28 protein-coding genes and 4 pseudogenes are annotated in these 40,414 nt (G+C 72.5%); 17 read left to right on the top strand and 15 right to left on the bottom strand.

Annotation, left to right across the window (positions count from 1 at the left end):
- Positions 1-65: 65 nt before the first annotated feature.
- Positions 66-947: pseudogene (locus tag ACWD4B_RS07590) on the top strand (transposase); the annotation flags it as partial.
- Between the two features lie 72 nt (positions 948-1,019).
- Here the strand turns inward: ACWD4B_RS07590 and ACWD4B_RS07595 are convergent.
- The 4 genes and pseudogenes from ACWD4B_RS07595 to ACWD4B_RS07610 form a co-directional block, all read right to left on the bottom strand.
- Positions 1,020-1,577: pseudogene (locus ACWD4B_RS07595) on the bottom strand (YhfT family protein); the annotation flags it as partial.
- Between the two features lie 161 nt (positions 1,578-1,738).
- Positions 1,739-2,119, bottom strand: coding sequence for a DUF2620 domain-containing protein (locus ACWD4B_RS07600; protein ID WP_451419938.1), 381 nt, complete (start codon positions 2,117-2,119; stop codon positions 1,739-1,741).
- A gap of 42 nt (positions 2,120-2,161) precedes the next feature.
- Positions 2,162-2,539, bottom strand: a pseudogene (locus ACWD4B_RS07605) (PRD domain-containing protein); the annotation flags it as partial.
- A 14-nt stretch (positions 2,540-2,553) separates the two neighbouring features.
- Positions 2,554-3,150 carry a TetR/AcrR family transcriptional regulator gene (locus ACWD4B_RS07610; protein ID WP_451419912.1) on the bottom strand — a complete coding sequence of 199 codons (597 nt, stop codon included), beginning with the start codon at positions 3,148-3,150 and terminating at the stop codon, positions 2,554-2,556.
- A 169-nt stretch (positions 3,151-3,319) separates the two neighbouring features.
- On the opposite strand from ACWD4B_RS07610, the gene ACWD4B_RS07615 reads away from it, so the two are divergent.
- Positions 3,320-4,045, top strand: a complete 726-nt coding sequence (locus ACWD4B_RS07615; protein WP_451419913.1) for a HisA/HisF-related TIM barrel protein — start codon at positions 3,320-3,322, stop codon at positions 4,043-4,045.
- 16 nt (positions 4,046-4,061) lie between these two features.
- Here ACWD4B_RS07615 and ACWD4B_RS07620 read toward each other — a convergent pair whose 3' ends face one another.
- The gene (locus ACWD4B_RS07620; protein ID WP_451419914.1) at positions 4,062-4,601 is read right to left on the bottom strand and encodes a hypothetical protein; all 540 of its coding nucleotides are present in this window, start codon (positions 4,599-4,601) and stop codon (positions 4,062-4,064) included.
- Positions 4,602-4,726: 125 nt separating this feature from the next.
- Positions 4,727-5,710, bottom strand: coding sequence for an AsnC family transcriptional regulator (locus ACWD4B_RS07625; RefSeq protein ID WP_451419915.1), 984 nt, complete (start codon positions 5,708-5,710; stop codon positions 4,727-4,729).
- Positions 5,711-5,847: 137 nt separating this feature from the next.
- Between ACWD4B_RS07625 and ACWD4B_RS07630 the strand changes: the two genes are divergently transcribed.
- Positions 5,848-7,227 (top strand): carboxylesterase/lipase family protein, encoded by a 1,380-nt coding sequence (locus tag ACWD4B_RS07630; protein WP_451419916.1) that lies wholly within the window; start codon positions 5,848-5,850, stop codon positions 7,225-7,227.
- A gap of 195 nt (positions 7,228-7,422) precedes the next feature.
- Here the strand turns inward: ACWD4B_RS07630 and ACWD4B_RS07635 are convergent, their stop codons facing one another.
- Positions 7,423-7,905: a phosphatase domain-containing protein gene (locus tag ACWD4B_RS07635; protein ID WP_451419939.1), complete on the bottom strand. Its 483-nt coding sequence runs from the start codon at positions 7,903-7,905 to the stop codon at positions 7,423-7,425.
- 129 nt (positions 7,906-8,034) lie between these two features.
- Positions 8,035-8,409 (bottom strand): annotated as a pseudogene (locus tag ACWD4B_RS07640) (AAA family ATPase); the annotation flags it as partial.
- Positions 8,410-8,600: 191 nt separating this feature from the next.
- Between ACWD4B_RS07640 and ACWD4B_RS07645 the strand changes: the two are divergent.
- Together ACWD4B_RS07645 and ACWD4B_RS07650 are read left to right on the top strand one after the other, a co-directional pair.
- Positions 8,601-9,533: a TNT domain-containing protein gene (locus ACWD4B_RS07645; protein WP_451419917.1), complete on the top strand. Its 933-nt coding sequence runs from the start codon at positions 8,601-8,603 to the stop codon at positions 9,531-9,533.
- Positions 9,534-9,688: 155 nt separating this feature from the next.
- Positions 9,689-11,206, top strand: a complete 1,518-nt coding sequence (locus ACWD4B_RS07650; protein WP_451419918.1) for an adenosine deaminase family protein — start codon at positions 9,689-9,691, stop codon at positions 11,204-11,206.
- 53 nt (positions 11,207-11,259) lie between these two features.
- Here the strand turns inward: ACWD4B_RS07650 and ACWD4B_RS07655 are convergent, their stop codons facing one another.
- Positions 11,260-12,288 (bottom strand): 3-oxoacyl-ACP synthase III family protein, encoded by a 1,029-nt coding sequence (locus tag ACWD4B_RS07655; protein ID WP_451419919.1) that lies wholly within the window; start codon positions 12,286-12,288, stop codon positions 11,260-11,262.
- A gap of 197 nt (positions 12,289-12,485) precedes the next feature.
- On the opposite strand from ACWD4B_RS07655, the gene ACWD4B_RS07660 reads away from it, so the two are divergent.
- On the top strand, positions 12,486-19,859 hold the full coding sequence (locus tag ACWD4B_RS07660; RefSeq protein ID WP_451419920.1) for an SDR family NAD(P)-dependent oxidoreductase: 7,374 nt from the start codon (positions 12,486-12,488) through the stop codon (positions 19,857-19,859).
- Here ACWD4B_RS07660 and ACWD4B_RS07665 read toward each other — a convergent pair.
- Positions 19,830-21,479 (bottom strand): AMP-binding protein, encoded by a 1,650-nt coding sequence (locus ACWD4B_RS07665; RefSeq protein WP_451419921.1) that lies wholly within the window; start codon positions 21,477-21,479, stop codon positions 19,830-19,832. The genes ACWD4B_RS07660 and ACWD4B_RS07665 overlap by 30 nt on opposite strands.
- Positions 21,480-21,667: 188 nt before the next feature.
- Here ACWD4B_RS07665 and ACWD4B_RS07670 point away from each other — a divergent pair, with 188 nt between their 5' ends.
- Genes ACWD4B_RS07670 through ACWD4B_RS07680 form a run of 3 tightly spaced genes read left to right on the top strand, consistent with a single transcriptional unit; the run spans position 21,668 to position 24,503 of the window.
- Positions 21,668-22,591 carry an alpha/beta fold hydrolase gene (locus ACWD4B_RS07670; protein WP_451419922.1) on the top strand — a complete coding sequence of 308 codons (924 nt, stop codon included), beginning with the start codon at positions 21,668-21,670 and terminating at the stop codon, positions 22,589-22,591.
- A complete protein-coding gene (locus tag ACWD4B_RS07675; RefSeq protein ID WP_451419923.1) occupies positions 22,588-23,568 on the top strand; it encodes an NAD-dependent epimerase/dehydratase family protein in 981 nt (326 codons plus the stop codon). The genes ACWD4B_RS07670 and ACWD4B_RS07675 overlap by 4 nt, the downstream gene beginning before the upstream one ends.
- Complete coding sequence (locus ACWD4B_RS07680) at positions 23,565-24,503, top strand: alpha/beta fold hydrolase (RefSeq protein WP_451419924.1); 939 nt, start codon at positions 23,565-23,567, stop codon at positions 24,501-24,503. The genes ACWD4B_RS07675 and ACWD4B_RS07680 overlap by 4 nt, the downstream gene beginning before the upstream one ends.
- Before the next feature lie 13 nt (positions 24,504-24,516).
- On the opposite strand, the gene ACWD4B_RS07685 is transcribed toward ACWD4B_RS07680, so the two are convergent.
- Positions 24,517-25,158: a protein-L-isoaspartate(D-aspartate) O-methyltransferase gene (locus ACWD4B_RS07685; RefSeq protein ID WP_451419925.1), complete on the bottom strand. Its 642-nt coding sequence runs from the start codon at positions 25,156-25,158 to the stop codon at positions 24,517-24,519.
- 79 nt (positions 25,159-25,237) lie between these two features.
- Between ACWD4B_RS07685 and ACWD4B_RS07690 the strand changes: the two genes are divergently transcribed.
- A complete protein-coding gene (locus tag ACWD4B_RS07690) occupies positions 25,238-27,046 on the top strand; it encodes a sugar-binding protein (RefSeq protein WP_451419926.1) in 1,809 nt (602 codons plus the stop codon).
- Positions 27,047-27,290: 244 nt separating this feature from the next.
- A complete protein-coding gene (locus ACWD4B_RS07695; RefSeq protein ID WP_451419927.1) occupies positions 27,291-28,079 on the top strand; it encodes a VOC family protein in 789 nt (262 codons plus the stop codon).
- A gap of 56 nt (positions 28,080-28,135) precedes the next feature.
- On the opposite strand, the gene ACWD4B_RS07700 is transcribed toward ACWD4B_RS07695, so the two are convergent.
- Positions 28,136-29,773: an ABC-F family ATP-binding cassette domain-containing protein gene (locus tag ACWD4B_RS07700; RefSeq protein ID WP_451419928.1), complete on the bottom strand. Its 1,638-nt coding sequence runs from the start codon at positions 29,771-29,773 to the stop codon at positions 28,136-28,138.
- A 323-nt stretch (positions 29,774-30,096) separates the two neighbouring features.
- On the opposite strand from ACWD4B_RS07700, the gene ACWD4B_RS07705 reads away from it, so the two are divergent.
- Positions 30,097-31,473, top strand: coding sequence for a cryptochrome/photolyase family protein (locus tag ACWD4B_RS07705; RefSeq protein ID WP_451419929.1), 1,377 nt, complete (start codon positions 30,097-30,099; stop codon positions 31,471-31,473).
- A 9-nt stretch (positions 31,474-31,482) separates the two neighbouring features.
- Here the strand turns inward: ACWD4B_RS07705 and ACWD4B_RS07710 are convergent, their stop codons facing one another.
- Positions 31,483-32,100, bottom strand: coding sequence for a LysE/ArgO family amino acid transporter (locus ACWD4B_RS07710; protein WP_451419930.1), 618 nt, complete (start codon positions 32,098-32,100; stop codon positions 31,483-31,485).
- A gap of 69 nt (positions 32,101-32,169) precedes the next feature.
- On the opposite strand from ACWD4B_RS07710, the gene ACWD4B_RS07715 reads away from it, so the two are divergent.
- Complete coding sequence (locus ACWD4B_RS07715) at positions 32,170-33,072, top strand: LysR family transcriptional regulator ArgP (protein ID WP_451419940.1); 903 nt, start codon at positions 32,170-32,172, stop codon at positions 33,070-33,072.
- 25 nt (positions 33,073-33,097) lie between these two features.
- Here the strand turns inward: ACWD4B_RS07715 and ACWD4B_RS07720 are convergent, their stop codons facing one another.
- Entirely contained in the window at positions 33,098-34,378 is a 1,281-nt protein-coding gene (locus ACWD4B_RS07720; RefSeq protein ID WP_451419931.1) for a protein-glutamine gamma-glutamyltransferase, read from the bottom strand.
- A 457-nt stretch (positions 34,379-34,835) separates the two neighbouring features.
- On the bottom strand, positions 34,836-35,621 hold the full coding sequence (locus ACWD4B_RS07725) for an aminotransferase class IV (protein WP_451419932.1): 786 nt from the start codon (positions 35,619-35,621) through the stop codon (positions 34,836-34,838).
- A 52-nt stretch (positions 35,622-35,673) separates the two neighbouring features.
- Between ACWD4B_RS07725 and ACWD4B_RS07730 the strand changes: the two genes are divergently transcribed.
- The 4 genes from ACWD4B_RS07730 to ACWD4B_RS07745 form a co-directional block, all read left to right on the top strand.
- The gene (locus ACWD4B_RS07730) at positions 35,674-36,150 is read left to right on the top strand and encodes a DUF6314 family protein (protein ID WP_451419933.1); all 477 of its coding nucleotides are present in this window, start codon (positions 35,674-35,676) and stop codon (positions 36,148-36,150) included.
- 60 nt (positions 36,151-36,210) lie between these two features.
- The gene (locus ACWD4B_RS07735; RefSeq protein ID WP_451419934.1) at positions 36,211-36,921 is read left to right on the top strand and encodes a hypothetical protein; all 711 of its coding nucleotides are present in this window, start codon (positions 36,211-36,213) and stop codon (positions 36,919-36,921) included.
- 147 nt (positions 36,922-37,068) lie between these two features.
- Positions 37,069-38,706: an FAD-binding oxidoreductase gene (locus ACWD4B_RS07740; RefSeq protein WP_451419941.1), complete on the top strand. Its 1,638-nt coding sequence runs from the start codon at positions 37,069-37,071 to the stop codon at positions 38,704-38,706.
- A 288-nt stretch (positions 38,707-38,994) separates the two neighbouring features.
- On the top strand, positions 38,995-40,414 hold a 1,420-nt coding region (locus ACWD4B_RS07745; protein WP_451419935.1), incomplete at its 3' end, for a multicopper oxidase family protein.

Consider the following 40,414-nt stretch of genomic DNA (forward strand, 5'->3'; position numbering starts at 1 on the left):
CTGAACCTGTTGTCAGTGCCTATCGATATGGTGAACGGGTGAGGATCGTTGTGCAGGTGAAGTTGATGCCGGAGGCCGGGCAGGCCGCCGCGCTGTCGGCGACCCTGCGTGCTGCCAATGAGTGTGCGAACTGGGTGCCTTCGGTGGCTTTCGCGCGAGGTGTCCCGCGTGAGTACGAGCTACGCAAGCACACCTACGCCGAACTCCGGTCGCGGGGGCTGGGGGCGCAGGCTGCCCAGCACGTCATCAAGAAGGTCCGTGACGCCTATACGACGCTCAAGGGCAACATCAGGGCCGGGAATCTGAGCAGGCCGGGGTCGAAGCGGCGTCGGAAGGCGGAGGCGAAGCCGGTGATGTTCCGGGCCGGGGCCGCGCAGCCGTACGACGACCGGTGTCTGAGCTGGCAGTACGACGTGCAGACCGTGTCGGTCTGGACCCTCGCCGGACGCATGAAGAACATCCGCTTCGCCTGCTCCCCGGATGCGCTCAAGACCCTTCGGGAGTACCGCAAGGGCGAGTCCGACCTGATCGCACGCGACGGCGCGTTCTACCTGATCACGGTCTGCGACATCCCCGAGGCCGAGCAGTACGAGCCCGGGAAGTTCATCGGCGTGGACCTGGGCATCGTCAACATCGCCACCACGTCCACCGGCTACAAGGCGGCCGGGCGCGGCCTGAACCGGCACCGCAAGCGGCAGCTCGACCTGCGCAGGAAACTCCAGCGCAAGGGCACCAAGTCCGCCAAGCGGCTCTTGAAGAAGCGTAACCGGCGTGAGCAGCGCCACGCCGCGAACATCAACCACATCATCGTCAAGACGATCGTGACCGAGGCTGAACGCACCTCTTCGGGTATCTCACTGGAAGAACTCAAAGGGATCCGGCAGAGGGTACGGCTCCGTAAGCCCCAACGGGTCGCGCTCCACTCCTGGGCCTTCGCCCAGCAAGGGGTGACTGGACGGAGGAGCCCACCCAGCAGCCAGCTGGGCACTACCTCCAAGCCCGGTCCTTTAGGGCCGGGTCAAGTTGACGGACAGGACCACCAGCGTCAGTTCCTGCACACCGCACAGGCCGCCCCTCAGCCGGCCGAACTGCTGCGTGACGGCGAGCACCGGGAACAGCGTGAACAGATAGAGAATCGGCGTCACCATCTGCTGCATGGCCGTGACGAAGTCCACCGGCAGCTCGTGCACCCAGGAGTTCGCGCCCCCGACACCGAACACCACGACCGCTCCCCAGGCCCCACCGAGCACGGCGGCGAGCCACCGCTTCGGCGACACCAGGCCGAGCACGTCGGTCGGCAGGAACACCAGCCACGGATTGAGCACGCCCGTGGACAGTGCCAACGGCGCACCCAGACCGAAGACGAAACCGGCCGAGAGGCCGAACGACACCGCGGCCGTGGCACGTCGCGTCGACCGCCCCTGGACGAAGTCGAGCAGGAACGGCCGCACACCGTCGTGGAACACGGCCGCTGCACGCTGCGCGACCCAGGACGTCAGCGCACACAGCACGATGACCGTCAGCCTCTGTACGAGGGTGAAAACCAGGTGGCCACTGGCGACGGTGGCCGCAGCGATGCCGTCCGGTTGCAACCCGTCTCCTCCCGGTGCACGGGACCTGAGGAAGCCAGGCCATGGTGCACGGGCGGCGCCCGATGCACCAGAGGACCGCAACTGCCCTTCAGGACGCGGACGTCCGTCCGTCCTCGTCCGGGCATCCCTCACCGGACCATATGCCGTTACTTCACATGCAAACCGGGCGTCCCGTGCGCATCCGCGACGGCGCGGACGATGACCGGCGCCACGGCTTCGATGCGGTCGACGGCGAAGCCGAAGACCCTGACGCCTGCGGCGATCAACGCCGCGACCTGGTCGTCCCGCGGAACGGCACGGCCGAAGGTGTGGCAGGCGCCGCTGCCCAGCACCCCCACCAGCACCCCCAGCGAGGCTCCGGCGCCGGTGTGGCAGGTGCCGAGGTAGTAGTCGGCCCGCCCGGAGCGGAGTTCCGCGGCCGCGTCCATGTCGCTGGACTCGGCGACGTCGATGCCGTCCGGGGCGAGCTGCTGCACGAGGTGCGCGACGTCGGTCCTGCCGAGGCCGCCGGTGAGGATCCTCGTCATGGGCTGCCGCCGCCTTCCGTCGACCTCGCCGTCACCGTCGCAGGAGCGCCGTGCGAGCACGGCCAGGTGCAGCCCGAGAAAGCCGATCTCCGGTTCGGGCAGCGCCATCCCCAGCTCCGTACGTGCACGGGCCGCCACGGCCCGCGCACCGGCGACGGCCTCGGGATGGGCCTTCAGTTCGGCCGTCACCTGCGCGTCCACCTGCGTGTCCGGCACAGACTGCCCGACCGGCTGCCCGCCGGCCAGGCGGGTCAGCGCCATCATCAGGTGGCTCGTCAGCATCCCCGCCGTGTCCTCCGTGACACACCGCCCCGCGGCCGCCAGCGCGTGGAGTTCGTTCACGACGAACTCCACGACGGGGAGCGGGACATGGCCGCCCTCACGGAACATGCGGACCCGCTGTGCAAGCCGCTTGTCCATGCATTGGCCTCCGGTCAGCCCGTGGTGGCCCCGACGAGCGCGGGGTTGGGGGTGAGGATGCGCCCGAGGACCTCCTCGACCTCGGCGCGCGTGGGGAGCCGGGTGCCGGCCAGCCCGCGCAGGGTGAGGCCGGTCATGGCGGCCGTGGCGGCGTGCGCGGTGACGGGGTCGACGTAGGCGAGCAGGAGGTTGGTCATGGTCTCGGCGTACCGGTCGGCGATGGGCCGCAGGGCGGGGCGCCGGAGGGCGGCGAGGTAGAGCTCGAACTGGACGACCTGCTGGTCGCGTTGGGAGCCGAAGCAGCCCATGAGGGCGTCGGTGAGCAGGACGGTCAGCTGGGTGGCGGTCAGCTGGGGGCGCTGGGCGGTCCACTCCTCGAGAGCGGCGGCGTAGCGGTCGTACGCGCGTTGCAGCGCGGCCTGGATGAGGTCGTCCTTGGTGGCGAAGTGGTAGGTGGTCGCCCCGAGCGGGACGTCGGCCACCTCGGCCACCGCGCGGTGGGTCAGGCCTTCGATACCGCGGGCGGCGATGACCCGTTCCGTGGCCGCGGCGATCTCCTCGATCCGCCGGGCGGGGTCGCGGCGGCGCCGGGCGGGCTGGTCGGCGGCCATGCTGGGGGCTCCTGTGGTCCGGGGAAGCGGGGCTGTACGCCCGTACCGTACCCGGGATTCCGGTCCGGACGGCCGCGGCGGAATCGGGCGGCCGCCGACGTGGTGTACAGATGCGGCCCCCGCGGTCATGCTGTTCACCCGAACAGGAGGCTCCGGTGAGGAGGCGGTCTTGTCGTTGACGGTGTTCCCGTCGATCCACATCGACCGGGGAAAGGTCGTCCACCTGGTCGAGGACCGGGTGGTGCCGGAGACGGCGGAGACGGACCCGCTCGCCGTCGCCCTGAAGTTCCAGGGCCAGGGCGCGTCCTGGGTCCACCTCGTCGCGGTGTCGGAACAGCTCCACGAGGCGGACCTCGCCACGGTCGTACGCATCGTCGGCAGCCTCCGCATCGGTGTCCAGGCGCTGTTCTGCTCCGTGACCGACGACCACACCCTGCGCCGTGCACTGCGCACCGGCTGCGCGCGGCTGAACCTGGGCAGCGCGGCCCTGTCCGACCCGGCCTGGTGCGCAGAGGCCGTCGCCGAGCACGGCGACCGCCTCGGGGTCAGCGCCCTGGTCCGTACGACACCGCAGGGCCCCCGCGTCGTCGCCGACGGAGGAGCCGGCGACGTCGGCGACCTGTGGCCGGTCCTCGACCGGCTGGCCGGCGCGGGCTGTGCGCGGTGCCTGGTCACGGACATCGGCAGGGAAGGCACGTTGACGGGCCCCAACCTCTCCCTGTTCCGGGACGTCTGCGCCCGCACGGCCATGCCGGTCCTCGCCGCCGGCGGCATCCGCGGGCTCGACGACCTGCGGGCCGTCGCCGCACTCGTACCGCAGGGGGTGACGGGCGCGGTCGTCGGCCGCGCCCTGTACACCGGCGGGCTGTCCCTCTCCGAGGCCCTCGCCCTCTGAGATCCGGCCGGCCGGGTCAGTCCCAGGGGTTGGCGCGCTGGTCGTCGATGGCGGTCCACATGCGGGTGCCGGCCGGCAGCGCGCCGTAGGCCCAGAACGTCCAGCCGCCGGTTGCGGCGAGGTCCGGGCCGTAGTGGCCGTCGTGGAACTCGGCCATCCGCCATCCCGCGCCGAACTCGGCCTGGCAGACGGTGTCCGCGGCATTTCGGCTGTTGAGGCGCGAGCCGCGCACGGGTCTGCTGGCGGCCACCGTCCCCTGGGCCCAGCCCGCGTAGAAGCCGGGGGTGATCCCGTCGGGTACGGGGCTGCCGTCGGCCTTCAGGCAGAGGACGGGCAGCACGGCGCTCGCCGGGGTGTCGCCCTGGTAGGGGTTGCTCGGGCTGCCGCCGGGACCGCCGACCTGCACGGTGCCGTCCGGCCCGTCGGCCAACTTGGCCCAGGTCAGCCCCGGGTGGGTGGCCGGAGGCGCGGCGTGTGCAGGGGCGGGGACGGACAGCAGGGCGGTCGCGGCAAGGGCGGCCGCTGCGGCCAGGGTTACGGGTGTGGCAGGGCGCATGACGGATCCTCACGGGTCGATGAGCGGATGTCCGGCGCTGTTCTCAGGGGTCGGGGCGAGCATTGTGTACGCCCTTCACGTCTCCTTCACAGCCGGGAACCGGACATCCGTTCACCCGTGTGCGGTCATGCCGCGGGCATCCGGGCCCGGGTCAGCCCCGTGCGCTTGACGGTGGCCAGCAGCGGCGTCGTCTCGACGGAGCCGACCCCGTCGAGGGCGCCCAGCGTGCCCGTCAGGAATCCGTACAGACCGCCGGGATCGTCGGTGGCCACCGCGACCAGCAGATTGGCGCGACCGGTGATGGCCGCCGCGAACCGCACGCAGGGATGGCGGCTCAAGGTGCGGCCTGCCGTGGGCAGTTCCCCGGGGGCGACGGACAGCCACAGCAGGGTCTCGGCACGGATGCCGAGCAGCGCCACGTCGACCTCGGTGGCCAGACGTACGACATGGCCCTGCACGAGGGCGTCGAGCCGCCGCCGCACGGTGAGCGGACCGACCCCGGCACGCCCGGCGAGCGCGGTGTACGGGCTGCGGGCGTCCTCGGCCAGGGCGCCGATCAGCGCACGGTCGATGTCCAGCGGTGCCGGCGGGGGAGCGGGGTCGTCCGGCACGGGGCACAACTCGGCGGCCTCGTGCGCGGACAGCAGCCCCGCGTGCCACGCGAAGGCGGCCGGAAAGACGTGCAGGAGGGAGTGGGCGGCCCAGGACTTCACGGCGGCGGTGGCCGGGAGGTCGCGCAGGAGCAGCCGGTCGCGCGCGTCCGGCCCGTCGAGGAAGACGACGGCACTGATCTCGTCCCCGCCGCCGAGGACGTCGACCCAGGTGGTGTCGGGACGGCGGGCGAGGGCGGCGGCGACCGCGCGCACGCGGCCCGGACGGCAGCGGATGCGCAGCACCAGCGGGATCAGCCCGGGGAAGCGGGCCGGGCTGCGGACCGCGGTGGCGCGCAGCGTACGGCTCTCGTAGAGCGGCCCGGCCCGCCGGACGACGGTGCGTTCGGACAGCCCCAGGACCCGGGCGAGGGTGCGCCAGGTGGCGCGGGGCGCGAGCAGCAGGGCCGCGGCGATCCGGCGTTCCGTGTCGTCGAGTTCGGGCATGGGGTGGCGCACATGCGCAACAGTAGGCCCCGTCCGTGACACACTTTCCGCCCGCTTCCCGCCGTCGTTGGCCGCACATGGCATGCCGGGCGTAGACAGGTCCTGCCCGAGAAAGTCGGAAGAAGTCGGCGAGGAGAGGGAGACCGGAAGTGGCGTCGGACGGACAGGACCTTTCGGACGAGCAGGATCTTGTGGTGGTCACCGGCCAGGGCCGGGTGCGGGGAACGGCGGAAGGCGAGGTGGCGGCGTTCCGGGGCATCCCGTACGCGGCCTCCCCGGTCGGCGCGCTGCGCTTCGCACCCCCGGCGCGGCACCCGGGCTGGAGCGGCATCCGGGACGCGGCCCACGCCGGGCCGTCGGTGCCGCAGGGACCGTCCCGCCTGGAGGCGGTCATGGGGCCCCGGGTGCCGGACTGGGACGAGGACGGCTGCCTGACCCTCAACGTCTGGACCCCGGCCGCGGCCCTCGGAGAGGGAGCCGGGCTACTGCCGGTGCTGGTGTGGTTCCACGGCGGCGGCTTCAGCAGCGGCTCCGGCGGCTGGGACTGGTACGACGGCGCACGGCTCGCCACGCTCGGCCCCGTCGTCGTGGTCACTGCCAACTACCGCCTGGGACCCCTCGGTTACCTGTATCTGCCCGAGATCGGCGCGAGCAACCTCGGCTCCCAGGACCAGGCCGCGGTGCTCGGCTGGGTCCGGGAGAACATCGCGGGCTTCGGCGGCGACCCCGATACGGTCACGGCCGGCGGCCAGTCCGCGGGCGCCCACTCGGCCTTCTCCCTCGCCATCGCCCCGCGGACCCGCGACCTGGTGCAGCGGGTGATCGCGCAGAGCGGCCCGTGGGGCCTCCCGCCGCAGGACCCGGCCGAGGCCGCCGCAACGGCCCGCGACTACCTGCACATTCTGGGCATCACCGGAACGGATCCGGGCCCCGCCCTGCGGGAGCTGCCCGTCGAGCGCCTGCTCGCCGCCCACCGCCGGCTGGCCGCCGAACGGGCGCGCCCCGGCAGCATCGCCCCCGCGATGTATCCGGTGCTCGGCGGCCCCGGCCACCCCCACCCCTGGCGCCAGGCCGTCGCCGCAGGCGCACTCGACGACAAGGACCTGCTGCTCGGCACGACCGGCGACGAGATGAGCGCCTTCCATGCGCTCGCCCCCGACGCACCGGCCGGCCGGCTCGCCGACCGGGCCGGCGACCGCGTCTTCCAGCGCGGCGTCACCGCGATCGCCACCGGCCGCGCCCGCCAGGGCCTTCCGGCCTATGTCTACCGCTTCACCCGGAAGCCGAGCCCGGATCCGCTCGGGCTCGGAGCCACGCACTGCGCCGAACTCCCCTTCCTCCACGGCACGTTCGACGCCTATCCCGAGGCGCCGATGCTCGGTGCCGTGAGCGCCGACGACCGCGCCCTGGCCGACGCCTTCGGCGGAGCGCTTGCGGCTTTCACCGCCACCGGCTCGCCCAACGGGCCGGGCCTGGCTCCCTGGCGGCCGTACCGCACGGCGGCGGACGTCAGGGAGTTCGGGAGCTAGCGGCGCCCCGTAGGGGCGCGGGGCTGTTTCGATTTGCGGCTCCGCCGCGTGGGCGCGACCAGCTACGACGCTCCCGCAGTCGAGGTTCTCGGGGCTTCGCCCCGGACCCCTGGGTGGTGCGTCGGCTGCAGGCCGGTGGGGGCTGGTCGCGCAGTTCCCCGCGCCCCTTACGGGGCGCCGTGGTGCCGGCAACGCCTACGTGCGGCCCTCGCGCTCCTGGACCACGGCCAGGAGCGGCTCCGGCTCCATCCACGGTGCGTGCAGCACCCGGAATCCCGTGGCCTCGTAGGCGGTGCAGACCTGCACGTCGTCGTCGACCACGGCGGTGACGCACCGCTCCTGCGCCAAGGAGCGCAGCAGTTCGGGCTTGACCGTACGGGCCGGCCTGCGGTCGCCGTCCCGGCGCATCAGGAGCGGGCCCCTGGGCAGGCCCTGCCGGGCCAGCCAGTCCTCCGTGTCACGACGGCAGCTCTCCGGGCGGCCGGTGACGTACGCGAGGTCGCACTGCCGGGCACAGGCCAGCGCGAGCCCGACCCCCTCGGCCAGCGGCGGATCGGCCGGAGCAGCGGCGAAGAAGGCCTCCCAGTCGCGGGGACGGGCCCGCACCAGGTGCAGGCGGTGCCGGACGTCGGCCAGCGTGCCGTCCAGGTCGAACACCGCCACGGCCCGGGGTTGCAGGCCCGCAGCACCCTCTTCCTCCTCCGCCGGGCGCACCAGGAATCCGCCGTGCCCGTCCAGCCGCACTTCGTGCACCGCGTCGAAGCCGTCCGCCGGCCGTGGCCGGCGCAGCTTCTTGAGGGTTGCGTACACGCCGACTTCGGGCACCTTGGCAGGGCCCTCGCGCACGGCGTTGCGCAGCAGCGAACCGATCACATCCGGCGGGAACCAGTAGGCGACGACCGGGACGCCGTGCGAGCGCGCGGCCGCAACGAGCGGATCCCACTCGGCGGGCGAGGGATTGGTGTTGTCGACCACCACCGGCACGCCCTGCGCCAACGCCTCCTCGACCAGCCGCATCTGACGGCGCTGCCGGTGCTTGGCCCGGCGGAAGAGGTCCTTGCTGACGAGGGCGTGCGTACCGGCGAAGGTCCGGCCGTAGAAGGTGGACTTGCCCGAGGCCTGCAGGCCCACCAGCACCACGAGCTCCGTCCGGGGAACGCCTGCATCGTTCGGCTCGGGCACGGCGGCGGCTCCCTTCGGCGTCGCCGCCCATCGTACGCGGAGAGATCAAGCCACTTCGCCCACCGCATACCCGGACCGGCGGTGGCGGAATTCCTCCCTGTGCGTTCCGCCGCGCTGCTAAGTTCCGTGGCCGTTGCAACTTGTGGGAGGCCTGCGGTCCGTGGGCCCGAATGCGGAACCGGGAGGCCGGAGTGAAGGGCAGCGTCTGGATATCGACCGCCACGTGCGCGGCACTGTTCGCGGGCACGGCCCTGGCGGGCACGGCGCAGGCCGCGCCCGCGGGCCCGGCCCCGGAATGCGCGGTGGCCGACCACGGCGACTGGTCCCTCGGACCGGACAAGCTGCCGGTCACGGCCCCGGTGGGCCCGCTCGTCACGGACTACGACAAGCTCGGCGGAGCCGACAGTGCCAAAGACTTCCTCGACGCATGGAAAAACGACAACTGGGATTGGCGCTACCCCGATGACGACGGTTTCGCCGGCACCCCGAACCGCGTCACCGTGACCTACGACGCCCATCACGAGGTGTACGTCGACCGTTTCGGCGCGGCCACGGGCACGTTCGTCTCACCGGACGCGAAGTCCGCGCCCGCGTCCTATGCGCAGCGGTCCATACCGCCGTCGAATCTGCACACGTACCGGAACGACGACGGAACGTACGGTGCCACCTGCAACTACCACGTCTACAAACTGCTTCCGGGCAAATCCTTCACCGGGCTGCAGGGCTCGATCGCTGCGTGGTTCGGGCAGCCCGGCGGCGGGACCCAGATCAAGCTCGACAGGCCGGTCCGTGACCTGATCGCGGCCCAGGTCCTGGCCGAGGTCGCCCCCGGCCGCAAGGGCAAGGCGCCCCGGCACGTGGCCGGCCCCGCGCTGCACGCGACCGACCGCTCGACCCTGCGCGCCGGGCTGAGGCGGGCCGGGGTGCCCGACGCGTCCTACCGCATCGACGGAGTCCACGAGCCCCGACTGCCCGCCACGGAGTACTACGTGCTGCGGCAGACCGCAGGCCGATGGACCGTCGCCCTGACGGAGCGCGGCAAGGAACAGGTCGTCGCCCGCTACGCCGACGAGACGTCGGCCTGCGCCCGCCTGTACGACGAACTCACCGGCCGCCTCGGCTGATACGCCCGCGATCGCACCGTCATCGCGACTCGCGCAGTGACGTCCGCATCACCACTCAGCAACTGCCGTCAGGAGAACGGGTGACCCTCGCCAACCACCGGGCCCGAACAGGCCGTTCGCCTCTCGGCAGTCGTCGGAAGTGGCTGCGTACGGCGATGGCAGCCGTGATGTGCAGCAGTGCCCTGCTGGTCGGCGGCACGCCGCATCCGGCCGTGGCCGCGACGGATCCGACCGCGGCCACGGCCGCCCGACTCGAGCGCATCCGCGGCGATGAGAGCGCGCTCCGGGCCTTCCTTCAGGAGATGCCGAAGGGCGCGGACCTGCACAACCACCTCAGCGGCGCCGCGTCCACTGAACTGCTGATGGGCTTCGCCGCGCACGACGGCCTCTGCATCGAGGAGGACTCGCTGCGCGCCGTCCGGCCCCCGTGCGCCCCCGGCAGTCGTCCGGCCTCCGACGCCGGCCACGACCAGGAGTTCCGCCGCCGTATCGTCCGGGCCTGGTCCATGCAGGACTTCGTGCCCGGCCGGGAAACCGGGCACGACCACTTCTTCGCCACGTTCGGGAAGTTCGAGGAGACCACGGTCGGCCACACCGGCCGGATGCTGAGCGAGGTGGCGGACAAGGCCGCCGAGCAGCACCAGTTCTACCTGGAGACCATGGTCTCCCCCGACGAGGACGAACTGGGCGCGCTGGTCCGCACGGCCGGCCCCGACGACGACTCCCCGGCCCGTCTGCTGAAGAGGATGACGACCGGCGACGGCCTGCGCCGGCTGGTGGAGCGCACCAGGAAGCAGACGGACCGGGCGATGGCCGAGTTCCGGACCGCATCGCGCTGCAACACCGCCGCGCCGCACGCCGGTTGCGCGCTGCCGGTCCGTTTCATCACCCAAGTCGAGCGTTCGGCCCCTCCCGCCCAGGTCTTCGCCGCGCTGCTGCTCGGCTTCGAACTGACCCGGCAGGACGAGCGTTTCGTGTCCGTCAACCTCGTGGCGCCCGAGGACGGTCCCGTCGCACTGCGGGACTACGACCTGCACATGCGCATGCTGGAATACCTGCACGCGCGGTACCCCGCAACGCACATCACCCTGCACGCCGGTGAACTCGCGCCGGGCCTCGTACGGCCCGAGGACCTGTGCTTCCACATCCGCCAGGCGGTGCTCACCGGCCACGCCGAGCGCATCGGCCACGGCGTCGACGCGCGCTTGGAGGACGACCCGGAGGACCTGCAACGGACGCTGGCCGACCGGCATGTCCTGGTGGAGGTGCCGCTGACCAGCAACGACCAGATCCTCGACGTCTCCGGCAGCAGGCACCCCTTCGCCTTCTACCGCGCCCACCACGTGCCCGTCGCGCTCGCCACCGACGACGAGGGCGTCTCGCGGAGCGACATCACCACCGAGTACCAGAGGGCGACGACGACCTACGGCCTGGACTACCGCACCCTCAAGGATCTGGCCCGCACCTCCCTGGAATACGCGTTCCTGCCCGGCCGGAGCCTGTGGACCAGCCGCGACGGCTTCACGGTCGTTCCGGAGTGCGCACACGACCGTCCGGGGAACGGGGACCGGCACCCCTCCGCCGCGTGCACGCGCCTGCTGGCCGCGAGCCCCAAGGCGCAGGTGGAATGGCGACAGGAGGGGGCCTTCGCGGCCTTCGAGGGCGCCCCGTAAGGGGCGCGGGGAACTGCGCGACAAGCCCCCACCGGCCCGCAGCCGGCGCCCGGTCACAACCGGATCAGGACGAGCCCCATACTGAACCCGCTGGCCAGACCGACGAGGGCGACCACGTCGCCGGGCATGACACGGTCGGACCGCTGCGCCAGGGCCAGTTGCAGCGGGAGGGACGCGGACGCGGCGTTGCCGTAGCGGTCCACCGTGGCCAGGAACCGGCTCTTCGGCAGGCCGATCATGGCGCAGGCCTCGTGGAACTGCGGCATGGAGATCTGGTGGACGGCAACGAATGTGCTCTCGCGCACCATGGCCATCTCTTCCGACGCGTGCGCCAGCGCCAGACGGGCCATCTCGTGTCCCGTCTGCGACAACTGGTTCTCGTTGAGCCGCAGGCAGTAGTGGTCGTCGTCCACGGAACGCGGATACATCGAGCCGCCGGACTTCACCGTGCACGCCTCCCAGGCGGAGGAGTCGGCGGCGAACATCGTGTGCAGGACTCCGGGATCGTCCGGACCCGCCGGCCCGGCGGTCAGGAGCAGGGCGGCGCCCGCGTCGGAGACGGTGTAGCCCGGCAGATGACGCATGAACGTCTCCTGGTCGGGCGCGTGCCAGCGGGTGGTGAGCGTGGTCGTCTCCCCGCAGGCGACCAGCACGGTGCGGTGCCGGCCGGTCTCGATGAAGGCTGCGGCCGTCTCCACGGCGTTGAGTACGCTGTTGCAGGCGTTCTTCACGTCGAACACCGGGCAGGAGGCGCCGAGTTTGGCCGCCACGATGTGGCCGGTGGCCGGCTCGACGAGGTCCTGCGACGTGGAGGCGAACAGCAGCAGATCCACCTCGTCGACGCTCGCCCCCGCCATGTCCAGCGCCTCGACGGCGGCCGCCACCGCGAGGTCGGACGCCTGTACGCCGTCGGATCTGACATGCACGCCCCGGACACCGGTGAGGTTCTCCAGCGCGCCGGGCGGCGGAACGAAGGGACTCCCCGCCGCGATCATGCGCGATCGGATCTGTTCCATGGTCCGGTACTGCGGCGGCAGGTGCACGGCGTTCGACAGCAGCCGGGCGCGGCAGGAAGGCGGCACCCCGTCACCGTACGGCGGCGGCACGGGCAGGACCACGCCACCGGAGCACAATCACCAAGTGTCCACGTTTTCCGCATTTTCGGGGGAGATCGCCTCACAACCGGCCCGTTCCGTCCACGCTGACCGGCCCGCACCCGGGTAGGGATGACAACCTGCGCTGGGGCAGGCCGCGTTGGGGAACCGGACGGGGGCCGACGATGGAGTGCAACGACCGCGCGGTGGCCGTCGTCGGCGTCGGCTGCCGGCTGCCCGGCGGGATCTCGGACCTGCGGGGGCTGTGGGAAGCCTTGTGCGAGGGCCGGGATGCGGTCGGTGAGATCCCGCCGGACCGGTTCGACAAGAACCGTTTCGTGGACCCCGGAGGCCTGCGCGCCTGCCGGAGCTACACGGCGGCCGGCGGCTTCCTCGACGACGTGGCCGGCTTCGACGCCGCCTACTTCGGCATCGCCCCGAAAGAGGCCGAGGCCATGGACCCGCAGCAGCGGCTGGTGCTGGAAATGGCCGCCGAGGCGCTGGACGACGCCGGGATCCCCGTCGAATCGCTGGCCGGAACGGACACCTGCGTCTGCATCGGGGTCTCCGACCCGAGCTACGGGACGATCCAGGGGACGATCGAGCAGTACGCCAATCCCTACACGATGAGCGGTTCCACGCTGTCCATCGCCGCGAACCGTGTGTCGTACTGCTTCGACCTGCACGGCCCGAGCATGGCGATCGACACCGCCTGCTCCTCCGCGCTGGTGGCCCTGGACCGCGCGTGCCGCACCCTGCTGGACGGCACCAGCCGCACCGCCCTCGCGGGCGGCGTCAACGTGCTGGGCAATCCTTACTCCTTCGCCGGCTTCTCGCACGCGGGCATGCTCTCGCCGAGCGGCCGCTGTGCCGCCTTCTCCGCGGACGCCGACGGATTCGTCCGGGCCGAGGGCGGGGGAGTGGCCGTCCTCAAACGGCTCGCCGACGCCCTGGCCGACGGCGACCGGATCCACGCGGTGATCGCCGGCACCGGCACCAACTGCGACGGCCGCACCCAGGGCCTGGCCCTGCCCAGCACCCGGGCGCAGGAAGCACTCCTGCGCACCGTGTACGAGCGGGCCGGGGTGGACCCGGACGAACTGGTGTACTTCGAGGCCCACGGCACCGGAACCCTCGCGGGCGACCCGGCCGAGTCCCAGGCGATCGGACGGGCCCTGGGACAACGCCGCACCGTGGGGCCGCTGCCCATCGGCTCCGTCAAGTCCAACCTGGGCCACCTGGAACCGGCCTCCGGAATGCCCAGCCTCTTCAAGGCCGTGCTGGTCCTGCGGCACGGCACGGCCCCCGCCACGCTGCACGCCCAACCCCTCAATCCGAACATCGACTTCACTGCCCTCGGCCTCGCCCCCACCGTCGAACCCGTCGAACTCCCGCTCTCGGACCGGTCGGCCGTGGGCGTCAACTCCTTCGGCTTCGGCGGGGCCAACGCCCACGCCGTCCTCACCGCACCACCGGCCCCTGCGCAGCGGGGCGACGAACCAGCCGGAACGCTTCCCGTGGTGATCTCTGCCCGTTCGGCCAAGGCACTGCGCGAACTGGCCGCACGCGTCGCAGCACAGCTGCGGGAGACGGCACCCGAGGACTTCTACGACCTCGCCCACACCACCACCCTGCGCCGCAGCGCCCACCCGCACCGCGCCGCCGTCCTGGCCGACAGCCCCCACGAGGCCGCCGACCGGCTCGACCGGCTCTTCACGGACACACCCGCCCACGGAGCCACGGCCCGCAAGGCCCGACGGGACACGGTCGCCTACGTCTTCTCCGGCAACGCCTCCCAATGGCCCGGCATGGCCGCCGACCTCCTGGCCGCCGACCCGGTCTTCCGTGCAGCCGTCCAACAGGCCGATGCCGCGCTCGCCCCGCACCTGGGCTGGTCGGTGACGCAGGAACTGGCCGAACCGGAAGCAGCCCGCTGGCAGCGCACCGAGATCGCCCAACCCGTCCTGTTCGCCGTGCAGATGGGCCTGGTGGCCGTGCTGGCCGCCCACGGGCTGCGTCCGGCGGCCGTCGCCGGGCACAGCGTCGGCGAAGTGGCCGCGGCCCACGCCGCCGGGGCCCTCACCCTGCAGCAGGCCGCCCGCGTGATCGCCGAACGCAGCCGCACCCAGGGCACCACCGCAGGCACCGGACGGATGGCCGCCGTCGGCCTGTCCGAGCACGCGGCACGGGAGGAACTCGTCCCGTACGCCGATGCGTTGGAGATCGCCGGAATCAACAGCGACCGCGCCGTCACCGTCGCCGGCGATCCGGAAGCGTTGGCCGCCCTCGGCGCGGAACTGACGGCCCGGGACGTCTTCTTCCGCGAACTCGACCTCGACTACGCCTTCCACAGCCCCGCCATGGACCCCGTCTCCGGCCCGCTGCGGACCGCACTGGCCGGACTGGAACCCACCGCCGCCCGCATCCCCTTCCTCTCCACCGTCACCGGCACGGCACTGCCCGGCGAGGCCCTGACCGCCGACTACTGGTGGCGCAACGTCCGCGAACCGGTCCGCTTCCACGAAGCCGTCACCCGCATCCTCGACGGCCACGCCGACATCGTCGTCGAGATCGGCCCGCACCCCGTGCTGCGCCCCTATCTGCAGCGCACCGACGCCACGTACATCCCCACCCTGCACCGCGACGGCGACGGCCCCCGCGAGACCACCACCGCCGTCGCAGCCCTGCTCGCCGCGGGCGCGGCCGTCGACCGGCAGACGCACTTCCCCCGCCCGGGCCGGGTGACCGACCTCCCCGCCTACCCCTGGCAGCGCGAACGCCACTGGCTCGGCACCCCGCACGACGTGGTCGTGCGCACCAGTGGCACCGGAGCCCTCGACCACCCGCTCCTCGGCGAACGCCTCCCGGCGCCGCACCCGGTGTGGGAAGGCGCCATCGAGCCCCAACTGGTGCCCTGGATGGGCGACCACAGGATCGCCGGATCCGTGCTCATGCCGGCTGCCGCGTACGTCGAGATGGCGCTGTCGGCCGGCCGCCGCGCCTTGGACCGGCCCGTGGAGGTACGGCACCTGGGCATCGCCAACCCGCTCCCGATCGCCTGGCCCGACCCCGGAACCGCCCGGCTGCAGACCGCCGTCACCCCGGAGGACGGTGCGCTGACCGTCAGCACCAGCGAGGGCCGCGGCACCGCCTGCCACCCCGTCGTCCGCGCCCAGGTCCGTACCCTGCTCGGCACGGCGCCCGCCCCCATCGACCCCGAGGCGATCCGCGCCCGGTGCTCCCGCACCGTCAGCGGGCCGGACTTCTACGCGACCTGCCACAGCGTCGGCCTCAACGTCGGCCCCGCCTTCCAGCTGCTGCACGAACTACGGGTCGGCGACACCGAATTGCTGGCCGACTACCGCAACGAGCACCCGGCCGAGGCCTACACCGTCCACCCGGTCCTGCTCGACGGCCCCTTCCAGGCCACGGTCGCCCTGGTGGAGGAGCACATGCGGGCCGGCCGCGCCTACCTGCCGTCGACCTTCGACGCGGTGAAGGTGTGGCGCACACCCTCTGCGCACGGCGTCGTCCACCTCCACCAACGCAGCCACACCGAGACCGAGTTCTGCTGGGACGTCACCTACGCCGACGCCGACGGCACCGTCACCGCGGAGATCGCGGGGTTCCGCACCCGGCGCGCGTACAACACCGACCGGACCCCGCTGACCGTCCAGCGCACCGTCCTGCGCGCCGCTCCGCACCCCGCGGTACCGGCCGCTCCCTCCCCGCTGCCACCCGCCGCCGACCTGGCGAACGCCGTCCACGACCGGATCGACCGGCTGCACGACGCCCTGCAGGAGACCGGCCACGACCGCTTCCGTGCCGCCGTCGACGAAACCGCGGCCCACTGCTGGGCCGCAGCCCTGGCCGGGCTGCTCGACGACGCCTCCGCCGCGTTCGCCCTGCCCGACCTCCGCCACGGCGGGCTGCAGCCGCGCCACCGGCGACTTGTGCGGCTGATGCTCCCGCTCGTCGCCCGGCACGGACTGGCCCGGCCCGCCGCCGACGACCGCTGGCAGCTGACCGGTACCGCACCCCGTCCCGAACCTTTCCTCAAGGCCCTGATCGAGGACCACCCGGCCTTCGTCGCCGAGACCCTCCACCTCAACGCACACCTGCGGCACCTGCCCGCCATGCTGCGCGACGCCCCGGGCACACAGGAGGCCCTGGAGACCGGTGCCACGGCCTACGAGCAGATGTACGCCGCCGCGCCCGCCCACCGCTTCACCCACCGCGTCGCCCAGAACTGGCTCGGCGAGATCGTCCGCCACTGGCCCGACGACCGCCCCCTGCGCGTCCTGGAACTCGGCGCCGCACCCCACGCCCTCACCGAGGCCCTGCTGCCCCTGCTGCCGGCGGACCGCACCCGCTACACCTGCACCGACCGGTCCGAGGCCGCCCTCACCGCCGCCGGACACCGCTTCGCCGCCCACGACTTCGTCGACCACCGCACCTTCGACCCGGACACCGACCCCACGGCCCAGGGCTTCTGCGACGGCGGATTCGACCTGGTCGTCGCCGACGACGCCCTGCACACCGCCACCGACCTGGCCGGGACGCTCGGCCGCGTGCGCACCCTGCTCGCCCCCGGCGGCCACCTGCTCGCCGTCGAGTCGCACGACGCGCAGCACCAGGCCCTCCTCCTCGGCGGCACCGAGGACTTCTGGCAGCGCCACGACCGCACCCTGCGCCCCGACACCGCGCTGCTGCCCCGGGACCGGTGGATGCCGCTCCTGGAACAGTGCGGCTTCACCGGCACCGTACAGGCGGGCACCGACGACCGCTCCGTCCTCCTGACAGCCGCCGACCGCCTCCCCGCCACCGAACCCGACCCGCCCGCGCCCGAGCCGGGCACCGCCTGGACCGTCGCCGTCGAGACGGCCGACGAGACACCGACCGCGCAGACACTCGCCGGCCTCCTGGGCACCGCACACCTCATCACCGCCCCCGACGACACCTCCGCCTGGGCCACCGCACTGCCCGCCGAACCCGGCGGCGTCGCCCTGCTGTTGAGCGCGCCTGTCGACGGTCCCGGAGACGCCGTCTCCCGGACGACGCACCGCGCAGCCCTCCTGCGGGCCCTGGCCGCCGCCTGCACCGAACGGACGGAGGCAACCCGCCCGCAGGTATGGCTGGTCACCCGGCCCACCGGCCTGTTCCCCGCCCCCGAACGCCCTGCCCACCCCCTCGACGCGGCCGCCTGGGGAACGGCCCGCACCCTGGCCAACGAACAGCCCGACCTGCACCTGCGCCGGATCTCCCTGGACCGCGGCGACGACCCGGCCGCCGATGCACGGCGCCTGGCCCGTGAACTGCTCGCGCCCACCGACGAGGACGAGATCGTCCTCACCCGGCGCGGCCGGTTCGTCCCCCGCGAGACCCAGCGCCCGGCCGACCAGCCCGAACTCCTGCCCGCGAGCACACCTTTCGCCCTGGACGTACGGGATCCGGGCTTCAACCGCCGGCTCGTGTGGCGGCAGACGGAACCGTTCCGGCCGGGACCCGGAGAGATCGTGGTGGAGGTGAAGGCCGTCGCGCTCAACTACCGCGACCCCATGCGCGCCAACGGACTGCTGCCGCCCGAGGCCGTCGAGGGATCCCCGCTCGGCCGCGGGCTGGGCACCGACGCAGCGGGCATTGTCAGCGCCGTCGGCCCCGGCGTCACCGCGTACGCGGTCGGCGACCGGGTCAGCGGGCTGATGGCCGCGGCGCTGGCCTCGCACTGCCTCGTGGACCCCTCCGCCGTCGGCATCATTCCTGACGGCATGAGCTTCGCCGAGGCGGCCACCTTCCCGGTGGCCTTCCTCACCGTCCATCACACCCTCGTCGACGAGGCCAGGCCGCTCCCCGGCGAGACGCTGCTGGTGCACGGCGGCGCCGGGGCCGTCGGACTGGCCGCTCTCCAGTGCGCCCGCACCCTGGGCCTCCGCGTGATCGCCACGGCAGGCACCAGGACCAAGCGCGACCTGCTCCGTACCCTCGGCGTCGAGCATGTCCTGGACTCCCGCACCCTGGACTTCGCCCCGCGCGTGCGCGAACTCACCGACGGCAAGGGCGTCGACATCGTCGTCAACTCCCTCAGCGGCGAGGCCATCGCGCAAAGCCTCGACCTGCTGCGCCCCAACGGCCGCTTCATCGAACTCGGCAAACGCGACATCTTCCTCAACAACCCGCTCCTGCTGCGCCCGTTCCACCGCAGTCTCACCTTCATCGGCTTCAACCTCGACAGCATCGTCTTCGACCCCGTACGCGGCCCCCGCCTGGTGGTCGACACGGCGATGCGGGCAGCCGACGGCCGGTACCGCCCCCTCCCGCACACCGTCCACCCCGCGGCCCGCGTCGACGAGGCCTTCCGGCTGCTCCAGCACTCCCGCCACGTCGGCAAGGTCGTCGTCGCCCTCGACCCACTGGACGAACCGGTCCCCGTCGAACCCGTCCTCACCATCCCTGCGTTGGACCCGGACGGCACCTACCTGATCACCGGCGGACTCGGCGGCTTCGGCGCCGCCACCGCCGAGTGGCTCGCGGACCGCGGCGCCCGCCACCTCGCCCTGACCAGCCGCCGCGGGGCCGACACCCCCGAGGCCCCGGCCGTCGTCGAACGCCTCGCCGCGCGAGGGGCGGCGGCCACCGCGTACGCCGCCGATGTCACCGACGAGGCGGCCATGCGCGCAGTGATCGCCGCCGTGGACGCCACAGGCCACCCGCTGCGCGGCGTGGTGCACTGCGCCATGCAGTTGGACGACGCCCCGCTGGCCGACCTCACCGACGAGCGCTTCGCCGCCGTGTTCGCCCCCAAGGCCGCCGGGGCGGACGTCCTCGACCGCCTCACCGCCGACCGGGAGCCGGACCTCTTCCTGCTGTACTCCTCGGTCACCGCGGCCACCGGCAACCTCGCACAGGCCCCCTACGTCGCCGCCAACGCCTACCTGGAGGCCCTCGCGCGAGCCCGCCGCCGCGCCGGACGCCCCGCCACCGCCCTCGCCTGGGGACCGGTCGCCGACACCGGATACGTCGCCCGCAGCAACCTGGCGGCCACCATGACCGGCCTCGGCTTCGAACCCGTCACCTCCACCGACGCGTTCGGAGCTGCCGACCACCTCCTCGCCACCGGCACCGACGTCGCCGGCATCGGCCGCTACCGCTGGGGCCGCGCGCGCCGACTGCTGCCTTCCCTGGCCACACCCCGGTACGGTGCGCTCGTCCCCGCCGGCGCCGCGGACGCGGACGAGACCCGCGAGGAACTGCTGCGCTCCCTGGCCGCGATGAGCACCGAGGACGCGGTCCGCGCCATCACCGAGGCCCTGGCCCGCCACCTCGCCGGCGTCCTGCACATCGACCCGTCGGAGCTGGACCCCGACCGCAACCTGGAGGACTTCGGCGTCGACTCCCTCATGGGCGCCGAGTTCATCCTCCAGGCCCGCGAATACTTCGGCATCCACATCCCGCCCGGCGAACTCATGGGCGGCGGACGCACCCTGACCCACTTCGCCCGCCTGATCCACGACCGCCTGGGCCTGCACCCCTCACAGGGCACTCCGCCCCCGGCTCCGTGAGGCGGACCCGTCGACCCTCGAAGCGGCCCAACCCGCCAGCCGCGCACGGTCGATCTTCGCCGCGTGCCGGTGGTCCACCGGCAGCGACCGGTGGAACAGGACGGGCTCCGCACCCGTCACCGGCAGCTCCAGCCCGTCCAGCACCTCCCGGACGCCGCGGCACACCTCCGCGCGGTCCGCGCGCAACGTCCCGCGCTCCGGCTCGACGATCACCACCGGCTGCTGCGCGGCGGCCGGTCCGACGCCCACCAGCGCCGTGCGGCGCACACCCGGCACCGCGTCGAGAGCCGGTTCCACCTGCTCGGTGAACAACGGTCCCCCGATCGTGCGCAGTTGGTGCGCGAGGCGGCCGTAGAACCAGATGCGGCCCTGCTCGTCCAGCCGCCCCGCATCGCCCATGCGGTGCACGACCACGCCGCCCTCCTCGTACTGCTTCGCCGCCAGGGTGGCCGCCGGATCCAGATAGGCGGGGCTGACGTTCGGCCCGGAGACGGCGAGTTCACCCACGGTGCCGCAGGGGGCATCCGCGCCGCTGTACAGCGCGTCCGGCGGCAGGACGCGGACGGTGACCCCCGGCACGGGACGGCCCAGGCACACCCCCTGCCCCCGGGCCGTGGCCGCGCGCAGCGGGAGCAGCTCCCGGTGGCCGATCATGCTGACCGGCAGGGCCTCGGTGGCGCCGTACACGCTCAGGACCGTCGCGTCGGCGGGCAGGCACACCCGCAGCCGGTCCAGGACCGCGTACGGCAACGACGCGCCGAAAGAGGCGACATGACGCAGGGTCGGCAGGGGAGTGAGCGTACGGATGCAGTAGCGGGCCAGCCGGTCCAGGAGCGCGGGCGAGCCCATGAGCACACCGGCCTCCGTACTGTTCACGGCGTGCGCCAGGTCCCGGGCGCGCAGGCGCGTGGGACGGGTCAGATCCACGCGCGGGACCACCGTGGTGGCGCCGAGCAGCGGCCCGAGCACCGCGGCCGGCACGAAGGCGGCCACGACCGTCCGACCCGCCAACTCCACACCCTCCGGCAGCGCCCGGAGCTGCGCCTGCAGCGTGCCGTGCCGGTGGACGACACCCTTGGGCGGCCCCGTCGCACCGGAGGTGAACACGACCATCGCCGGGGCGTCGTCCGGCGGGTCGGCCAACGTCCGCCACGGAGGAACGGCGCGCCGCAGCCGCCGAAGCGTCCGGCCGGGCCACAGCCGGGGACCCGCCACCACGCGGTGGCTCACGGCATCCCCGCCCCAGCCCAGCAGGCGCCCGGCGAGGTGGGCGAGCGGCTCGGCCAGCAGGACGTCCGGTGCGGCGGCCGTCAGACAGCGCCCCATCACCCGCAGCGGGAGGGAACCGTCGACGAGGACGGGGACGGCTCCCATGCCGACCAGGGTCAGCACGCAGACCCCCAGCTCCACCGGGTCCCGGGTCAGCACGGCCACCCGGTACCCGGGCCGGATCCCGGCCCGGGCCAGGGCCGCGGCGGTCGCGAGGCTCAGCGCGGCGGCCTCGGCGTTGCCGAGCGCCGCGAACCTCCGCCGGCCCTGCGGGTAACGCAGGCACACGCCCCCGGGCGCCTCCTGCAGGGCACCCAGGACGGTACGGGCCAGCGGGGCCACGGCGGACACCTCCGTGCGGTACGGGCCGGTGCTGTCGGTCCATTCAGCCCTTATCAGGATGAGGACGACACCGTCGCGGCGGCATCACCTACATGAGTGATTCCGGAGCACCCCGGCGCAGGACGAGCCCGTAACGGGAATGAACTCGACGTCAAAGCAGTGAAGTTGACGCCATTCGCACCGCGAAAGGCCGCCCCGTGTGCGCAGCAGCCGACCGCCCCCGCCGGCCCGACTACCCCTTCACCTCACAGTGGTTCGCGCACACCGACGGCAGCCGGCAGCACTACGTGGACGAGGGCACCGGCCCCCCGGTGCTGATGGTGCACGGCAACCCGTCCTGGAGCTACGCCTGGCGCCACCTGATAGCCGGACTGCGCGACGCCTACCGGTGCATCGCCCCGGACCTGCTCGGCATGGGCCTGTCCGAACGCCTCGCCCCGCCCCTGCCCGCCCTCCTGGCCGGACACCAGATCGCCGCACTCGACGACCTCGTCCGCCACCTGACCGACGAGCACGGAGCACCGCGGCGCGGATGGACCGTGGTCGCCCACGACTGGGGCGGACCCGTCGCCCTGACCTGGGCCTGCCTGAACGCCGACAAGGTGGACCGGGTCGTCGCCCTGAACACCGCCGTCTTCCGCTTCCCCGAACACGCCCTGCCCCCCTGGTGGTTCCGCCTGCTGCACCTGCGCGCCGTCAGCTCCCCCGCCGCGCACTGGACACCCGGCTGGGCCCACGGAGCCGCCCGGCTCGGCGTGACCACCCCGATGCCCCCGCCGGTCCGCCGCGCCTTCACCGAGCCCTACCGCCGACGGCGCCGGCGCGCCGCCCTGGCCCGCTTCATCCGGGACGTCCCGCTCACCCCCCGCGACCCCGGCTGGGCGCTGCTGGCCGTCGTCGAACGCATGCTGCCCGCCCTGGACCGCACACCGATGCTCGTCGGCTGGGGCATGCGCGACCCGGTCCTGCGGCCGCCGCTGGCCGACGCCTGGCAACAACGCTTCCCCCACGCGCGCGTGCTGCGCTACCCCGACGCCGGCCACTACGTCCTGGAGGACGCGCGCGCCGAACTCGTCCCGGCCATCCGGCACTTCCTCGACACCACGGGAGAGCAACGGTGAAGATCCTCGTCACCGGCGGCAGCGGCTTCCTCGGCAGCGCCGTGTGCCGGCAACTGGCCGTGGCCGGACACGAGGTCAGGTCGCTGCAGCGCCGCTTCGGCGAGCCCCTCGCCGCACTCGGCGTCGACCAGCGCCTCGGCGACATCCGCGACGCCGACGCCGTCCGCCGCGCCACCGCCGGCTGCGACGCGGTCGTGCACACCGCCGCCCGCGTCGGCGCGGCCGCGGACCCCCGGCCCTGCCACGACGTCAACGTCACCGGAACCCGGCACGTCCTGGACGCCTGCCGACGGCACGGCGTCGGCACCCTCGTCCACACCTCCAGCCCCAGCGTCGTCTTCGACAACACCGACATCGACGGCGGCGACGAGACCCTGCCCTACCCGCGCCGGCCCCTCGGCCCCTACCCGGCCACCAAGGCCGCCGCCGAACGCCTCGTCCTGGCCGCCGACGGCCCCGGCCTGGCCACCGTCGCCCTGCGCCCGCACTGCATCTGGGGCCCCGGCGACCCGCACTTCGCGCCCCGGCTGCTGCGCGCCGCCCGCCTCGGCGTCTTCCCGCTCGTCGGCGGCGGACACAAGCGCATCGACACCGTCCACGTGGACAACGCCGCCCACGCCCACCTCCTGGCCCTCGACCGCGTCCGCCCCGGCACCCCCGCGGCAGGCCGCCCGTACTTCATCACCCAGGGCAGGCCGTGCACCTTCGCCCGCACCCTGACCCTCTTCTTCCGCGCCCTGGGCCGCAACCCGCGCCTGCAGCCCGTGCCCGTCCCGCTCGCCCGCGCGACCGGCGGGCTCTGCGAGGACGGCTGGCGGCTGCTCCGCCTGCCCGGAAGGCCCCCGCTCGACCGGTGCCTGGTGGCAGGAGCGATCCACGCGAACTGGTTCGACATCACCGCCGCCCGCACCCACCTCGGCTACACCCCCCTCGTCAGCACCCCGGAAGGGCTCGAACGCCTGCGGCGGACACGATGAGCCCCCGGCCGCCCCTCACCGCCGCACAGGCACGCCGCCTCCCCGACTACCCCTTCCAGGGACGCTGGTTCGACCACGGCGCCTGGCACCAGCACTACCTGGACGAGGGCCGGGGCACCCCGGTCCTCATGGTGCACGGCAGCCCCACCTGGAGCTACATGTGGCGCCACCTCGTCCTCGCACTGCGCAACCGCTACCGCTGCATCGCCCCCGACCTCAGGGGCATGGGACTCTCCGACCGCGCACGCGACCCGGACGGCGAACTCCTCGCCGACACCCGCGCCCAGGACCTCGGCCGCCTCGTCGACCACCTCACCACCGACCGGGGCGCACCCGCACGGGGCTGGACGCTGATCGTGCACGACTGGGGCGGCCCGGTCGGCCTGTGGTGGTCCCACCTGCACCCCGGCGTCGTCGACCGCCTCGTCGTCCTCAACACCACCGCGTTCCCCCCGCCCCCGGGATACCAACTCCCGCGCGCCGCACAGGCCCTGAGACGGCCGGCGCTGGGCAGGATCGCGCACGCCGCCAACGCCGTGGCGCACCTGACGCTGCGGCAGGCCCCGTGCCGCCCGCTGCCGCAGGCCGTCCGCGACGCCTACCTCGCCCCCTACCGGCACCGCCGCGACCGGTCCGCACTGGTGCGCTTCACCCAGGACATCCCCCTCGGCCCGGCCGACCCCGGCCGGCCCCGCGCCCGCCGCCTCGGCCAGGCCCTCATCACCTTCACCCAACTGCCCGTCTTCATCGGCTGGGGTATGCGCGACCCCCTCCACGACGACCTCGTCCTCGCGGAATGGACCCGCCGCCTGCCCCGGGCATCGCTCCACCTCTATCCCCGCGCCGGGCACTTCGTCCTGGAGGACACGGCGGGGCAACTCGTCGAGGACATCAAGGACTTCCTCGCTGTGACGGACCGGGGGACGGGCGCATGACGGTGCGCCGCGGTCAGGCGGAGTAGCCGTACCGCCCGCGCAGGCGGACGAAGCGCGCATCCGCCAGCACGCGCACGGATTCCAGCCCGCTGCCGGTGCGCCGGAAGGCCACCACCCGTTCCCGTCCGCCCGGCCCGATGGGCTGCACCAGCCGCCCGCCGTCCCGCAGTTGTCCGACCAGCGGCGCGGGCACCTCGGGGAACGCGGCGGACACGAGGACGGCGTCGTACGGAGCGCACTCCGGCACCCCGTAACTGCCGTCCCCGGTGCGCACGTCCACGTTGCGGACACCCTGCCGGTCGAGGTTGCGCCGCGCCTGCCGCGCGAGGTCGGGCCATATCTCGATGCTCACCACGTCGCCCGCCAGTCGGGCGAGCAGCGCGGTCTGGAAACCGAGACCCGTGCCGACCTCGAGAACGTGCTCGTCCCCGCCCAGACACAGGCCCTCGATCATCAGGGCGGACAGCGAGGGCTGTGTGGTCACCAGGCCGTGAGCGATCGGAACGGGCTCGTCGTGGTACGCGACCGCCTCCTGACCGGCGGGCACGAACGCCGCCCGGGGCGTGGTCCGGACGGCCTGCAGCAGACGCTCGTCACCGATACCGGCGGCCCGCAGGACACGCTCAAGGCCTTCGGGGGACTGATTGCCGCTCATATGCCCCATGTTCCCCGCCACGCCACCGCGGCATCATGGGTTTCCCGCCCACCGGAGCCCGAGGGAAGGACGAGGTCCCATGACGCCGTACAAACCCCGACGCCTCCTCCCCGCCGCACTCGTCGCCGCAGCACTGGTCACCGGCGCGTGCAGCACGCACAAGGAACCGGACGGAGACGACACCACGTCCCCGGCGAGCAGAGCGGCAGCCCACACGGACGTGCTGTTCATCGGCGCCCACCCGGACGACGAGTTCCAGTCCCTGGCCACCTTCGGCCAGTGGAGAGAACGCCAGGGACTGAGCACCGGCGTCGTCACCATCACCCGCGGCGAGGGCGGCGGGAACGCCGTCGGCCCCGAGGAGGGCCCCGCACTCGGCAGGATCCGCGAACGCGAGGAACGCGCAGCCGTCGGGCACGTCGGCATCCGCAACGTCTTCTACCTCGACAAGCCGGACTTCTGGTACACGCTCTCCGCACCCCTGACCGCCAAGGCCTGGAACCGCGCCCCGCAACAGCCGACGGACACCCTCGCCCGGCTCGTCCGGCTGATCCGGGCGACCACCCCGAAGACCGTCGTGACCATGGACCCGCGCCCCTTCAACCAGCACGGCGGCCACCAGGAGGCCGGCCGCCTGGCCGTCGAGGCCTTCCGCCTGGCCGGCGACCCGACGGCATTCCCCGAACAGATCACCAAGGAGAAGCACGCCCCCTGGAAACCCTCCCGACTCCTCGCCCAGAGCTGGAAGTTCGACAGGCCGACGGGGGAGCAGTGCGCCGAGCGGCAGGCCACGGACCCGCACACCGGGCTGCCGGTCATCGGCGTCTGGCCCGGAACACGCTCCCGCGACCACGGAAAGACATGGGCGCAGGTGGAGCGGGACGCCGCCCGCACCTACGTCACCCAGGGCTTCGGCACCCTCCCGCCCACCGTCGACACCCCAGCGGACCGCCTCCCCTGCGAGTGGTTCACCGTCCTGGCCGAGGACGGCAGACCCGTCACCGCCCCGGTGCACCCCCAGACCGGACTCCGCCCGCTGTACGCGGAGTTCCGCGACTGGGCGCAGCAGGTGCACATGCCGTGGCTGGCCGACGACGCCCAGCCCGCCTACCTGCCCGCACCCGCCACCACGGTCCCCGAAGTCGCCGAGGCCCCGGTCGTCGACGGCACGGCGAGCCCGGGCGAATACCCCGGCGAGACGCTGCACCTGACGCACTGGGACGGCAAGGAGTGCACCCCCGACGACTGCTCGGCCGACGCCCGCCTCGCCCGCCACGGCGACGACCTGTACGTCCTCGTCCACGTCACCGACGACAAGAAGGGCGCCGCACTCGACGCCGCCAACGACTGCAAACGCCACTGGCGCACCGACTCCGTCGAGATCGACCTCGACCCCGCAGGCCGCTCCGACGACACCTCGACCACCTTCAAGACGGGCATCCTCCCCTTCACCGCCCACAGCGGCGGCCCCTGCGCCGAGCGCGACGGCGACAACCACCAGGGCCCGGCGACCAGCACCGCACCCGGCATGGCGGTCGCCTCCACGGTGACCGACCCGTACCACGGCTACACGGTCGAGGCGAAGATCCCGCTCGCCGACCTGCCGGCGCCCGTCGACCCCGCACACCTCACCGCGAACATCCTCGTCTACGACTCCGACACCCAGGACAAGACAGGCAAGTCCCGCCTCGCCTGGTCCCCCTACGGCAGCGCCCAGGCCGACCCCTACGTCTGGGGCACCCTGCACCTCCCCGGATACACACCACCGTCCGCCCGGCCCGCACCGTCCGCCGAGCTGCCGCTTGACGCGGCGCGCAGCCAGGACTCCCCGGCATCCGTCGCCCAGTCCGTCCGCACGGGCGTCCCACTCGGGGGAGGGGCGCCGTAGGGCGCGTCCGGCGGATCTTCGCGCCCCGCAGTCGACGCACTACCCCGGGGGTCCAGGGCGAAGCCCTGAGAATCTCGACTGCGGGCGCGTTGTGGCTGGTCGCGCAGTTCCCCGCGCCCCTTACGGGGCGCCGTGGTGCCGCCCACCGGATGTTTGCAGTCCGCCCGATGGGCATACACACACCCTGACCACGTTGCGCTCCCGGCTCCCGTGACGCCGGGACGACCTGCACCAGGAGCATACGATGCTGACCTCGACACACGTTCCGGGCGGGCCGACCTGGCTCGACCTGGGAACACCCGACACGGACGCGGCCGTCGCCTTCTACGGAGGACTCTTCGGGTGGGAGTTCCGCTCCGCCGGGCCGGACGCCGGCGGGTACGGCTTCTTCCTGAAGGACGGCAAGGCCGCGGCCGGCCTCGGCCCGCTGATGGAGGAGGGCGCGCATCCCGCGTGGACGGTGTACTTCCGCACCGAGGACGCGGACGACACCGCCGACGCGGTGCAGCGGGCCGGCGGCTCGGTCCGCTTCCCGCCGATGGACGTCCTCACGGCAGGCCGCATGGCCGGATTCACCGATCCCGCAGGTGCGGAGTTCGCGGTGTGGCAGCCCGGCGACACCGACGGCCTGGAGGCGGTCAACGCCCCCGGCTCCGTCAGCTGGATCGAGCTGTACAGCACCGACGCCGCCGCGGCGACGGAGTTCTACCGCAAGGTGTTCGGCTGGGACACCCGCGACATGGGCATGGGGGAGGGCCTCGTCTACACCATCGCGGGCCCCGCGGGCGGCGGAGAGAAGCGGATGCACGGCGGCCTCATGCAACTGCCCGAGGAGCACATGCAGCGGGGCTCGACCTCCGAGTGGCATCCCTACTTCGAGGTCGAGGACTGCGACGCCGCCCTGGCCCGGGCCGAGGAGCTGGGCGCCACCACCATCATCCCCGCGATGGACGCCCCGGGCGTGGGCCGCCTGGCCATGGTGCTCGACCCGTTCGGGGCACCGTTCGCAGTGATCACGAGCGCCGGGGGCTGAAGGACCGGCCCGGGCTGACGGACCGTTCAAGGCGCCAAGCGGGGTTCCCCCGGCTTCTATCCGCCCATCTCCGCGCGCACCTCCTCCGCCGTGGTGTCCCGCAGTCCACCGTCCAGGAGCAGCCAGCGCGTCACGCCGAGCGACTCCAGGAACGGCAGGTCGTGACTGGCCACGACCAGCGCGCCCTCGTACGACTCCAGGGCCGTGGTGAGCTGACGGACGCTCGCCATGTCGAGGTTGTTCGTCGGCTCGTCGAGCAGCAGGAGCTGCGGGGCGGGCTCGGCCAGCATCAACGCCGCCAGCGCGGCGCGGAAGCGCTCCCCGCCCGAGAGGGTCCCCGCCTGCTGGTCGGCCCGTGCCCCCTTGAACAGGAAGCGGGCCAGCCGGGCCCGGATCCGGTTCCCGGTCGCCTCGGGGGCGAAGCGTGCGACGTTCTCGGCGATGCTCAACTCCTCGTCGAGCACGTCGAGTCGCTGCGGCAGGAACCGCAGCGGCACATGGACCTCGGCCGTGCCGGAGAACGGCTCCAGCTCTCCGGCGATCGTGCGCAGCAGCGTCGTCTTGCCCGCGCCGTTCCGTCCGACCAGGGCGATCCGCTCGGGACCGCGCAGCTCGAACTCGCCCTCGACCCGGGCGCCGTGGGCCGGTTGCAGGTCCCGGAGGGTGAACACGGAACGGCCCGGCGGCACCGCCGTGGCCGGGAGGTCGATGCGGATCACGTCGTCGTCGCGCACGGCGTCCACCGCCTCGTCGAGCCGCTCCTTCGCCCCGGCGAGCCGGTCCTCGTGCAGGACGAGATGCTTGCCCGCAGAGACCTGGGCCTGCCGCTTGCGCGCACCCATGACGACCTTGGGCTCGCGCTTGCTGTCCCACATCTTCTGGCCGTACCGCTTGCGGCGGGCCAGTTTGACGCGGGCGTCGGCCAGTTCGCGCTTCTGCTTGCGCAGGTCGGACTCGGCGGTGCGCACCAGCCGTTCGGCCGCGTCCTGTTCCACGGCGAGCGCCTCCTCGTACGCCGAGAAGTTGCCCCCGTACCAGGTGATGCCGCCTGCCCGCAGATCCGCGATCCGGTCGACGCGGTCGAGGAGTTCACGGTCGTGACTGACCACGACCATGACGCCGGGCCACGCCTCGACGGCCGCGTACAGGCGGCGACGCGCGGACAGGTCGAGGTTGTTGGTGGGCTCGTCGAGCAGGAGCACATCGGGCCGGCGCAGCAGCAGCGCGGCCAGGCGCAGCAGGACCGACTCCCCGCCGGACACCTCGCCGACGGTGCGGTCCAGGCCGATGCGCCCCAGCCCCAGCCCGTCGAGCGTCGCCATGGCACGCTCCTCGACGTCCCAGTCGTCGCCGACGGCCGCGAAGTGCTCCTCGCTCGCGTCGCCCGCCTCGATGGCGTGCAGCGCGGCGCGCGCCGCGGCGATGCCGAGGACCTCGTCGACGCGGAGCGAGGTGTCGAGCGTGGCGTTCTGCGGGAGATAACCGGTCTCGCCGGCCACGCGCACGGTGCCGTCGGCCGGGGAGAGCTCTTTGGCGATCAGCTTCAACAGGGTGGACTTTCCCGACCCGTTGAGGCCGATGAGCCCCGTCCGGTGGGGACCGAAGGCCGCTTGGAGGTCGTCGAAGACGGGGGTGCCGTCCGGCCAGGCGTAGGAGAGCGACGTGCAGCTGATGAAGGCAGGGGTTGCAGACATGTGGGCCTCGCGTGGTTGCGTGAGAAGGGCGGTCGGGGCAACACGTGGAGACACCGCGGGGGAAAAATTCAGGATCCCCGTCACCGGCGGGAGGACGGCTCGATGCGTCGAGGTCGCACACGGAACGCAGGCGGCGGCTGAGCGGGGCCATGACGGCCCGGCAGCGCGGCAGCGCGGTGTCTCAGGACCTCAGACGAGCAACGTCCTTCTCCGATCGACGGCAACAGGGGCTTCATCAACGTAGGACGGCGCCATCGGCACGTCAACGGAATTCCGGCGGCACGGACCGGTACACCGGACGACGGTCCGGGAAGAGGACGATCATGAACGTTCCGGTGGTCCTCTTCACCTCCGACCTGCGGCTGCACGACCACCCGCCGCTGCGTGCCGCGCTCGCCTCCGCCGACGGGGTGGTGCCGCTGTTCGTGCGCGACGACGGGATCGACGCCGCGGGGTTCGCCGTCCCCAACCGCAGGGCCTTCCTCGCGGACTGCCTCGCCGACCTCGACACCGGCCTGCGCCGGCGCGGCGGCCGCCTGATCGTGCGGTACGGCGACGTCGTCGACCAGGTGTGCCGGGTCGCCACCGAAGCGGGCGCCGACCGGGTGCACATGGCGGCCGGCACCACCCGGTACGCCCTGCGGCGCGAGGAACGGCTGCGGGCGGCCCTGGAGTCCGCCGGCCGCGGCCTGACGGTCCACGACGCGGTGGCAACCGCCCTCCCGCCCGGCGCCGTCACCCCGGCCGCCTCGGACCACTTCGCCGTCTTCACCCCCTACTTCCGCCACTGGTCCCGGCACCGCCTGCGCGACGTCCTCGGCGCACCGCGGACGGTGCGCGTCCCCGACGGCATCGGATCCGAGGACGTCCCCGCCCGCCGCGACGTCCCCGGAGTCTCCCCGGGCCTGGCCGCCGGCGGGGAGACCGCGGCCCGCAGACGGCTCACGGCATGGCTGCGCGACGGGATCGCACGGTACGCGGAGTCCCACGACGACCTCGCCGCCGACGCCACCTCCCGGCTCTCGGCCCCGCTGCACTTCGGCGCGCTCTCCCCGGTCGAGGTCGTGCACCGGGCCCGCGGCGTGGGCGGTCCCGGCGCCGAGGCGTTCGTGCGGCAGCTCGCCTGGCGCGACTTCCACCACCAGGTGCTGGCCGCCCGCCCGCAGACGGCCACCGTCGACTACCGCCCCCGCAACGACCGTTGGCACACCGGGCGGCAGGCCGCCGCGGAAGTGGCCGCGTGGCGCGACGGCCGCACCGGATACCCCGTGATCGACGCGGCCATGCGCCAGCTGCAGCACGAGGGCTGGATGCACAACCGGGCGCGCCTGCTGGCCGCATCCTTCCTCACCAAGACGCTGTACGTGGACTGGCGCATCGGCGCCCGGCACTTCCTGGACCTGCTCGTCGACGGCGACATCGCCGACAACCAGCTCAACTGGCAGTGGGTGGCCGGAACCGGCACGGACACCCGCCCCAACCGGGTCCTCAACCCCCTGGCCCAGGCCCGGCGGCACGACCCGCACGGCGCGTACGTACGCCGCTGGGTACCGGAACTCGCGGGCCTCGGGGACGGCCCGGCCGTCCACGAACCCTGGCGCCTGCGGGGGAGCGGGCACGCCGCCCGCGGCTACCCGGATCCGCTCGTCGACCCGGCCGACGGGCCCGCCCGGTTCCGGCAGGCCCGCGGCCTCGGGTGAGAGGAGCCGTCAGGCCCCGGCCAGCAGCATCACGCCGACGAACAGCATGGTCGCCGCCATCAGCACGTCGATGACGCGCCAGGCCGACGGCCGGGCGAACACCCCGCTGAGCAGCCGGGCCCCGAAGCCCAGCGCACTGAACCAGCACAGGCTGGCCAGAGCCGCGCCGATGCCGAACTCCCAGCGCAGCGGCCCCTTGGCCGCGGCGATCGCACCGAGCAGCAGCACGGTGTCGAGGTAGACGTGCGGGTTGAGCCAGGTCATCGCCAGACAGCTGAGCACGGCGCGCCGCCGCGAGCGCACCGACGAGCCCTCCGTGTGCATGGCCGCGTCCGGGGAACGGTAAGCGCGGATCGCGGCGCGCAGCCCGTAGCCGAGGAGGAAGGCGGCGCCGAGCCAGCGCACGGCGGTCATGGCCGGCGGCCAGGCGGTGACCAGGGAGCCGAGACCGGCGACGCCGAGGGTGATGAGCAGGGCGTCCGACGCGGCGCAGATGGCCACCACGGGCAGGACCGCGTCGCGCCGGATGCCCTGGCGCAGCACGAAGGCGTTCTGCGCACCGATGGCGACGATCAAGGAGAGTCCGGTGCCGAAGCCTGCGGCTCCGGCGGTGAAAGCGCTGTACATGCCCTTGACGCTAAGGATCAGTCGACCGACAGTACAGCTAAAGTTTCTTAGGTATCATTAGCGGCCGTGATGACGAGCCTGCCCCACGACCTGGTCCGCACCCTGCTCACCGTGGTGGACGAGGGCACCTTCGACGCCGCAGCCGCGGCCCTGCACATCACGCCGTCCGCCGTCAGCCAACGCGTCAAGGCGCTGGAACAGCGCACCGGACGCGTCCTGCTGATGCGCACCAAGCCCGTGCAGCCGACCGAGTCCGGCCGGATCGTCGTGCGCTTCGCCCGCCAGCTCGCCCGCCTCGAGAGCGACGCGCGCGCCGACCTGGGCATGGCGGAGGCCGGCGCCCCCGCCCGCCTCACGATCGCGGTGAACTCCGACTCCCTGGCCAGCTGGTTCTTCCCGGCACTGACCCGGGTCCCGCACGACCTGCGGATCTACTTCGAACTCCGCCGCGAGGACCAGGAACACACCACCGCCCTGCTGCGCGAGGGCCAGGTGATGGCTGCGGTCACCTCCTCGCCCGACCCCGTGGCCGGCTGCTCCGTGCGCGAGCTCGGCCGCATGCGCTACCTGGCCGCCGCCGGCCCGGACTTCGCCGCCCAGTGGCTCGCCGACGCCCCGCTCCACCGGGCGCTCCCCGACGCCCCCGTCATCATGTTCGACCGCCGCGACGACCTCCAGGACGCCTTCGTGCGCACCATCGCACACGGCAAGGACGCGAGCCCGCTGCGCCACTACGTGCCGACGAGCGAGGGCTATGTCGAAGCCGTGGTGGCCGGCATGGGCTGGGGCCTGGTCCCCACGATGCATGCCGGGCCGCACCTGCGCGCAGGCACACTCGTCAACCTCGCCCCGGACCGTCCGGTGGACGTCCCGCTGTACTGGCAGCAGTGGAAACTCGGCTCCCCAGCCCTCGCCGCCGCCGCGGACGCCGTCGCGGCGGCAGCGGCGGAGGCGCTCACCACGGACCCGTGAACGTCACGCCGGCTACCCGGTTCTGTCACGGCCAGCCCTGCATCACCTTGGCGGGTGCGGTGTTCCAGCTCTTGGGTATGAACGTGATCGCGTAGGTTCCGCGGTCGAAGTCCGCGTACCCGGCGGACCAGTTCCGGAACTTGCTCTCGTATACGCGCATGGGCCCCAGGTCGCTGTTGGGCGCGTGATAATGGTTGGCGTGGGTCCATATGGTCTTGTCGGAATCCGCTTCTGTCTGAGCCCCGAACCAGCCGTAGTCGAAGTTGACCCAGCTTTCGCCAGGGTTGGCGGGACTGCGCGGAATGTTTCTGTCCTTCGACATGTCGACCAGCCCCGTACCCCGGTCGGGGCGGAAGGCATCCGGGTCGCCGTACTTCCTCGTGTCGGAGGAGCCCTGCCGGTCCTGCCCGCTCCAGAAATGCTTCGAGTAGATCACCGCCTTCATCCTGGACGGGTCGTAATTGCCCCCGTCCCTCTCCTTGAAGGATGGTGTGTTCCTCAGCGCCGAGTAGAAGTTCGAGCGGCTGTCCTCGTGGAGCAGAGCGTCATTGTTGTTCGTGAGCTCTGTCTTGAGATTGCCGATGTAGGTCCCCTCGTCGTGCGCATTTTCCAGGGCCTTGTTCATCATGGACGCCACATCACGCGCCCGCTCGAAACCCTTCCCCTCGTCGAAACTGTCCTTGGCGATGCGCCCCTCGAACTCCGCCTGCGTCTCGCCGGGCCGGGGTCCGGTGTTCTTCAGGTCGTTCCTGTACTTGTTCTCGTCGAAGAACGCGAACGCCAATCTGTTCGTCGGGTAGGGGCCCGAATTGGCCCAGGTGATGCCGACGCAGCCGTAGGAAAGCTTTTCCCGCTGTTCTTCGGTCATTTGCTGCTTCTTACCGTCGTGCTGGCTGTAGACCTGCTGCCATTTGCGTATGTAGTTGTTGACGACCGTAGTGGCCCTGCCTCCGTAGGCCCGGTACGTGTCAGGCATTCTGTCGAGCGGCTCGGCGGGAGGGGTTTCCCTGTCGTCGGAGGCCCGGGAGGGCGCGCCGGCGCTCGGAGATAATTCCGCCGGAGGCTTGCCGGGCTGCCCCAGGGCCAGGGCTCTTTCGTTCAGTGCGTTGATGTTCTCGACGTCATCCGTCGTCAGGCCGTGCGTTGCGGCGTAGGAACCCTTCTTTTCCCCGTCGCCGCCGTCGGCGGCCCGGCTGACCGACGGTGTGAATCCAGCGGTGCATATGACCGCACCCACAGTGGCGAAGGCGAGAAATCTCCGACGTTGATACATGAAAACCAACAACTCCCTTATGTGAAAACTCATGAAGTCGTGAAGCGAGGGCGTGCGAGAGCGCGACGCATTGGAGGGGTTCGCGGCGAGCTGCGACGGCTCGCTACGTCAGGGCCGGGTGGTCGGGGTCGCCGTAGCGGATCCCGACGCGCGGGCGGGAGCGCATGAAGTCGGCGTCGGCCAGGCGGACTTGGCCGGGATGCCCGACCGTGCGATGCCCGCGTCGAGGAGGAAGCTGAACTAACCCGTGGCCGGGGTGCGGGTGAGGGGCAGGGTGAGGACCGCGGTCACGGCGACGGCAGTGAGGGCGCGGAGAACGGTTCTGCGCATCACGTCTCGGCTCCTGAATGAGTGATCAGGCTGATACGAGCAGTGATCATGTCCCTGTGTTAACTCCCCGGCAACATCAGGGTCTTAAATCCGGCCACTCTGTCATGTAGGGCGATATCTGGCCATGCATCCGATCCGGCCCGGCGTGGGAGGAGCCGGGTCACAAGGATTCGAGCGGGACACGCGCATACAGCTCACGCAGCCGCACGACGGCCTCGTCCTCCTCCGGGAACGTCACCTCGCCGATCGCGCTGATCGCGCGCACCCCCACCGACGCGTTCGTGGCGAACGCCGCCCGCATCCGCGGAAGTTCCCTGACAGCCACCGGAGCCGTGGCCGTCCCGGCATCGGCGGCCCGCAGCAGCTGCAGGGTGACCCCGGGCAGTACATCGGCCTCCGGCCACACCACCCTCCCCGCCGCGTCCACGAACCCCACGTTCCACGTGACGCCCTCCGAGACGCACCCGCCGGGCCCGACGAACAACGCGTCGTCGAATCCGGCCAGTTGTGCCTCCCGCCGCAGCCTGAACTGGCTGAACAGCCCGACATGCTTCACCGCGGCCGCGTCACGGCTGAAGGCGCACGGCTTCGCCCTCAGCGGCGGCGGGGCCGTCACCCCGGCGGGCCGGAGCGTCACCATGACGTGCGGGTCCGCCTGTGCACCGAGATCCAGCACGTCCAGGTGCGGATCGAAGACGGTGACGCGCACCATGACCGGCCCCGGCCCGTGCTCACCGACCGCCTGCCGCACGTACGCGACGACACGCGCAGGGTCCAGATCCGTCCCGAATACGGCACGGCAGTCGCGCCGCAACCGGTCGAGATGCAAGGACAGGCCCCGGACTCCTCCGTTCTCCACGCGCATCGTGGTGAAATGCCCGTAGTTCGCCAGGGCGAGGGACTGCAGGTACGCGGAGGGAGCCGGCGCTCCGTTGACTGTGACCACCCGCCGGATTCTGGCACGACCCCCCGCACCGGGCAGAAGGGACAATGAAGCCATGAACGCCACCGTCCCGGGGACGGCACCCGCCGCCGTACCGACCAGCCATCCGGTTCCCGACGCCGTCGCCTACCTGGCCGGTCACTGGTCGCTCGACCGCACCCTGATCGACCTGGACACCGGCTCCCACGGGTGGTTCCACGGCACGGCCGCCTTCCGCCCCGCCGCCGGCGAGACGCACGTACTGCACACCGAGGACGGCGAGCTGAGCTGGAACGGCACGGTCAACCGCGCCGGCCGCACGCTCAGGATGCTGCCCGAACCGGACGGCACGGCCGCAGTGACGTTCGCCGACGGCCGCCCCTTCCACCACCTGGACCTGCGCACCGGCCACTGGACCGCACACCACCCATGCGGCCAGGACCTCTACAACGGCACGTACACGGTCGTCTCCCCCGACGAGTGGCACCTGCAGTGGCGCACCACCGGCCCGGCCAAGAACCAGGAGCTGCGCTCGGTCTATCGGCGGCGGTGACGGACGGGCACCCTGGGCCGACTGGGCCGAGGTGCGCCCGGCCGGCGGAGGGGGCCGACGATGGGGAAGCCGAAGCATCCGCACGTCCGGCGACACGCCTGGCCGGCCACGGCGCTGCGCGTGCTGCTCCTGGCCACCGCCGTCGGCGGGCTGGTCCTCTGCGTGCCATGGGTGCAGGAGTCGTACCGGAACTCGGTGACATACCGGCACGCGGCCCCCTGCCCGCCCGACCACCGCACCCACACGGCCGACGACTGCATCGAGGAATCCACGGCCCGTGTCGTGGGCAAGGACGTCGACGAGTCCTGCACCACGGACAGCAACGGCGTCCGGTCCTGCACGCAGCACTACGAGCTGCGGATCGCTCTCGCCGGGCGCGACACGTGGCACGAAGTGCAGTGGCCCATGTACCGCGACACGCACCCCGGTGACCGTGCGGAGGTCCGCAGCTGGCACGGGGCGCCGATACGGATGGCACTGCACGGCCACACCGAGACATACCTCGCTCCCCCGGAGGAGTCCCTCTTCTGGAGGCTGGCGGGTGCCTGGGGGATCCTGGGCGTGGCCGTCGGAGCCGTCGGGGGAGCGCGCCTGCTGCTCCGGCTCCCGTACGTGATCGGGTGGTTCCTGCTGACGCTGCCGTTCCTGGCGATCGTGTCCGGCACCCTGCTCGGGGCCCCGAGCGCACTGGAGTGGACCGTGGACATCGCGCTGGCCCTTCCCGGCCTCTGTGTCATCGCCATCGGCCTGTGGCGTCGGCGGTGGGAGTAACGGCGCTGGTCGGCGTGGCGCGGCCCGGCTGTCGGCGGGGCCGGCCGTCGATTGGGGGGCACCCGCGCTTTCATGATCGAATGCGGTCGTACGTTGTTCGAATGTTCCTGGGGGGACGTTGTGTCCGAGACCGCCCGTACGTCGTTCATGGGGCGCCGCAGCCTGCTGACCGGAGGCGCCGCGATGACCGTCGGCGCAGCACTGACCGCGACGTCGACCGTGCCCGCGCAGGCCGCCCCGCCGCAGGGCATCGCGACACCCGGCGCCGTCACGGTGAAGCCGGACGACCCCCGGTACGCGGACCTGATACGCGGCATCAACCAGCGCTGGGTCGGCAAGCCCGAATACGTCCGCCTGGTGACGACCACCGGCCAGGTCGTCTCGGCCGTGCAGGAGGCCGTACGGGCCGGGAAGCGCATCGCGGTGCGCAGCGGCGGCCACTGCTACGAGGACTTCGTCTTCAACAAGGACGTCCAGGTCGTCATCGACATGTCCGCGATGACCGAGGTCTACTTCGACCGGACCCGCAGCGCCTTCGCCGTCGAGGCCGGTGCGTCGAACCTGAACGTCTACGAGGCCCTGTACAAGCTCTGGGGCGTGGCCCTGCCCGCAGGCTCGTGCTACTCCGTCAGTGCCGGCGGCCACATATGCGGCGGCGGATACGGCCTCCTCTCCCGCCGTCACGGCCTGACCGTCGATCACCTGTACGGGGTCGAGGTCGTCGTCGTGGACAAGGACGGCACGGCCCGTGCCGTCGTCGCCACCCGGGAGAAGAACGACCCCAACCGGGAGCTGTGGTGGGCCCACACGGGCGGAGGCGGCGGCAACTTCGGCGTCATCACCCGCTACTGGCTGCGCTCGCCCGACGCAAGCGGCACCGACCCCTCCCACCTGCTGCCCCGTCCGCCGTCCGAGGTACTCCTGCACGCCGCGGCCCTGCACTGGGACGACCTCGACGAGGAGTCCTTCACCCGGTTGCTGAAGAACTGGGGAGCCTGGCACGAGCGCAACAGCGCCCCCGACTCCCCGTACAACTCCCTCTTCGGCCTGCTGAAGCTGACCCACCGTTCCGCCGGTCAGGTGGGCCTCATCACGCAGATGGACGCAACGGTCCCGGGGGCCCGCGCGATGCTGGACCGCTACCTGACCGAGATCCTCGACGGCGTGGGCGCCGAGGGCCGGGCCATGACCCAGCGCATGGGCGAACACGCGGCCATGCCGCAGTTCTCCGCCCCGCGCCGGCTGCCCTGGTTCCTGGCCACCGACTCCCTCAGCGGCGCGAACCCCACGCTGCGGGGCAAGTACAAGTCCGCGTACATGCGCAAGAGCTTCACCGACGCGCAGATCAAGGCGCTGTACAAGCACCTGTCCCGTACGGACTACAGCAACCCCGACGCCCTCGTCCAGGTCGACTCCTACGGCGGCCGCATCAACGCCGTCGCCCCCGACACGACCGCCGTCCCCCAGCGGGACTCCGTCCTCAAGCTCCAGTACATGGCCTTCTGGACCGACGCGGCCGACGACGCCCGGAACCTGGCATGGGTCCGTGACCTCTACCGCGAGGTCTACGCAGACACGGGCGGCGTACCGGTCCCCGGCGATGTCAACGACGGCTGCTACGTCAACTACCCCGACACCGACCTGGGCGACCCCGCCTGGAACACGTCGAGGACCTCGTGGGCCGAGCTCTACTACAAGGGCAACTACCCGCGCCTGCAGCGTGCCAAGGCGACGTGGGACCCGCGCGACGTCTTCCGCCACGCCCAGTCGATCCGGCTGCCGTAGCCGTCCCGGGCGGCGGCGCCGAGCGCGCCGCCGCCCCCCGCGGAAGTCCCACGGATGGGCGATACGGACTGCCTGTCAGGGCCGCCGACAAGCTGGTCGATTTGTCATGGTCTGCGGTGGTTGGCGGAGCGGGTTTGTGATGGTATGTGACCGTCTTGTGATCAGTTATATGGATGAGGACGGGTTAGGGGAGTGTGTGGGATGAACGCGGGTGGTGGTGGAGGCGTATCGCGTCGCGGGGTGTTGCGGGGAGGGATGGTGGGCATCGGCGCGGGGATAGCCGGGGGTATGGGGATACCGGGTGCATGGGCGTCGCCGGCCGGGGTGCCGGACCCGACGGGCGCACTGGGGACGGGAGCGGCGGGGGAGGAACTGGCGGACCTGCCGGTGGTCTACAGCCGTTCAGGCATCCTGAACCACACCCTCACGGTGGCGGGCGGCCATCCGGTGGTGGGGGGAAGACGGCTCGGCCTCGACGTCTACAACGGCCGATTGCCGGGCGAGATGTGGCGGGTACGGGCCGGGGACCGGATGCGGGTGCTCCTGTGCAACCGGATGGAGCCGTCCGGGGTACCGCCGGTGTGCACGGAGCAGGATGCGGCCGGCTGCCTGCCCGCACGCGAGCGTCAATCCCTGATACACGACGCAGTGACGACGAACCTGCACGTGCACGGCCTGCAGGTCTCTCCCTCCGGCGCCTCGGACAACGTGTACGTCAGCGTGCCGCCCGGGGGCAGCCGGCAGTACGTGTACGACATCCCCTCCGACCAGCCGCCGGGGCTGTACTGGTACCACCCGCACCACCACGGTTCGACGACGCATCAGGGCTGGTCAGGACTGTGCGGCCCGCTCGTGGTGGAGGGAGCGGTCGACCGGGTGCCGGAGATCGCCGACATGCGCGAGCGGGTCATCGTGATCAACGCCGTGCGGGTGGACGAACACGGCGAGAACCCGACCGTGTCCATCATGCCGACCGCCGGCGACGACCCCTTCACCATGGAAGACCCGTTCACCACCGACCCCGTCGTGCCGGCCAGAATGCTGTTCCCGCTCAACGGCGGACTGCGGCCGGTCGTGAACATCCGCCCGGGAGAAGTGCAGCGCTGGCGGGTGCTGAACGCCGCACCGCACCGGGAGATGTGGCTCCACGTGGACGGCCACACGCTGTACTGGATCGGCCAGGACGGCATCCCCTTCGCCTGCCCGCGCCAGGTCCCCTCGATCCTGCTGGCCCCGGGCAACCGCGCGGAATTCCTGATCCGCGGCGGCGAGCCTGGCCGGCACTGCATCTACGCGGCCCCCTACCGGCAGGGCCCCGCCCGCACCGACCGCCCCGCACTCGAACTGGGCACCCTGGAGGTCTGCGGCGCCCGGGCCTCGGGCTGCATCCCGCAGCGCCTGGTGGACCCGCCGTGCATGCCCCGCCTGCCGATCGCACGCCGCCGCACGCTGATCCTGTCCCGCGAACGCTCGGACGTGCCCGGCGGGGGAGCCCGGTTCCTGATCGACGGTCAGCCCTTCGACATGGACCGCATCGACCAGGAGGTGGAGGCGGGAACGGTCGAGGAGTGGCGCCTGGTGAACCAGGACGACTTCCAGCACCCGATGCACTTCCACGTCAACCCGTTCCAGGTGGTCGACGTCAAGGGCATCCCCGCGGGCGACACCTCCTGGCAGACGGACCCCACGCTGTGGTGGGACACCTACC

The sequence above is a fragment of the Streptomyces sp. NPDC002536 genome (genome assembly GCF_053594995.1).

Excerpts from the sequence above, each read along its gene's own strand:
- ACWD4B_RS07690 (WP_451419926.1), top strand. The coding sequence starts at position 25,238 with ATGACGCCGTACAAACCCCGACGCCTCCTCCCCGCCGCACTCGTCGCC.
- ACWD4B_RS07710 (WP_451419930.1), bottom strand. The coding sequence starts at position 32,100 with ATGTACAGCGCTTTCACCGCCGGAGCCGCAGGCTTCGGCACCGGACTC.
- ACWD4B_RS07685 (WP_451419925.1), bottom strand. The coding sequence starts at position 25,158 with ATGAGCGGCAATCAGTCCCCCGAAGGCCTTGAGCGTGTCCTGCGGGCC.
- ACWD4B_RS07610 (WP_451419912.1), bottom strand. The coding sequence starts at position 3,150 with ATGGCCGCCGACCAGCCCGCCCGGCGCCGCCGCGACCCCGCCCGGCGG.
- ACWD4B_RS07735 (WP_451419934.1), top strand. The coding sequence starts at position 36,211 with ATGGGGAAGCCGAAGCATCCGCACGTCCGGCGACACGCCTGGCCGGCC.
- ACWD4B_RS07695 (WP_451419927.1), top strand. The coding sequence starts at position 27,291 with ATGCTGACCTCGACACACGTTCCGGGCGGGCCGACCTGGCTCGACCTG.
- ACWD4B_RS07715 (WP_451419940.1), top strand. The coding sequence starts at position 32,170 with ATGACGAGCCTGCCCCACGACCTGGTCCGCACCCTGCTCACCGTGGTG.
- ACWD4B_RS07720 (WP_451419931.1), bottom strand. The coding sequence starts at position 34,378 with ATGAGTTTTCACATAAGGGAGTTGTTGGTTTTCATGTATCAACGTCGG.
- ACWD4B_RS07600 (WP_451419938.1), bottom strand. The coding sequence starts at position 2,119 with ATGACGAGGATCCTCACCGGCGGCCTCGGCAGGACCGACGTCGCGCAC.
- ACWD4B_RS07700 (WP_451419928.1), bottom strand. The coding sequence starts at position 29,773 with ATGTCTGCAACCCCTGCCTTCATCAGCTGCACGTCGCTCTCCTACGCC.
- ACWD4B_RS07620 (WP_451419914.1), bottom strand. The coding sequence starts at position 4,601 with ATGCGCCCTGCCACACCCGTAACCCTGGCCGCAGCGGCCGCCCTTGCC.
- ACWD4B_RS07680 (WP_451419924.1), top strand. The coding sequence starts at position 23,565 with ATGAGCCCCCGGCCGCCCCTCACCGCCGCACAGGCACGCCGCCTCCCC.
- ACWD4B_RS07740 (WP_451419941.1), top strand. The coding sequence starts at position 37,069 with ATGGGGCGCCGCAGCCTGCTGACCGGAGGCGCCGCGATGACCGTCGGC.
- ACWD4B_RS07705 (WP_451419929.1), top strand. The coding sequence starts at position 30,097 with ATGAACGTTCCGGTGGTCCTCTTCACCTCCGACCTGCGGCTGCACGAC.
- ACWD4B_RS07660 (WP_451419920.1), top strand. The coding sequence starts at position 12,486 with ATGGAGTGCAACGACCGCGCGGTGGCCGTCGTCGGCGTCGGCTGCCGG.
- ACWD4B_RS07730 (WP_451419933.1), top strand. The coding sequence starts at position 35,674 with ATGAACGCCACCGTCCCGGGGACGGCACCCGCCGCCGTACCGACCAGC.
- ACWD4B_RS07650 (WP_451419918.1), top strand. The coding sequence starts at position 9,689 with ATGGCAGCCGTGATGTGCAGCAGTGCCCTGCTGGTCGGCGGCACGCCG.